Annotated in this window: 48 protein-coding genes, 1 pseudogene and 1 riboswitch; of the genes and pseudogenes, 41 read left to right on the top strand and 8 right to left on the bottom strand. The window is 41.9% G+C overall.

Annotated elements, in window-relative coordinates:
• Positions 1 to 110: 110 nt before the first annotated feature.
• Positions 111 to 854 (bottom strand): ABC transporter permease, encoded by a 744-nt coding sequence (locus tag D5F11_RS17250; protein ID WP_120116032.1) that lies wholly within the window; start codon positions 852 to 854, stop codon positions 111 to 113.
• Entirely contained in the window at positions 851 to 1,591 is a 741-nt protein-coding gene (locus tag D5F11_RS17245; RefSeq protein ID WP_245998245.1) for an ABC transporter ATP-binding protein, read from the bottom strand. The genes D5F11_RS17250 and D5F11_RS17245 overlap by 4 nt, the downstream gene beginning before the upstream one ends.
• 131 nt (positions 1,592 to 1,722) lie before the next feature.
• On the opposite strand from D5F11_RS17245, the gene D5F11_RS27845 reads away from it, so the two are divergent.
• The 14 genes and pseudogenes from D5F11_RS27845 to D5F11_RS28340 all read left to right on the top strand — a co-directional run bounded on the left by D5F11_RS27845 (position 1,723) and on the right by D5F11_RS28340 (position 12,808).
• The gene (locus D5F11_RS27845; RefSeq protein ID WP_281277098.1) at positions 1,723 to 1,857 is read left to right on the top strand and encodes a hypothetical protein; all 135 of its coding nucleotides are present in this window, start codon (positions 1,723 to 1,725) and stop codon (positions 1,855 to 1,857) included.
• Positions 1,858 to 1,951: 94 nt separating this feature from the next.
• Positions 1,952 to 1,995: riboswitch (PreQ1 riboswitch) on the top strand.
• Positions 1,996 to 2,050: 55 nt separating this feature from the next.
• Positions 2,051 to 2,719 carry a 7-cyano-7-deazaguanine synthase QueC gene (gene queC, locus D5F11_RS17240; protein WP_120116031.1) on the top strand — a complete coding sequence of 223 codons (669 nt, stop codon included), beginning with the start codon at positions 2,051 to 2,053 and terminating at the stop codon, positions 2,717 to 2,719.
• On the top strand, positions 2,719 to 3,201 hold the full coding sequence (gene queD, locus D5F11_RS17235; protein WP_120116030.1) for a 6-carboxytetrahydropterin synthase QueD: 483 nt from the start codon (positions 2,719 to 2,721) through the stop codon (positions 3,199 to 3,201). Before queC ends, queD begins: the two co-directional genes overlap by 1 nt.
• Entirely contained in the window at positions 3,198 to 3,926 is a 729-nt protein-coding gene (queE, locus tag D5F11_RS17230) for a 7-carboxy-7-deazaguanine synthase QueE (protein WP_120116029.1), read from the top strand. Before queD ends, queE begins: the two co-directional genes overlap by 4 nt.
• Before the next feature lie 20 nt (positions 3,927 to 3,946).
• Positions 3,947 to 4,180 (top strand): hypothetical protein, encoded by a 234-nt coding sequence (locus D5F11_RS17225; RefSeq protein ID WP_120116028.1) that lies wholly within the window; start codon positions 3,947 to 3,949, stop codon positions 4,178 to 4,180.
• 175 nt (positions 4,181 to 4,355) lie between these two features.
• Complete coding sequence (locus D5F11_RS17220; RefSeq protein ID WP_185830764.1) at positions 4,356 to 5,738, top strand: amino acid permease; 1,383 nt, start codon at positions 4,356 to 4,358, stop codon at positions 5,736 to 5,738.
• 507 nt (positions 5,739 to 6,245) lie between these two features.
• Entirely contained in the window at positions 6,246 to 7,871 is a 1,626-nt protein-coding gene (locus tag D5F11_RS17215) for a helix-turn-helix domain-containing protein (protein WP_120116026.1), read from the top strand.
• Positions 7,872 to 7,968: 97 nt separating this feature from the next.
• On the top strand, positions 7,969 to 9,459 hold the full coding sequence (locus tag D5F11_RS17210) for an aldehyde dehydrogenase family protein (protein WP_120116025.1): 1,491 nt from the start codon (positions 7,969 to 7,971) through the stop codon (positions 9,457 to 9,459).
• 13 nt (positions 9,460 to 9,472) lie between these two features.
• On the top strand, positions 9,473 to 10,360 hold the full coding sequence (locus D5F11_RS17205; protein ID WP_120116024.1) for an NAD(P)-dependent oxidoreductase: 888 nt from the start codon (positions 9,473 to 9,475) through the stop codon (positions 10,358 to 10,360).
• Positions 10,361 to 10,378: 18 nt separating this feature from the next.
• Entirely contained in the window at positions 10,379 to 11,191 is an 813-nt protein-coding gene (locus D5F11_RS17200) for a DUF3100 domain-containing protein (RefSeq protein ID WP_120116023.1), read from the top strand.
• Positions 11,188 to 11,628, top strand: a complete 441-nt coding sequence (locus D5F11_RS17195; RefSeq protein WP_185830762.1) for a hypothetical protein — start codon at positions 11,188 to 11,190, stop codon at positions 11,626 to 11,628. The genes D5F11_RS17200 and D5F11_RS17195 overlap by 4 nt, the downstream gene beginning before the upstream one ends.
• A gap of 40 nt (positions 11,629 to 11,668) precedes the next feature.
• Positions 11,669 to 11,809: a hypothetical protein gene (locus tag D5F11_RS26675; RefSeq protein ID WP_185830761.1), complete on the top strand. Its 141-nt coding sequence runs from the start codon at positions 11,669 to 11,671 to the stop codon at positions 11,807 to 11,809.
• Between the two features lie 542 nt (positions 11,810 to 12,351).
• Positions 12,352 to 12,475: pseudogene (locus tag D5F11_RS28190) on the top strand (helix-turn-helix domain-containing protein).
• A 180-nt stretch (positions 12,476 to 12,655) separates the two neighbouring features.
• Positions 12,656 to 12,808, top strand: coding sequence for a four-helix bundle copper-binding protein (locus D5F11_RS28340; RefSeq protein ID WP_120116022.1), 153 nt, complete (start codon positions 12,656 to 12,658; stop codon positions 12,806 to 12,808).
• Between the two features lie 146 nt (positions 12,809 to 12,954).
• On the opposite strand, the gene D5F11_RS27840 is transcribed toward D5F11_RS28340, so the two are convergent.
• Positions 12,955 to 13,089, bottom strand: a complete 135-nt coding sequence (locus tag D5F11_RS27840) for a hypothetical protein (RefSeq protein ID WP_281277097.1) — start codon at positions 13,087 to 13,089, stop codon at positions 12,955 to 12,957.
• A 123-nt stretch (positions 13,090 to 13,212) separates the two neighbouring features.
• Here D5F11_RS27840 and D5F11_RS17180 point away from each other — a divergent pair, with 123 nt between their 5' ends.
• The 7 genes from D5F11_RS17180 (at position 13,213) to D5F11_RS17150 (ending at position 19,752) form a co-directional block, all read left to right on the top strand.
• Positions 13,213 to 13,542 carry a PadR family transcriptional regulator gene (locus D5F11_RS17180; RefSeq protein WP_120116021.1) on the top strand — a complete coding sequence of 110 codons (330 nt, stop codon included), beginning with the start codon at positions 13,213 to 13,215 and terminating at the stop codon, positions 13,540 to 13,542.
• The gene (locus tag D5F11_RS17175) at positions 13,539 to 14,168 is read left to right on the top strand and encodes a hypothetical protein (RefSeq protein WP_120116020.1); all 630 of its coding nucleotides are present in this window, start codon (positions 13,539 to 13,541) and stop codon (positions 14,166 to 14,168) included. The genes D5F11_RS17180 and D5F11_RS17175 overlap by 4 nt, the downstream gene beginning before the upstream one ends.
• A 55-nt stretch (positions 14,169 to 14,223) precedes the next feature.
• Positions 14,224 to 14,745 (top strand): hypothetical protein, encoded by a 522-nt coding sequence (locus tag D5F11_RS17170; protein WP_120116019.1) that lies wholly within the window; start codon positions 14,224 to 14,226, stop codon positions 14,743 to 14,745.
• A gap of 608 nt (positions 14,746 to 15,353) precedes the next feature.
• Positions 15,354 to 16,802: an MFS transporter gene (locus D5F11_RS17165; protein ID WP_120116018.1), complete on the top strand. Its 1,449-nt coding sequence runs from the start codon at positions 15,354 to 15,356 to the stop codon at positions 16,800 to 16,802.
• A gap of 190 nt (positions 16,803 to 16,992) precedes the next feature.
• Positions 16,993 to 17,871 carry an ABC transporter substrate-binding protein gene (locus D5F11_RS17160; protein ID WP_221768459.1) on the top strand — a complete coding sequence of 293 codons (879 nt, stop codon included), beginning with the start codon at positions 16,993 to 16,995 and terminating at the stop codon, positions 17,869 to 17,871.
• Positions 17,872 to 17,873: 2 nt separating this feature from the next.
• Positions 17,874 to 18,989, top strand: a complete 1,116-nt coding sequence (locus tag D5F11_RS17155) for a FecCD family ABC transporter permease (RefSeq protein ID WP_120116017.1) — start codon at positions 17,874 to 17,876, stop codon at positions 18,987 to 18,989.
• A gap of 1 nt (position 18,990) precedes the next feature.
• Positions 18,991 to 19,752, top strand: a complete 762-nt coding sequence (locus tag D5F11_RS17150; protein WP_120116016.1) for an ABC transporter ATP-binding protein — start codon at positions 18,991 to 18,993, stop codon at positions 19,750 to 19,752.
• A gap of 167 nt (positions 19,753 to 19,919) precedes the next feature.
• Here D5F11_RS17150 and D5F11_RS17145 read toward each other — a convergent pair whose 3' ends face one another.
• Complete coding sequence (locus D5F11_RS17145) at positions 19,920 to 20,936, bottom strand: helix-turn-helix transcriptional regulator (RefSeq protein ID WP_120116015.1); 1,017 nt, start codon at positions 20,934 to 20,936, stop codon at positions 19,920 to 19,922.
• A gap of 889 nt (positions 20,937 to 21,825) precedes the next feature.
• Positions 21,826 to 22,803 (bottom strand): DUF4003 family protein, encoded by a 978-nt coding sequence (locus D5F11_RS17140; RefSeq protein WP_120116014.1) that lies wholly within the window; start codon positions 22,801 to 22,803, stop codon positions 21,826 to 21,828.
• 328 nt (positions 22,804 to 23,131) lie between these two features.
• On the opposite strand from D5F11_RS17140, the gene D5F11_RS17135 reads away from it, so the two are divergent.
• The 3 genes from D5F11_RS17135 to D5F11_RS17125 all read left to right on the top strand — a co-directional run bounded on the left by D5F11_RS17135 (position 23,132) and on the right by D5F11_RS17125 (position 25,622).
• Complete coding sequence (locus D5F11_RS17135; RefSeq protein WP_120116013.1) at positions 23,132 to 23,839, top strand: cytochrome c biogenesis CcdA family protein; 708 nt, start codon at positions 23,132 to 23,134, stop codon at positions 23,837 to 23,839.
• Between the two features lie 44 nt (positions 23,840 to 23,883).
• Positions 23,884 to 24,090: a hypothetical protein gene (locus D5F11_RS17130; protein WP_120116012.1), complete on the top strand. Its 207-nt coding sequence runs from the start codon at positions 23,884 to 23,886 to the stop codon at positions 24,088 to 24,090.
• A gap of 476 nt (positions 24,091 to 24,566) precedes the next feature.
• Positions 24,567 to 25,622 carry a beta-carotene 15,15'-monooxygenase gene (locus tag D5F11_RS17125; RefSeq protein ID WP_120116011.1) on the top strand — a complete coding sequence of 352 codons (1,056 nt, stop codon included), beginning with the start codon at positions 24,567 to 24,569 and terminating at the stop codon, positions 25,620 to 25,622.
• A 380-nt stretch (positions 25,623 to 26,002) separates the two neighbouring features.
• Here D5F11_RS17125 and D5F11_RS17120 read toward each other — a convergent pair whose 3' ends face one another.
• From D5F11_RS17120 to D5F11_RS17110, 3 genes are all read right to left on the bottom strand, one after another.
• Entirely contained in the window at positions 26,003 to 26,143 is a 141-nt protein-coding gene (locus tag D5F11_RS17120) for a YjcZ family sporulation protein (RefSeq protein ID WP_120116010.1), read from the bottom strand.
• 147 nt (positions 26,144 to 26,290) lie between these two features.
• A complete protein-coding gene (locus D5F11_RS17115; protein WP_120116009.1) occupies positions 26,291 to 26,497 on the bottom strand; it encodes a hypothetical protein in 207 nt (68 codons plus the stop codon).
• A 305-nt stretch (positions 26,498 to 26,802) separates the two neighbouring features.
• Positions 26,803 to 27,042 (bottom strand): ferredoxin family protein, encoded by a 240-nt coding sequence (locus D5F11_RS17110; RefSeq protein WP_120116007.1) that lies wholly within the window; start codon positions 27,040 to 27,042, stop codon positions 26,803 to 26,805.
• 440 nt (positions 27,043 to 27,482) lie between these two features.
• Here D5F11_RS17110 and D5F11_RS17105 point away from each other — a divergent pair, with 440 nt between their 5' ends.
• The 17 genes from D5F11_RS17105 (at position 27,483) to D5F11_RS17025 (ending at position 41,475) form a co-directional block, all read left to right on the top strand.
• On the top strand, positions 27,483 to 27,800 hold the full coding sequence (locus D5F11_RS17105) for an ArsR/SmtB family transcription factor (RefSeq protein WP_120116006.1): 318 nt from the start codon (positions 27,483 to 27,485) through the stop codon (positions 27,798 to 27,800).
• A gap of 24 nt (positions 27,801 to 27,824) precedes the next feature.
• Positions 27,825 to 29,918 (top strand): heavy metal translocating P-type ATPase, encoded by a 2,094-nt coding sequence (locus tag D5F11_RS17100; RefSeq protein WP_120116005.1) that lies wholly within the window; start codon positions 27,825 to 27,827, stop codon positions 29,916 to 29,918.
• A 14-nt stretch (positions 29,919 to 29,932) separates the two neighbouring features.
• Positions 29,933 to 30,640, top strand: a complete 708-nt coding sequence (locus D5F11_RS17095; protein WP_120116004.1) for a response regulator transcription factor — start codon at positions 29,933 to 29,935, stop codon at positions 30,638 to 30,640.
• 2 nt (positions 30,641 to 30,642) lie between these two features.
• Positions 30,643 to 32,406 carry a two-component system histidine kinase PnpS gene (gene pnpS, locus D5F11_RS17090; protein ID WP_120116003.1) on the top strand — a complete coding sequence of 588 codons (1,764 nt, stop codon included), beginning with the start codon at positions 30,643 to 30,645 and terminating at the stop codon, positions 32,404 to 32,406.
• A gap of 374 nt (positions 32,407 to 32,780) precedes the next feature.
• On the top strand, positions 32,781 to 33,773 hold the full coding sequence (locus tag D5F11_RS17085; RefSeq protein ID WP_120116002.1) for a PstS family phosphate ABC transporter substrate-binding protein: 993 nt from the start codon (positions 32,781 to 32,783) through the stop codon (positions 33,771 to 33,773).
• 64 nt (positions 33,774 to 33,837) lie between these two features.
• The gene (gene pstC, locus D5F11_RS17080) at positions 33,838 to 34,785 is read left to right on the top strand and encodes a phosphate ABC transporter permease subunit PstC (RefSeq protein ID WP_120116001.1); all 948 of its coding nucleotides are present in this window, start codon (positions 33,838 to 33,840) and stop codon (positions 34,783 to 34,785) included.
• Entirely contained in the window at positions 34,785 to 35,663 is an 879-nt protein-coding gene (gene pstA / locus D5F11_RS17075; protein ID WP_120116000.1) for a phosphate ABC transporter permease PstA, read from the top strand. Before pstC ends, pstA begins: the two co-directional genes overlap by 1 nt.
• A gap of 59 nt (positions 35,664 to 35,722) precedes the next feature.
• A complete protein-coding gene (gene pstB / locus D5F11_RS17070; protein WP_244862003.1) occupies positions 35,723 to 36,490 on the top strand; it encodes a phosphate ABC transporter ATP-binding protein PstB in 768 nt (255 codons plus the stop codon).
• Positions 36,491 to 36,512: 22 nt separating this feature from the next.
• Positions 36,513 to 37,172, top strand: coding sequence for a phosphate signaling complex protein PhoU (phoU, locus tag D5F11_RS17065; protein ID WP_120115999.1), 660 nt, complete (start codon positions 36,513 to 36,515; stop codon positions 37,170 to 37,172).
• Positions 37,173 to 37,271: 99 nt separating this feature from the next.
• On the top strand, positions 37,272 to 37,916 hold the full coding sequence (locus D5F11_RS17060) for a YfbR-like 5'-deoxynucleotidase (RefSeq protein WP_120116077.1): 645 nt from the start codon (positions 37,272 to 37,274) through the stop codon (positions 37,914 to 37,916).
• 76 nt (positions 37,917 to 37,992) lie between these two features.
• Entirely contained in the window at positions 37,993 to 38,232 is a 240-nt protein-coding gene (locus tag D5F11_RS17055; RefSeq protein ID WP_120115998.1) for a CsbA family protein, read from the top strand.
• Between the two features lie 170 nt (positions 38,233 to 38,402).
• Complete coding sequence (locus tag D5F11_RS17050) at positions 38,403 to 39,362, top strand: DMT family transporter (protein ID WP_120115997.1); 960 nt, start codon at positions 38,403 to 38,405, stop codon at positions 39,360 to 39,362.
• Positions 39,363 to 39,389: 27 nt separating this feature from the next.
• Positions 39,390 to 40,052, top strand: a complete 663-nt coding sequence (locus D5F11_RS17045) for an HAD family hydrolase (protein WP_120115996.1) — start codon at positions 39,390 to 39,392, stop codon at positions 40,050 to 40,052.
• A gap of 68 nt (positions 40,053 to 40,120) precedes the next feature.
• Positions 40,121 to 40,495: a hypothetical protein gene (locus tag D5F11_RS17040; RefSeq protein ID WP_120115995.1), complete on the top strand. Its 375-nt coding sequence runs from the start codon at positions 40,121 to 40,123 to the stop codon at positions 40,493 to 40,495.
• Positions 40,482 to 41,000 carry an RNA polymerase sigma factor gene (locus tag D5F11_RS17035; RefSeq protein WP_120115994.1) on the top strand — a complete coding sequence of 173 codons (519 nt, stop codon included), beginning with the start codon at positions 40,482 to 40,484 and terminating at the stop codon, positions 40,998 to 41,000. The genes D5F11_RS17040 and D5F11_RS17035 overlap by 14 nt, the downstream gene beginning before the upstream one ends.
• The gene (locus D5F11_RS17030) at positions 40,990 to 41,214 is read left to right on the top strand and encodes a hypothetical protein (RefSeq protein WP_120115993.1); all 225 of its coding nucleotides are present in this window, start codon (positions 40,990 to 40,992) and stop codon (positions 41,212 to 41,214) included. Before D5F11_RS17035 ends, D5F11_RS17030 begins: the two co-directional genes overlap by 11 nt.
• Positions 41,215 to 41,232: 18 nt before the next feature.
• Positions 41,233 to 41,475 carry a DUF2164 domain-containing protein gene (locus tag D5F11_RS17025; RefSeq protein ID WP_120116076.1) on the top strand — a complete coding sequence of 81 codons (243 nt, stop codon included), beginning with the start codon at positions 41,233 to 41,235 and terminating at the stop codon, positions 41,473 to 41,475.
• Positions 41,476 to 41,529 lie beyond the last annotated feature (54 nt).

Below are 41,529 nucleotides of genomic sequence, written 5' to 3'. Positions count from 1 at the left end.
GAAAACCGATTTTATCGTGCGAAATTCCAAATAATCGTGCGAAAACTGATTTTATTGTGCGAAACTCAATATAATCGTGCGATATCGGACGTCCGATCTTCCAAAATGTTTCATTTAAGCTGCATCCGTTCATTGAACAGGGATGGATAAGACAAGTACCCAAGCATGACGCTTGATACAGCAGCCGTTGTCAGCAATAGGAAAACGATGAGAATCTGGAACATGACGGCTTGGATTGGATCGGCACCCGCAATGATTTGGCCGCTCATCATTCCCGGTAATTGGACAAGCCCCATTGTTTTTTGGCTTTCAATTGTTGGGATCATGCTTGCTTTGATGGAAGAAATTAGCTGTGTGTGAATAGCCTGCTTCGGTGTTCCTCCAAGCGACAGAATCAATTCTGCTTGGTCTTCATGAGCTTCTATTTCCGCAGTGAAGCGGTTTAAAAATAAGATGGACAATACCATTGCGTTTCCGATGACCATCCCGCTGATGGGGATGATATATTGTGCTGTTGCAGGTGTGATGTTCAGCCCGATTAAAATTCCCTGTGTAAGAACCTCAATGAAAATGATAGTAGCTCCCACTTTCCAAGTAATCCCTTTGATGAACAATCCTTTTTTTCGAACGTTTTCGACGGCTGCTCCAATCATGAGTAGGATCATCAACAAAATATAGACGGGATGTTCTGCGTCGAAGACGAATTTTAATATATACCCGACAATCAGCAATTGGATAATCGACCTGACAGTAGCGATAATGGTGTCTTTCTCAAGTCCAAGCTTGAGTGTTTTCGTTAAAAGAAGTGGAAGAAGAACGAAGATAAGCGTCAATGCTAATGCTGTAAAACTCATGCAAATCCCCCCTCAACGAAGTGCCGTACTTCATCAGTCTTTGGAGATTCAAGCAGCTTGCTTTCTCCTGTTTCCGCTACTTTTCCAGCGATCATAACCCATGTGTAATGTCCGATTGTTCGAGCTTGTTCTAGATTGTGTGTAATCCATACCATCGTCACATTGTAGCGCTGGTTGATTTTTACAATGAGTTGTTCGATTTCTCTGGAGGAAGTTTGGTCCAAAGAAGCGGTAATTTCATCAAGCAATAAAATGCGCGGGCGGTTCAAAAGCGTCCTTGCGATGGAGACTTTCTGTTTCTGACCACCTGATAGATCTTTGCTGTCTCTATCTAAAAGTGAATCTTCTAAGCCCACATCTTTCAAAATTGAAGCAGCTTCTTCCTTAGCGAGCTTTTTTCCAGCAAGCTCTAATGGGAGAGCCAAATTGCGGTAAACACTGCCTTTTACCATCGGGGCGTTTTGAAGGGCAATGCCAACCGTGCGGCGTAATTCCACTGGTTCATATTCGCTGATATGTTTGCTGTGAATATAAATATTGCCAGCAGTGGGTGAAATCAGCCCGTTGCATAGCTTGAGAAGGGTTGACTTACCCGCACCGGAGGGGCCGGCTAATGTTGTGATTTTTCCATCAGGAAAAGAGCCGGTCACACCTTTTAAGATGGGGGTTTCATCGATTGAGTAATCAACATCATTGAAATGGATGGCGGGTTTATAATGTAAATCAGTTGTAATCACTGATACACTTCCTTTGTGAAAGATATACTTAGTTCAATGAATATTATAGTACAAAAGTGGAAACATGGTTTGAAAATACAATGTCGTTTAACTTCATTCAGCAGAAGTTTTCCACTTCTGTAAGTGGCGAGATGAATGCCTATTGGTATTCCATTCAGTGGGGGTTCAAACCCCGGCTGAATAAGTTAAAATCTGGGAGCAAATACACCAAGGCCTCATTTGGTTTGGACTATTTCAAGGGAAATTGTAAAATTAAAACGCGATGAATTTGTTTTTCGGGCGAAGTCAGTCACTGTACATGGAAAAGGGGATAAAAACGAAATAAAATTATGCTATACTTAATTGGTAAATCTATAATATGCGGTAGAGGTTCTAGCCCCCCTCTTAAAAAAAACTAAGCAGAAGCAATACTTCTATCTTTGGGGTATTGCTTTTTCTTTTTGTAAAGGAGTTTTCTTCATGCTAAAGGATGAAAAAGCTATTGTAGTTTTTAGTGGTGGACAAGATAGTACGACGTGCTTATTTTGGGCGTTAAAAACATTTAAGGAAGTAGAAGTTGTCACTTTTAATTATAACCAAAGGCATAAAAATGAAATTGAGTGTGCAAAAACGATAGCAGAAGAGTTAAATGTTAGGCATCACTTGTTGGATATGCAGCTGTTAAATCAATTAGCCCCGAATGCATTAACAAGAAATGATATTGAAATAAAAGACGGAGGAGAGGGAGAACTGCCATCAACTTTCGTTCCGGGACGTAACTTGATCTTCCTGTCATTTGCGGCTGTTTTGGCAAGCCAAGTGAATGCAAAGCATATAATCACAGGTGTGAGTGAAACAGACTTTAGCGGATATCCCGATTGCAGAGATGCTTTTATCAAATCTCTGAATGTGTCTATTAATTTATCGATGGACAAACAGTTTGTTATTCATACTCCGCTCATGTGGTTGGACAAAGAAGAAACTTGGAAACTAGCCGATGAATTAAATGTATTAGAGTATATCCGTACTAAAACATTGACATGTTATGAAGGAGTAATAGGTGATGGCTGTGGAGTGTGCCCAGCATGTAAGTTGAGAAAGAATGGATTAGAAAAATATCTCACGTCACGAAAAGGAGGGGATGTATAATGGGGAAGGACTTTTTTGGTTTTCGAATTGTAGAAGAGCTACAAATGATGGACCGGGATATTCAAAAAAACGAACTGAAATACCATAATAAACGCGTACTTGTTAGTAAGGAGTTTACGTTCGATGCGGCCCATCATCTTCACTGTTATGAAGGGAAATGTAAGAATCTGCATGGGCACACGTATAAAGTCATATTTGGTATAAGTGGGTTTGTAGATGAAATAGGGCTTGTAATCGATTTTGGGGATATCAAGGAGATCTGGAAACAGGAAATTGAAGTTCACCTTGATCACCGATATTTAAATGAAACCTTGCCAAAGATGAATACAACCGCTGAAAACATGGTTGTTTGGATTTATGAAAAAATGAGGGAGTCTTTGAATAACAGGTCGGAGAAATATAATGATATGAGAGTTGAATTTGTCCGTTTGTATGAAACCCCTACTAGTTACTCAGAGGCAAGGCGGGAGTGGATGAATTGAGTAGAGTACCTGTAATTGAAATATTTGGTCCAACCATTCAAGGGGAAGGGATGGTTATCGGCCAAAAAACGATGTTTGTCCGAACAGCTGGCTGCGACTACTCCTGTACATGGTGTGATTCTGCTTTTACGTGGGACGGTTCAGGAAAAGATTCAATCAAGCAAATGGACGCGGAAGAGATTTGGCATGAACTTAAGCTACTTGGCGGAGATGGTTTTTCTTTTGTAACCATATCCGGTGGGAATCCTGCATTATTAAAAAACCTCAGCTATTTAATCAATCTATTAAAAAAGAACAAGATACAAGTTGGCTTAGAAACACAAGGAAGCAAGTGGCAGGATTGGTTTTTGGACATTGATGAATTAACGATTTCTCCAAAGCCGCCAAGTTCTGGTATGGTAACTGACTTTGATACTCTTGACATGATTTTTGAAAAACTAAAGGGCACAAACTCAACGCATAGATGTAGTGTAAAAGTGGTCATTTTTGATGATCAGGATTTCGTGTATGCAAAAAAACTGCATTTTAGATATCCTGAAATTCCGTTTTATCTGCAGGTAGGAAACACTGATCATAGAACATCTGACAATGAGCGACTAATTGATCAGTTATTACAGAAATATGAGTGGCTGGTAAATAAAGTAGTAGCAGATAACGAATTGAGAAACGTGAAAGTCCTTCCCCAGCTTCATACGTTGATTTGGGGAAACAGGCGTGGCGTTTAAGGATATAGAAGGATTGACTTTTGAGGAATTGTACATATCAGACATTCCTGTTTAACTTCATTCAGCAGAAATCTCCCACTTCAGTAAGTGGTGAGATGAATGCATATTGGTATTCCATTCGGTGGGGGTTCAAACCCCGGCTGAATAAAGTTAAAGCCTCCGGCGGATGCCTCAGGTTTTCAGAGGAAATTGATCGAGCGGAGCTCGATAAAACCTTAATCAAATACGCCTTAGCGTATTTGATTAAGGTTTAGCCAAAGCGCTTTAACTAAGTGTCAAATATTACTCCTCATTTATTTACAGAATGTGTAAAGAAGAAGATGTCTATTTATGATAAAGTGTTTTGTAAAGCGCTTACATTCAAAGGGAGGAGAAATAGATTTCATGGCCAAAGAAAGAGAAAAAAGTGGAGAAGACAGGCAGCCAGAGATGAAAGCAGATCTAAAAACACGCCACATCAGTATGATCTCAATAGCGGGTGTCATAGGGGCTGGGCTTTTTATAGGAAGTGGAGCTGTGATCAACTCGACTGGACCGGGGGCAATCCTGTCCTATGCATTCGCAGGGCTCATTGTGGTACTGGTTATGCGGATGCTTGGTGAAATGGCTTCTGTTTACCCAACGAGTGGATCCTTTGCCACTTACGCAAATGTGGCCATTGGGCCATGGGCCGGTTTTTCGATCGGCTGGTTGTATTGGTTCTTCTGGACTGTTGTGATTGCAATTGAGGCCTTGGCCGGGGCAGCAATCATTCAATATTGGGTTCCAGGCTTTCCCATTTGGCTAATGAGTTTAATTTTAACTGTTCTTTTGACTATGACGAATTTATTTTCGGTTAAGTCTTTTGGTGAATTTGAATACTGGTTTTCCCTCATTAAAGTTGTTGCTATCACTTTATTTCTTGTTCTTGGACTTTCTGTCATTATCGGATGGTATCCAAATGTTGAGACCCCTGGTACAGCAAATTTAATTGGCAATGGCGGATTTATGCCCGAAGGATTTGGTGCTGTTCTCCTTGGTATCACAGTCGTGATTTTTTCTTTTATGGGAACAGAAATTGTTGCCATTGCTGCAGGGGAGTCCCAAAATCCTGTGAAGTCAGTCAGGATTGCAACAAATAGTGTTATTTGGCGAATTCTTGTTTTTTACATCGGATCTATAGCCATCGTCGTTACACTCTTGCCATGGGACTCGGCTAATATTCTTGTTAGTCCGTTCGTTGCTGTTTTGGATTATATTGGAATACCTGCCGCCGCTCAGATTATGAATTTTGTGGTACTAACAGCAGTGTTGTCCTGCCTTAATTCAGCATTATATGCTAACTCAAGAACATTATATGGGATGGCAAAGCAGGGCGATGCACCGAAAATACTTTTAAAATTGAGTAAAAAAGGAGTACCCGTTTGGGCAATTCTGCTCAGCACCGTATTTTCATATGTTGCAGTAATAATGAATTTCGTCTCACCTGACAAAGTGTTTCTTTTTTTAATTAACTCATCAGGGACGGTAGCTTTGCTTGTCTACCTAATTATCTGTTTCGCGCAATTGAACTTGCGTAGGAAAATTGAAAAAGAGCATGGAGAGATTCCTGTTAAAATGTGGCTCTTCCCCTATTTGACGTATGCAACGATTATCGTTATTTCGGGAATTTACATCGCCATGTTCTTCATTCCGTCAATGAGAATACAGGTAATATTGACCAGCTTGATTGCGATTGGTGTTGTATCTATATATTTTATATTCTATAGAAAGCAGCGCCATATTAGTAAAGACAGGCTAAGAGTCGGTCAATTCCGTAGTAAGCACTTATAAAAATTGAAGTCTCTAGACCTCCCATTTTTCCGGGAGGTTTTTGATTACCATTATTGAGCGCCAGCTCTCCTTTTCAGCAAAGTTTTTTGGTATCACAAGGTAAGGAAAAATCGCCGGCCGGACGTAAAATACAAAATTCTCAAATTGATATAGTAAAATTCGAAGATATACGCAGGCAAGTAACATCTGACTCTATAAGTCAAAAGTGGACTACTTTTCGTGTGTCTAATTGACTCGTAGACGACTTAAATCAAATTGACGAATTATTAAATCCTAGTTTACACTTTTACACAAGGCTCCTTTTGATAGTGTAGGGGAATTGTTTGTTTCCCTCCTGCATCAGGAGTTTTTTATATTTTGCCAAGTCTCTATTTACGTTTTTTAAATGTTTCTGATATATACTACTATGCAACGTTGGTGAATGGTGGAGGGAACCCTGATTAATTCGCATTTTTTCGATAACAAAAACGATTTTAAAAGAGGAACTTTATTGAAGGAGGGTGTCAGTTGGTCAAACTTACCTATGAACAGTGCCAGCAACTTTTTGATTTGAATGCCTTGCTTACACAAAGCTTGGAAGAGCGGGTCGTCCTGCAGAACCTGATGGCGGCGGCCATGGGTTTGGTAAAGCGCGCAGATACGGTGATCATTTATGAGTGGAACGAAGAAGGCTATCTTACGTTTTCCGCTGGCATGGGGGTAGAGCAATCATCGATCCGGAAGGTGAAGTTCCGTGCCGGTGAATCAATTACAGGACGGGCGTTTCAAGAACGCCGCATCTATAACGTTTCGCTGGACCATGCAAAAAATTATATGACGAACATGTCTAAAAAAAACGCGGCGGCATTCCAACGGGCAGTGGATTTTAAAACAGTACAAAGTGTTCTTGCGGCTCCGCTTGTATATCAAGAAAATTGTATCGGCGTACTAGTCGTTGATAATTTTGATGCTCCAGGAGACATATTCACCGAAGAGGAAACATTGATTATTAAAATCCTGGCTAATCAGGCAGCCATCGCGCTTACCAATAGCCGGTTATACAAAGAATTGGAACAACGGAACAACGACCTTCTGACCATTCAGAACATGCATCATACGTTTTCGAACATCCTGTTGGAAGGAAGTGGAATCGGTCAAATCGTCCATGTGTTGAACCGGCTCCTTACTCAACCAGTAACGTACGAGGAAACTGTGGACAAAGCAAACTCCGTCTTCCCAATCATTTCGTCCAATGAAACACTAGGCTATTTCCGTCTCCCACAGACCTATGAATCCTACTCCAATATTGAAAGGGTAGCCATCGAGCAAGCCGCGAATGTTGTCGTTCTGGAATTAATCAAACAGAACAACCTATTTGAACGCGAGAATAAATTACAAGAGGAATTGTTTCTTAAACTTCTTGACGGCACATGGGATCATCAATTTACATATTATAGCAAATTTAACAAACTAACGAAGTTCAGTACTGTTGCTTGCCTATTAGTTGAAGGGAAAAAGGAACCACTTTGGCTTCAGGATTCTTTGGTTTCAAAAGAACGCATTCTGCGAAAATTGGAGCAAGCATTACATGTCGCTGATCGAGATGCTATCGTCTTCCATCGAGGATTTACCGTTTTCGTCTTGGTTCCTGATACTGCTACTCATGCAAATTCAAAGGTGAAGCAGCTTTTAAGACGGATTTTCCCGGATACCGAGGTGGTCGCTGGCATCGGCAGGAAAGTTCCGGTAAGTCAAATCGGCGACAGTTATCGGGAAGCAAATGATGCGATACAATTAGCAAAAAAGTCGAGGGACCAGCAAATCATCCGATATGAGGATCTCGGCTTTGAACGGCTCTGGCATGGCACCGACCAAGGGGCACTGACGCAATACATATCGGATCAAATTGGCCCCCTGATTAACGGTGATCCGGTAGACTACGAAACCCTCAAAACATATATCCAGTTAAATGGAAGGCATAAAGAAACGGCCGAAAGTCTTTGTATCCATCCCAATACCTTGTCGTACCGGTTGAGGAAGATAGAGGATCTGCTGTCGGTTGATTTACGCGTACAAAAGGATTTCCTAAAACTGATGACCGCTTTTGACATTTTAGACTACTTGCCAAATATCATTGTTCCGAACACCAAATAATCCTTTCTTTCTTTGTGATTTGGCACATATACGCTTTTTTATCTTTAAATTATAATTCATTTAATGAAAGCGCTATTTTGCAAAGGAGAGGTTATAAATGCAAACGGATACAATCTATAAAAAGATGAACAAAGAAACCATTCCAATCTATAAGAATTATATTAATGGTGAATGGGTGGTATCTGTAACGGGAGAACTCTACGACAGCAAAAATCCTTCACGGACATCCGAAATATTGGGACGTTTTCAGAAGTCTTCCGTGGATGATGTGAGACAAGCAATCGTTGCAGCCAAGGAGGCGTTTCCAAAGTGGGCGAATACTGCTGCTCCTATACGCGGAGAAGTTATTTTTAAGCTTATTAATCTATTGGATGAGAATAAAGAAGAACTGGCTTACATTATTACGAAGGAAGTAGGTAAAGCGATCCGAGAGGCACGGGGGGAAGTAACAAAAACAATCCAGGCTATGAAGCAATTCAGCGGCGAAGCGACGCGCCTTGCCGGAGAAACCCTTCCTTCCTATAATGAGGATATTTTTGCTTATACTATCCGGGAACCGCTCGGGGTTGTAGGTGTCATTGCTCCGTATAATTTTCCGTTAGGCATTGGCATCTGGAAAATTGCTCCCGCCATCATCGCTGGCAATACAGTCGTATTCAAGCCTGCCAGCACAACCTCTCTAATCAGTGTGAAAATTATTGAGCTGTTTGAAAAAGCAGGTGTTCCTGCCGGCGTCATTAACATGGTCACAGGATCAGGGGCCGTCATCGGCAAGGAGTTCGGCGAGAATAAAGATTTGAAAGCCGTGTCCTTCACAGGGTCAACGGATGTTGGCGTCGCTCTTGGCAAAGCAGTCACCCAGCACGGAGGCAAAATGCAGGCAGAAATGGGTGGGAAGAATCCTGCAATCATCTTAGAAGATGCCGATTTGGATCTGGCTATTGACAGCATTGTATCGAGCGGATTTTATGATAATGGCCAACGTTGTACAGGGACAAGCCGTGTATATGCGCCTAAGTCCATTTACCGTGAAGTGATTGACCGCCTTATTGAAAAAGCGGAATCTTTGATTATCCAGGACGGAATGCATGAGCAAACGACCAACGGACCGGTGATTGACGAACATCAACTGAATAGGTATTTACATTATGTCCAGACGGCCATTGACGAAGGGGCTACCTTGGAAACAGGTGGAAAGCGGCTAACAGATGGAGGTTTAAAGGAAGGCTATTTTGTCGCTCCGACTATCTTCAGCAACATGCGTCCTGATATGACTATTGCAAAAGAAGAAATCTTCGGGCCAGTCATCGGCGTATTTGAGGTGGATTCCTATGAGGAAGCACTTCGGATGGCAAACGATATTGAATTCGGTCTCTCTTCCACCATTTATACGAAAAATTTGGAAAAGGCTTTTCATTTTGTGCGAAGTATCCAGTCCGGTGTGACACATGTCAATTTACCTTCCACTTATTTTGAAAATCACTATCCGTTCGGTGGTAAAAAGGAATCTAGCATCGGCCCTCGGGAACAAGGCAGTACCGCATTGGACTTTTGGACAGATATAAAGACGGTCTATATGAAGCCGTAATGGAGGTACCACAATGAAAATCAGAATCATTGGATGCGGGGCGATGGGGTCCGGTATGGTGAAGAATCTGCAAAGAGCCGACCATGAAGTTGCAACATTCGATCCCGACCCGACAAAACAGGAACAGATGAAAAAGCTTGGCGCTACCCCAGTCTCCCGCCCTACGGCTGGTATCGCTGAAACAGAGGTCGTCCTTTTATCGTTGCCGACTTCATCCATGGTATGGGAAACGGTGATCGGCAAAGAAGGCATCCTTTCCTATTTATCGGAAGGAGCTTATATTTTGGACATGAGCACAACCGACGTAGAAATGACGAAGCATCTGGCACGGTCAGCTAAAGAAAAAGGTGTCGATTATCTCGATTGCCCTGTCAGTAACGGACCAACAGGAGCGAATGACGGCACGTTGACAATTATGGTGGGCGGAGAAAAGGAAGCATTTGACGCCATGCTGCCTGTTTTATCAGCAATTGGTAAGGAGGTCCGTTACATCGGCCCATCTGGATCAGGACAAGTGGTAAAACTCTGCAACAACATGATGGTCGCAGGTATTACGGCCCTATTGAGTGAAACGTTCTTGACCGGTGCAAAAAATGGTGTCGATCCTAAAAAGATAGCTGAATTAATGGCCATTGGTTCTGCACAAACGAAAGTGCTATCCGTCTTCGGGCCGAACCTCATTGATGACACCCATAATGAAGTAAAGTTCTTATTGAGCCATATGGCAAAAGACATCAACTTGTATATGGACATGACAAAGAAAGCAGAGTCCCCCGCCCTGATCGGCTCCCTAGTGGCGCAATTATATGAAGCGGCAAAGCGTCAAGGATTGGGACATTTGGATACAAGTGCTGTCGGGCAGGTTGTGGAATGGATGGGAAATCATAAAATCAGCGTATAAGGAGAAGGAGGGTATTTGATGACAAAAAACGTCAAACTTCATTTGATCGTCTTAGCGTTTGTAGTAGCAGGAGAATGGATTGGTTCCAAGCAATTCAACATCGGTGTCGGGACAATCGCTTTATTTCCAATGTTATATGTGCTGGTCTGGGGAGGAATTGTGAGCTGGCCGAAATTCAAATTATTGACTACAAAACAAATGAAGCATGCAGCAACCATTCTTGGCATTTCTTTTATGTTATTTGTCGCAAAACTCGGGACGATGTTAGGGCCCTCCTTGCCTAAAATTTTTGAGGCGGGTCTGTCCCTCGCATTCCAAGAAGTTGGGCACGTCGTCGGTACCATTATTATTGGATTGCCTATTGCTCTATTATTAGGTATGAAACGTGAAGCTATCGGAGCTACGTTCTCGATTGACCGCGAGCCGAACCTCGCCATTATTTCCGAGAAATACGGTGCCGATTCGCCTGAAGGTCGGGGAGCACTTGGCGTTTATGTATGTGGAACAGTATTCGGAGCCATCTATTTGGCGCTGTTAGCCGGTTACCTTGGAAGTATCGGCTTCCTGCATCCCATTTCGTTGGCAATGGGAGCAGGAGTCGGCTCAGGCAGCATGATGGCAGCTGCATCCGGAGCCCTTGCTGTTACGTTCCCGAACGATGCTGACAACATTGCATTGTTTGCTGCTGCGGCAAACTTGATCACGACAATTCTGGGGACGTATATATGTGTATTCTTCTCGCTTCCAGTCACCGTACGGTTATACAACTGGTTGGAGCCAAAGATTGGCCGGCATAGGCTCTCTATTGATAAGGGAGGCGAAAGAATGTGATTGAGAAAGCAAAAATTCTCTCGTTGATTGGTGTAATTGCTATCATAGGGAATTGGGTCGGATACAAGGTTAACCCGATTGAAGCTCTGCCGGGAATAATGCTTATTGTCATTATCACTATTATCGGACTCTCACTCACCAGCTTCTTGCCCATTAAAATCCCAGCAGTCGTATGGATTTCACTCATTGCGCTTATTGCTACTACCCCCATCTTTCCCGGCAATGGGTGGATTGTCGAACAAACGTCCAAAATCAACTTTATGGCAATCGCTACTCCTATACTCGCCTATGCAGGTTTATCATTAGGAAAAGATATAGATGCATTCAAGAAATTGGGGTGGCGCATTGTGATCGTTTCGCTAGTTGTATATACAGGCACCTTTTTATTTGCCTCCATTTTTGCAGAAATTGTTTTCCGAATCCAAGGGAGATTTTAACTTCATTCAGTAGAAATCTCCCACTTCTGTAAGTAGTGAGGTGAATGCATATTGGTATTCCATTCAGTGGGGGTTCAAACCCCGGCTGAATAAAGTTAAATCCTCCGGCGGAGGCCACAGATTTTCAGAGGAAATTTATCGAGCTAAGCTCGATAAATTCTGGGCGCAAATGCGCATTTGATTAGTATAAGAGTGATGAAATCATTTTCTTAACAGGGGCAGAATAGAGTAGGATCGTGAGTAGCCCATGCGCCTACTCTATTACATACCCCGTAGAAAGTCTTCAAAGAAGAAAAATCAAGCAAAAAACTACTTTGGATACTTGATATCTTAACCAATGTTTTCAACGTAGTGATGTCTTGACACTATGAACACAGCGAATACCTTTGCATTCAAGGCAACAAACGGTTGTAGAATTTGATGCTGGAGGCTCGGTGTCTAGAAGAATACGTTGTTTATATGAATTTAGTGAATAAGCTATTGATAAACTAAGGTTTTCTAAATATGAGTTAAGATAAGCGCGATTTGTTGGTAGTAGCCCTTAGGTAAAAAACAACCTCATAGAAAAACAGAGAATGAGAAATGACTTGAAGTGAAAACTTTAAGTCTTTTTCAATTTTACATATATTTACTGTTTATTGTGGATAATGACAGCTATGCTGCTGTTACCCATTGAAAGAGTTCTTCGAGCTCGAAAATGTTCGTCATCGAAAAAGAAATGAGGTGAGTGGAGTGCTCCGGCACAAAGCGTATAAATTTCGTATTTATCCAAATCAGGAACAAGAAATTCATCTCTAAGACCATTGGCTGCGCCAGGTTAGTCTATAATCATTTTTTTCAACTATAGGCTACAGGAAGTCGAAAGCATCGCCCTTCAGTACTCATTGATCTACCATATTGTCAACAATTAATCTTCAAGAAGGGCTAGGGGTTACCGGTGAATTTATTATTTTTAGGGGAGGAGATATAACATGAATCCAGTCGTAGGTCTGGATTTTGCTAAGGAGAAAGTCAAGTTCAAGCGTTTTTGAATAAAAAGAGGTTTATAAGCGCGATACAAGCGGATAGCACATTTGCCAAAAAAATCTGCCAATTATGTGCAGAGATTTGCGAGACGTGCGGCAATGAATGTAAAAAGCATGGCAGAGCAGAAAGCTTAAACAGCCAGTGGGCTATTTAAGTTTCTTTTTTGTAGAAAAACAAAAGTGTTTATAACTAATGGCTAGATACATATAAAAAATCGCAGCATCAAAACACAAGCCATAGGCGTTAGCAATGAAACCTTTGGAAATCAATAGAGCAAAAGAACGGATAAACAAATTATGACTATGCTGAAAAAAAGCGGTTGATTAATTTGTTTGAATTCCCCGAGAGTAAAATAACCAGCTGGGAAACAAGAAAAAAGATGATTAGAATAAAGTTGGGTCTCAAATAAACAAACTCTTGAATTTGATCTTCCATCCGAAACATCTCCTGCCCATTATCGGAATTGTATGAGGTCTCAGTTTAATCATAGCATGATAGGTTGCAAAATCGCTGAGAAGGAATTACACTTATACATAGTAAAACTAGGTAGGTGTAACGATGTTTGACCGAGAGCTTTTAAAAGGGAGCACTTCCCTATTGATTCTTCAGCTTTTACAGGACCATCCGATGTATGGTTATGAGCTTGCCAAGGTGATGGAGAAGCGCAGCGATCATACGTTGCAGGTAAGAGAAGGGACTTTATATCCCGCCCTGCACAAGCTTGAACATCAAGGGTATATTGAATCCTATTGGGAGAAGCAGGAAAAAGGGAAGGCGCGCAAGTATTACCGGCTGACAGCAGAAGGTGTAAAAATGCTGGAAGTAAAAACGAAGGAATGGACGCTTTTTTCCAAAATGATGGATCGCATGTTGGGGAAGCAGTCATGATTAAAACAAAGGCAGAGTTTCTTCAGCGCTTGAAGTTTTTGTTACATCATCATCCGGATGAGGCTGCCATTGTTGCTGAAATTGAAGGACATATGGATGAGCTGATAAAGGAATGCGGGCTTCCTGAACAGGAGGCAATCACAATAGTTCAAAGCCAGATTGGAACTCCGGAGGAGCTGACAAGCCAGTTTAGATACGTCTCATCCAAAGAGTTTCAGAGCACCAAGAAAATGTTCATCATTGTAAATATACTGTTTTTTGCTGGTGGAGGGCTTCTGGCCCTTGGCACGAATTTCTCTGTCTTGTTGCATATGTTTTGGGAAGTGCTGGTCCAATCCTCTTGGATTATTTTGATCGGCTATTCAGGGTATTGGGCATTTATGGGATATGAAATTGGAAAAGAATATGGGGCAAAAGGCGAGAGTCTACTGAGAAGAACAATGGGAGCGGCGATCGTTCCAAATATCCTTTTAATGATAATCACGTTGTTAGGGATTTTACCGTCTGAATTGTTTCATTCCCTTTTGCAATCGTCTTTTTTGATTGGATGTTTGACAGCCACAGCTTTCTTTTTTCCAATCAGTAAAGCGGGTTATTATATAGGAGTACGCAAGGTATTCGATTAGTGCTCCTTTTTTTTGAGTATATACCTAGAATTACTATGTAAAAGGAGTGTGGAGATTGGGTCTTATAAGTGTGTTTGGAATTGGAATTTTAATCATCATCATGATTTTGATTAAAAAGCAAAGCCTGATAGAAATAGTAGGCAATCACCTGATTGTAAAAAAGTTATCCGAAAAACAATGGTTTCATCATAAATGGAAAAGCGGATTATTTTTGTTTGTATTGAATGCGGTCCTATTTTTATTAGCGGTTGGATTGATCTTTCTGTCAGGCCTGTTCATGATTCCATACCTGCATATCTTAATCATTCTTGCAGCAACATTGACAAGTATTTACTTATGGATTGCCATGCGTGTCTCGGTACAAAGACCAAAGAAGGACCAATTGGTCATGGGGCTGGTGGGAAGCAGCTTTTATGTAATACTCTTTTTGATTTTTCTCTATCTGTTCATGATATTAGAGCCGGCTACTCCGGAGCATGACACTTTTATGGCTGCAATCGGACTGATGTTGGGAATGGTTGTTTCCTTTGTTGCGTGGATGACATGCTTTTTCATTACTGCTTTTCAAAAAAAGTGATCGAAAATAGTATGGTAGAAGATGGAGAGATTTCATATTATTCATATATTTTTTTTGAAAATCCAACCTGGAAAACAGTCAGAAAATTACTTTAAATAATCTATACACATGCGCTTTCTAAAGCATTACACATAAATATAGAGAATAAAAGACTAATACCTGCAATGGGCTAGGCTATTAGATAAATTAATGAAAGTGAAAGTTAAAATCCAAATTTGTGAGCAAGATGAGTTAAAAATGAAAGAGTAAGAGAGGGTGGGGAGGATTTTTCCTAACCCTCTTTTACTCTTTCATGAAGCATTAATCATAAAGATAAACAATGGAAATTTGCAAGGTTCATTTGTTCACTTGAATTTTTGCTCCCTTAATAAAAGGAGAAGCTCCCGCAACAGGTAGACAAAAAAATCAAATCAATCGATAATCATTATCATTGATAATTGTTTTCAATGAATTTCCGTTTAGGACATATCAAGAATTGGGAGAAACAGAAGGACGGGGGAGTGGTTTTTTGAAAAACATATGGATGTTGGATGCCTTATATTCTGTAACTCGTATCTAAAACATTGCGGAAGGACTTGAAGCAGATTGTTTTTAAGGAGGAGATACAAATGCTCAATCATACTTCAACAGCTGGCGAAGAACTGGAGCAGCAGCTTGATCCACGCCGTTGGTATACGCTAGCTGTCATTCTACTCCCTATACTGCTTAATTCTTTAAATACCTATATGATACAGGTCGCGTTACCCTTGATACAGAATAGTTTGAACGCTAGTTTTTCCGATGCACAGCTTATTGTGACCTGCTTTTCTCTCAGTCTGGCCGTAGCTCTCATTGTCAGTGGAAAGCTTGGCGACATATATGGTAGAAGACGACTGCTGCTAATTGGCGTGAGCGGGTTTACCCTCATGGCCATACTGGGAGGCTTGGCTACGAGTCCGACTCTCCTGATTGCCATTCGGATTGTACAAGGACTTGCTGCGGCGCTTATACAACCCCAAGTGCTCTCCATGATGCAAGTTAATTTTTTACCGCGGGAAAAAGGGCTTGTCTTCAGCATTTATGGTGCATTGCTCGGATTCGGGTTTGCATTTGGGCTCACGCTGGGAGGCATTCTGGTCAATTGGAACGTGTTTGATTTGGGGTGGAGAACTGTATTCTTTTTCAATGTACCCTTCGGTATTCTTGTTCTTTTGTGCTTGCCGCTTCTGCCGGAATCGCATGGCAACCCGACACAAAGGATCGATTGGACCGGTACATTTTTTATTATGAGCGGGCTATTTCTGCTTGTTTATCCGTTATCCGAAGGACAAAAACAAGGATGGCCGCATTGGATATGGGGTTGTCTGGCTCTTTCACTGCTGTTACTACTTGCATTTATAGCGGTAGAAATTCATAAGCAAAAATGTGATGACGCACCGCTTGTCGATCTGACTATTTTTAAGCAACGTTTATTTGGCGTAGGGATGCTTTCCGTTGTTTTAATTTACCTCAGCATGTTTTCTTTCTTCTTTATCTTGACGTATTATTTGCAGTTTGGCTTGCATTTTGATGCCCAAGCGACGAGTCTCGCTTTTCTGCCTCTTGGCTGCGGTTTTTTCCTGACCTCTCTGATCTCATCGCAAGTGGTAGATCGTTGGGGGATGGCTGTGCTGAAAACAGGTGCGTTGGTCACGGCAAGCTGTTGTTTTTTCTTTGTCTTGTTGCTGCGTATCGATGCGATGCATCTGTTGCAGATGCCATACATGGTGCTGCTGCTAACGTATGGCATGGGACTTGGACTGGTCACAACGCCGCTTACCCGAGTTGTGCTTGGTACCGTACCGGCGGAGAATGTGGGGGCGGGTTCAGGTCTGTTCAATACTGTGATGTACTTGGCTAACTCGCTGGGTGTTGCGTTGATTAGCATTTTATTTTCTACCGCGCTGCAACAGCCCTTGAAAAATGCAATCCTGTCCGACTATGTAAGGGCATTTTCCGTCTCTTTAACGGCCTGCGGAGCACTTGCTCTAGCAGCTTTTGTTTGCCTTAGTTTTATACGAAATCAACACAACACTTAATATCAAGTTGTCTAATACCAGGAGGAAGAATTTATGTTTACAAAGAAAAACGTATCTATTTTTATGGCCATGATTCTATGTTTGATCGTGTTGTCCGCTTGCTCAAAAAAAAACAGTTGAACCAAAAGCATCTAATCAGAATCGTCCCGAAGCAACTGAGGGCAACTCAACGGGGAAAAGTCATTACCCGTTGACCTTGACGATTTATGATGATGCAGGTAAAGAAATGAAGCAGACCATTGAAAAAGAAACGCAACGCATTGTGGTAATCGGCCAAGGTTTCGCGGAGTGGATGATTGCCTTTGGAGAAGAGAAAAGAATCGTTGGACTGGCATATTTGGACAAATCCTTCTCTGAATATGAGGAACAAATTAAAAAGCTCCCGATTATGACGGACATGTGGCCTTCCAAGGAAGCCATTCTGGAGTTGCAACCGGATTTGATTATTTCCATGTCATCCGCATTTCAGAAAGAACGAATAGGGGATATTTCTTTCTGGAACAAGAGAGGCATTCCCGTGCTTGCCGGAATCAACTATACGACTGGACGCACTATCGACAGTTTTTTCGAGGATATTACGAATTTGGGCAGCGTACTGAATATCGAAGAGAAAACGAATGCCTTTGTGGAGAAGCAGAAAGAACAAATCAGTGAAATTCAGAAAAAAACGGCACAGACAAAGGATAAGCCAAAAGTTCTGCTGCTTGGAACGAGCGGAGAAACGACTTATTATTATGGCCCATCACTTTGCCTTATTGATGAAATAATTGAAGGCGTGGGCGGCGAGTATATCGAAGTATCTAAGGAAACGTATGTAGAGATGTCGGAGGAATCTATTCTATCGGTGAATCCCGACAAAATCATCATCACTGGATTCCAAAAATCAGATAGTGAGGCATTGATAAATAAATATCTGCTCAATCCAAAATTGAAAAATGCGACTGCAATTAAAACCGGCAACGTGAAGGTTGTCGAGTATACAACTGCAGTACGCGGGAGTCTCGGACTTGCGGATTTGTACAATGATGTTGCCAAGTATGTTCATCCTGAACTATTCAAAGGAGAATAGGCATGGCAACTGCACAAAGAAGAGAACTCAAAAACAATTTGCTTGATACAGAAAGCAAGATAAAAAAACGGTCCCTTTTCTCGGTAATCGTAGCTGTACTGGTTGTTGCGGTTGGAATTTCAATCGTCGTTTCGGTATCCGTTGGGCAAGTATCCATTCCTTTCGGTCAATCTTTTTGGATTTTGGTGGAGCAAATCACCGGGATACAAACCGACCACATCACAGCGGATGAAAATGCCATGTTTTTGGATGTGATTTGGCAAATCCGCTTTCCGAGAGTGCTGCTGGCGTTGGTAACCGGCGCTGGATTGGCGCTTTGCGGAACCGTCATGCAGGCATCCGTTCAAAATCCGCTGGCTGACCCGTTCTTACTAGGGATTTCTTCCGGTGCTTCATTAGGCGCGACGTTTGCGATTATGCTCGGTTTTGGTATAGGGGGAATTCTTGGAGAGTTTGGTGTTGCCTCATGGGCGTTTATTGGCGCGTTGGCAGCAGCCGTTCTTGTTTTGGGCCTTGCCAGCATCGGCGGGAAAGTCTCCTCGGTCAAACTGATTCTGGCCGGAACGGTCATTAACGCGCTGTGTAGTGCTTTTTCCAACTTTATTATTTACTTTGCCAAAAATGCCGAAGGCATTCGATCCATATCCTTTTGGACAATGGGAAGTTTGACATCTGCTGAGTGGGGGACACTTCCACTTGTTACGGCAGTAGTCCTTGCTGCGGCACTCTTTTTTCTGTTTCAATTCAGAGTCATGAATACGATGCTAATGGGGGAAGAAACAGCGGTTACGTTGGGAATTAACCTAAACAATTATAGACGGGTGTATATGGTGATCTCCTCGATCGTCACTGGTGTTCTTGTCTCAACTTGTGGAATTATCGGGTTTGTGGGTTTGATTGTTCCCCATATAGTGCGCAGTGTTGTCGGCTCAAACCATAAGCGGCTTGTTCCTGTCGCTATTTTTTTTGGTGCCTTATTCATGATATGGACGGATGTGTTTGCGAGAACCATCATACCGAATGGAGAATTGCCGATTGGAATTGTCACGTCCCTTCTGGGCGCGCCGGTATTTATGTATATGTTAATCAAAAAAAGTTATGGATTCGGGGGGAAGTAAATTGAACCTGACAGCAGATCACATATCAGTCACTTTAGCGGGGACGGATGTTATAAAAGATATCAGTCTTAAAGTGGAGAATGGACAGTTTGTCGGAATCGTTGGGCCCAATGGATGTGGGAAATCTACTTTGTTGAAAAGTATTTATAAAGTCATTAAACCGCAAAAGGGCTCTGTTTTTTTGGGGGAGACGGATGTTTTGAAATCATCAGCGCGCATGATCTCGAAAGATATGGGCGTGGTTGGTCAATTCAATGAATTGAGCTTTGATTTTACTGTTCGTGAGATGGTGATGATGGGGCGAACACCGCATAAGCATCTCATGGAATTAGATAATAAACAAGATTATCAAATTGTTGCGGATTCATTGGAAAGGGTCAATCTGACTGAGTATGCGGATAGGAGCTACTTGACGTTATCGGGCGGTGAAAAACAACGTGTGATACTGGCTAGAGCAATAGCACAGCGACCCCAATTTTTAATTCTCGACGAGCCAACAAACCATTTAGATATTAAATATCAGCTGCAGATTTTAACTGTCGTCAAATCGCTAAATATTGGCGTTCTGGCTGCATTGCATGATCTTTCTATGGCATCTGTGTATTGTGATATTCTTTATGTGATCAAACAAGGGAAGGTCCTTGTCTCGGGAAAGCCCAAGGAAGTTTTAACAAATGAGCTTATCAGGCAGGTTTATGAAATTGATTGTGAGGTTTACTCCAATCCGATTACGGGGGATTTGGCAATCGCATATTTGCTCTAAAAAAGTGCAGAAAAGATCTATCTGAGCTATGCGTTGCTGCGGCTTGACATTATATCCTTCTTAATGTCGAGCCGCTTTTAGTGTACATAGATGTAATTGATACTGCGAATTATTGAACAAATGTGATAATACAGGTCATTTCTTAATAAAGATCTGCTTGTATAAAGCTATTGATTGGAATCATTTTTCAATTTGCTTTGCTCCATATTCAGTTGACTGATACGTTTTATAAGATCACTTGGATTACAGCCATAGTGCTTGCGAAAAGCCGTGGTGAAATTGCTGGCGTTGCTATAGCCAACTGAAGCAGCCGTTTCTCCGACATTCAAATGTGCTACTTCCATATACCATAGTGCTTTCTCCATCCTTTTTTGACGCACAAGCTCAAAAATTGTCATGCCAAACAACTCACGGAATCCTTTTTTTAGCTTAAATTCATTCATCCCAATTCGCCTTGCTAATTCGCGAATTGATAGTGGCTGTTCAAGATGCTGTTGCACTAGTTCATGGGCATGTTTCAGCCTGGAAATATCATCGCGGTGCAGCATTATGCCTCCTCCGATATTACCGTATCCATCTGACTCTCCAAATAAGGATAAAAATTCTAATGCCTTACTTTCCATATACAACCTCTTCATTGTGCCAAGATGTGTACAATGGATCATTTCAGATACACATCTTTGGATAGCCGGCGTGGTCGGATATTGATCAATATTACCACGGTGATGTTTAAGCCAAGTCTCCATTTTCCGTTGTTCTGTTACATCCTCAGCGTAACGCAACAGTTCATCGGGCGTGAACCTTATTTCAAGAAGCTGATTTCGGATATCTGCTTTTTTTTCTTCAAAGACTCGAACATTCTCTAGAAAGAGGACATTTCCCGTTTGTGAAATCGTATGACTGCTCTTGCCGTTCCAATCGCAATGGATCTCGCCACTAATACAATAACTCAATTCAAATAATTGGCAGGATTCCTGAATTTGAAGTTTCATATCTTGCTTGAAAGTAATATCCGTCATCATAATTTCCATACCGGGACGAATCCGTGTTCTTGTCACGTTACCTTTACCTATGTGGGAAGGAATGGTAAGCTTTTGTTCCAAATTTTTTTGCTGAACTTGTCCCTCTACCAATTCCGTAAACTGGTCAAATAAATCATGAATCTTGGCTACGTTTAACGCCATTTTACTTTCAGCTCCTTACTCTCAACTTTTGACCGATTGTCACTCAAATAAATTTTGAAAAACCATTTCACTCTATTTACTTGACTGATAGTCAGTCAAGTGCCTATGTAAAAAAGGAGGTGGCTCAATTATTGAATCTAGTAAAAAATGCCGCGGAACGAAAGCAGATATTGCATGTACAAACAATTTGCTAATTCACACCAATAGTAACGGATTTAAGGTAATAAGGAAGGCAACTTTCACGTCGACAATCCACACTCGTAGCAGAATTTTTTTCTTTCAACAATGTGCCATTATTTAAATGGAATAAAGCTAAACATATAGCAAGAATTGTAGCAATTCAATCTACCTGATTTGGCACTTCTAGTGGAAAATTCGATTTATCACTTTTAAGAGAATCTATAAATGCTAAATTTAATAATTGACCTAAATGATATTAATTATCAATTAGGTGGTTCTATCATACTTCTTGACTGATAACCTGTCAATGTCAATTAAGAAAGGAATATATTTAAATCTAACATTCAAAAGATATGTATGATTTTCTGATTTTCCATGATGCAACTAAGTTTCACAAAAAAATTTGTAATATTAAAGTTGTACCCCAATATGTTCTTAAAACCCATTTTTTTGAAGATAATATTTTGTTAATCGACTAGGGCAAAACTTTATTGTTCGAATTGTACACTTTAATTTACAAATGACGAAATAAATTTGCTGTGCAGTTTACATCACAACTCACATTAAAAGTCCTTCTCGATTTGAGAGGCTAGTACATGAGGTCGGTGCCTTTCTTATTCAGGGTTTGAGTACATAGCTGCAGTCATACATTTCGCCATAAGAAATGAAAAGCCGGGGATGCCATAAATCATGGTTCATCCCCGGCTTTTTAGCTTCCTGAATTTGAATTCGTAGTGACTACAGCAGCTGCTATAGTAGCGGTCATGGCTGCTTGCTGAGCCTGCAAAATAGTTTCGATTGTTGTGAATAGGCTCGACTCTATGAAAGTCGAATGTTCCAATTTATCTTTTACATAAAAGCTGGCAGCAAGAGTTGCGTTTAAATCCTTTTGCCATTTGAATGGTTTTGTCTGATTAAGTTGTTCGTATGCCTGATAGACTTCCTGCATATCTAATTCCGCAGGGGGGATCATGGCAAGCATTCCCATCACTGGATAATACAGTGTTTTTTGTTTTATACCGACCTCTTTGAATTGATCAAACACTTGAGTGGTCCGGCTTACTAGCGCTTCGGCGCTCTCCTCTTGGGCAAGTGTCAAAATATGACTCAGCATTTGCAAATGGTTGCCTTTTCGAAATCCGTTACGGTTCAGGGCGTCATAAAAGCGCTCGTTGCTCTCAATGACATGATCAGTCTGTGTTGCAGCCAGAAGCATTGCAAGGGGATAATCTTCACTGAATGTCAAAAAGAAATGCTCTTTTTTCATGCCTTCGTAAATTTCTTTTGCCTTCGTGATAATAGGACGATATTCCGTGGGGTCAGACCCCGAATTTTTAATCAATACAGCTGCTGCAATATAAGTGAATATACCTTTTCTGAATTTAGCGCTGGCCAATTCATCGTAGACAGCAAACCATGCAGGAATTTGCTTTTCGGCTTGTTCGAAGCCAACATCTAGCATAGCCGCGGCAATATAACGAGATTCCGATTTTATAGAAGAGAAAGCACGGGCCTGTCGTTTAATTTCCTCTGCAATCAGCAGATAAGACTCCATTTGAAAAGGTTTTTGATTCATGGCATAGAAGGACGCAATCGTCATTAATATTTTATTATCAGTCACTTTCCATTTCATCTTTTGCCTGAGTTCCTCATAGACTTCAATATACTTGAGCATGTATTCCTGCATGTTAATGCTCCCTCCTGAGTTTCCTTTTATTTTTTCATACGGTTTGGTAAAAGTAAATGTTTCATTTTTTTGTAGTATGGGATTGGACAGGGTTTCATTGGAATGTAGTTCGGTTTACCCAGCTTTAGGTGTCGGAACCATAGCAAAGCTGCATGGGGCATATTCGAGGAAACTGCACAAACGTATTGCCATCTTTGCTAGTCTCCTCAAACCGCGCTTATACATGTGACTATAAATTCGATAAAATGGCACAGTTATTTCACAATAAAGTCGATTGTTTTTGCTAAGGTGGATGTATATGATATAAAATGAGGCTGGTGATTAAAAAATGCAGCAAATAAACATATTTCTTGCTTTTGGAGCGGGGTTTTTATCTTTCATATCACCTTGTACTCTTCCTTTATATCCGGCTTTCCTGTCGTATATTACTGGAATGACTGTGAACGAGATGAAGGAAGAGCGGGGGATATTTAGAAAGAAGGCTTTTATCCATACGATCCTGTTTTTAGTAGGATTTTCTATCATTTTTTTAGCCTTGGGTCTATCGTCCACCCTCTTTGAAGACATGTTCCGTCAGTATCAAGCCCTTCTTAGACAAGTAGGGGCCATCGTATTGGTGTTTTTCGGCTTGGTATTAACAGGTATCCTGAGTTTTAATTTTTTAAATATGGAGAAGAAGATTCAGTTTCAAAACAGGCCGACGGGTTATTTGGGATCTGTCCTGATCGGAATTGCGTTTGCTGCTGGTTGGACCCCTTGTACAGGCCCTATTTTAGGGGCGATGATTGGACTTGTCGCTGGTGATCCTGGAAAGGGACTTCTTTATATGGGAGCCTATGTGCTTGGTTTTTCCGTTCCATTTCTCCTGATGTCCTTATTCTTGGACAAAATGACGTTCCTGAAGAAAAACGGGCAGCGCTTTATGAAAATTGGCGGTTACTTGATGATTATCATCGGAATTTTATTGTTTTTTGATTGGATGCAGCTCATTATCTCGATTTTGCAACCTTTATTCGGTGATTTTAAAGGGTTTTAACTTCATTCAGCAGAAATCTCTCACTTCTATAAGTGGTGAGATGAATGCATATTGGTGTTTCCGTTCAGTGGGGGTTCAAACCCCGGCTGAATAAAGTTAAAGCCTCCGGCGGATGCCACAGATTTTCAGAGGAAAATTATCGAGCGGAGCTCGATAAAATCTGGGCGCAAATACGCCAAGGTGCATTTGATATAAGTCAACTATTTTTCAATTTTGAAGGCAAGTCCCGCATGATGGCGGGGCTTTTTTAACAGAGTAAGAAAGTATAAAATCAGATGAAATATTTAGTTCGAATTAAGTTTTTCTATGTCTGGCTCCAGGCGCCCAGCGACTAGCAAACTTCACTCTTCTTCCTACGATAAGTCAACATCGGCTCTGACGTACAGGAAGTACTAATGCAAGCGAAGCGACAGGACGTCGCGGTTTGAGCCTGCTGACGTACAGGAAGTACTAATGCAAGCGAAGCGACAGGACGTCGCGATTTGAGCCTGCATTCTTTGCCGTGTTGTCTGGCTGTGAGTGCCATCGGCTCGAGGTCATAAGCCATTCGCTGCTGAAGGCAAACTACGCCTTCTTCAGCGCTCGTCTTATGCTTGGTCGCCGATAAGCAGGCACTCTCGCACTTCGTTTTCCTTTATCTCGTCAGAATCGCTCCAGTTTGTACGTCGCTAAACGGGCGCCTTGAGCTTTTCTTATGGTAAGATAAAAGAAAAAAGGTGTGTTTTTGATGACTGCTATTCAGAGAGACCGCCGGTTTTATATTTTACTGTTTTTACTTGTTCTCGTTCTTGGCTCCAATGCTTTATTGTATCGCTCTCCACTAACTTCCCAGGTTCTTCCAGCTGATGCAAATTGGGTTGTCATCGGCTCATTGATTGATTTGGCGGTTGTGGCACCGCTCCTGATTTTGTTTTTGAAACGCAAGGAAAGGATTACGGTAAAAGCATTTATTGCTTGGATGGTTTCCGGGCTGGTATTTGCTCGATTCCTCATCCCAAGTGCTTATTTCGAACCGTTTACTTACGTCCCGCTTGCAGCTATCGGTATTGAAGCCCTCATTGTTTTGGCTGAGCTGGGCTTGGTCGCATTACTCATTTGGCGTTTGCCTGGCATCATTCGCTGGATCAAATCACATAACGAAAGCTTATTGTTTTCACTTCCGTCTGCTGTAGAGAAGCGGGTGGGGAATCACATTCTGCTGAGAGTTATTGCATCGGAATTTCTCATGTTCTATTACGCATTCGCTTCATGGAAAAAGAAACCTTCAGCTGGAGAAGCCTATTTTTCGTTGCATAAAAAGTCAAGCCTCATCGCATTTTATATCATGCTGATCCATGGCATCATCATAGAAACGGCGGCCATCCATTGGCTTATTCATGAAAAGTCGGTTATCCTTTCGATCATAATGCTTCTACTAAATGTCTACACCGTCATATTTTTCATCGGGGATATTCAGGCAATAAGATTAAATCCGCTGTATGTCCAGGATAGAAAGATTTTCGTTTCACTTGGGCTTGGGAAGCGCATCGTCATTCCAATGGAAGAAATCAAAGAGATTAAGTGGGAGAGGGAAGCGGAGGAAGAGAAAATTAATCCCAAAGAGACGATTGATTTTATAGCAAAGGACTTTGAAACACTACCGCCGCATTGTATCATCGAATTCAAACGCCCTCTTGCCGCAAATCTATTTATGGGCTTAAAGAAAAATTATACGAAAACGGCGATCCGTCTGGATGAACCGGACCGATTCCGTGCGTTGATTGAAGATCAGAAAAAAATTTAGAACAGCTTACCTTCTGAATGAGTGTTGTGCGTGTGAATTTTGAATAATCATGAACAAGCGATCGTTGCCATTGGGCATCCTTTTCTTAGAAAATAATCATCCCAGTCAATCTAATGAATTGACCGGGATGATCCTTTTTTTATGAGTAAAGAAAGTAGAACTTGATATGGAAATTGTTATTCAAAGGTAGCTTTATCATTGTCTAGCTACGACGTACAGGAAGTACTAGTGCTAGCGAAGCGACAGGACGTCGCGTTCTGAGCCTGCCAGCACCTAGCCCCGCAAGGATCAAGCCGTCCCTGTGGTGACTGAAGAGCTGCCTCCTCGGGAATCGTCTTGTGCTTGTCGGGGCTAAACAAGGCGCTTGCGCTTTTCTTATATTAGTAAAAGCATACTGCTCCGATAATGATCAGCAGAATAAACAGCACGACGATGAGTGCAAAACCGCCGCCGAATCCAAATCCGCAGCCGCCGCCATATCCACCAAATCCACAGCCGCCAAAGCCGCCATATCCAAACAAATGACTCACCTCTTTCCCGCAAAGTCTCGTCAGAAAGGCATTAAGACCCCCTGATTGGGCCTTACCATAGAATATGCATTTTTTCCACTTGTGGAAGGGTATTTACCCATTTTTTTACTGCAAATATTTTAAACCAAAACCGGCGGACTACTCAGGTCTGCCAGTGCTTTCCTCTTCATCTACTGTGTGTGGGGGGCGGGGTCTCCCCAAAAAGAATTCCCATGGATCCCTTGCCTGCATCTCTCTTTCTCTGTCCTCTCTTTCTCTGTGGCGATCCCGAATGAAATCAACATTTTGCGCATGGATGACCAAGTTCTCAACCTTAATGACCTTTTCCTTCTTCTCTTTAGACATCGCTATCCTCCTCTCTGCCAGCTGGGGGGTTCTTTTTTATTCTATTCAGTCGGGTTTTTTGTGTATAGGCGGACGGAAAAAATTATTTCAGAGAAACTGCTCAACAATGGAATTACTCGCTTCAAGAGTTGCGGAAATCCTTCAATCAGTAAGCTGTGAACATCCAGTGATGTTTGGCAGAAAAGTCATATCACCTTCACAGGCGAGAAGCTATTTAAAGCAAATAGAGGGGAAAGTTGGGTTTTTGAAGCAAAAAAAAGGCCGAAAAGTGTCCTGCACTTTGGCCCTTGTTTTTTATTGGAAAATTATCTTGAAGCGTAAAATTCTTTAGCTTTTTCTAAATATATATTATCCTCTGGGAGCAACTCCTCTTCATGGTAGATTGCTTCTACCGGGCAAACGGCTTGGCATGCGCCACAGTCAATGCAAATGTCTGGATCGATGAAGAACATTTCTTCTCCTTCTTCAATACAATCGACAGGACATACATCGACACATTCACCGAATTTTTCGCTGATACAAGGAGATGTAATTACGTAAGCCATTCAATAACCACCCTTTACTAATATATGAAAAAAATATAGGCTTGTGCGTCAAAGACTTCAGTTGAATAAAACAAACTAATGATAATATAGCAAAACTGGGCATCACTTTCAATGTATGGGAACTAATTACCCTCAAGTATTCGATTGGATAGAAAAGCGGAAGTACCCGAGTAGAGGGCGCTCAAGGAAATGCGAGAGTTCGGAAAGCTAGATGAGTGTCGAAGAAGGTGGGGTTCCTTTTACAGGTTATTGAAAGATGAACTTAAGCTATTTCAAAACGGCATATCCTGTCGCGTTGCCTGCAATAGCACATTTTGGTGGCTGCTATATAAAAGAAGAGATTTTTAGCGGTTTTACTTGACAAATAAAGCTTTATTTAATACATTTAAATTAATACATGAACATATGATCATATAAAGAGAACGGAAGTGTAAAATCGTATGAATGACAATAGGCAGAACGATTATCCTGATGAACTAGATGAGGACACGTTACTAACTGTTTCGCAAATTTTCAAAGCGCTGGGGGATCCGACAAGGATACGGATCTTGCATCTTCTGTCCGAGAGGGAATTTTCGGTGAATGAAATTGCAGAGAGTCTTAATTTGCAACAGTCTACAGTTTCACATCAGCTTCGCACTTTAAAAAATTTACGGCTTGTGAAATATAGAAGGGAAGGTACGAGCCTTTACTATTCCCATGATGATGAACATGTCATGAACATACTGGAGCAGACAATCGATCATGCAAGGCATTGAACATCTCAGATGGAGGTTTAGAAAATGACTGAATATCGGCTACAGGGGCTTTCATGCGCGAACTGCGCAAGGGAGATTGAAGAGGAAATACAGAAATTGGATTATGGTGAAGATGCAAAAATCCTGTTCAATTCTAGCAAATTGGTTGTGTCAGATGAGATTGAATTAAATAAAGTAGAAAAAATCTTGGCAAGCGACGGTGCCTCAATAGTAAAAGAAGATGAGCATGACCATGATCACAGCCATGCTCATGGAAGCGGGCGCAAGCTTCTCTTTTTGATAGGGGCTTCGGTGATTTTGTATGTTGTAGCTATAATTTCGGAAAAATCACTGCCTGGGTGGTCGTCTGTGGCTCTTTATGTTGTCGCGGCGGCATTGAGCGGGTATTCGACGTTTCTAAAAGGATTGAGAAATCTTTTTAAGTTCAAATTCAATATCGATACACTTATGACGATCGCATTAATTGGAGCATTTGGAATTGGTGAGTGGAAAGAAGGTACTCTTGTTGCGATTCTGTTCGGAATTAATGAATTCTTGGAAGGGCTTGGAATGGAGAAGGCCCGTAAGTCAATGGAAACGCTTCTAGATGCGGCGCCAAAGGAAGCAATTGTTCTTAGCGGTGGACAGGAAAAAGTACTTCCTGTAGCAGAATTGAAAACAGATGATATTGTTCTTGTAAAATCAGGCCAAAAAATTCCATCGGACGGAGTTGTCATTGATGGCAGAAGCTCAGTCAATGAAGCTGCCATAACAGGGGAGTCCATGCCAGTTGACAAAGAGGAAGGGGAGACTGTTTTTGGCGGCAGTATTAACAACGAGGGTGTTCTGAAGGTCAGAATTACCAAGTCTTATGACGATTCTTCACTTGCAAAGATTCTGCATCTCGTGGAAGAAGCGCAGGAAACGAAAACGCCGACAGAGCAGTTCATTAATAAGTTCGCTAAATACTATACTCCTTTGATTATGGTGATCGCGGCTGTTGTCATGGTGATTCCCCCGCTTTTTGGAGGTGATTGGGGAAGCTGGTTTTACCAAGGGCTTGCTGTATTGATCGTCGGATGTCCATGTGCCTTGATCATATCTTCTCCGGTTGCGATCATCTCGGGGATTACGCGAAATGCCCGCAACGGGATTTTAGTAAAGGGCGGAGTCTTTTTAGAGCAGCTTGGTCACATTGAAACTGTCGCTTTCGATAAGACAGGAACTTTGACTAAAGGCGAGCCTCATGTGGAAAAAGTGGTTGTTTATCACGAAGAAGAATTTTTTAAAGTGGCTGGATCCATTGAGAGATCTTCTTCCCATCCTTTGGCTAAAGCAGTCATGAAGGAAGTGGAAAAACATGATCTTTTCTTGGAAGAACCGGCTGATATCACGACGATTGCCGGACAGGGAGTGGAAGCCTTCGTATCAGGTAAACTGTATCGGCTGGGCAATGAAGCGAGCATTCCTTCTGGTGCTGTTGATGAGAAGATCAGAGCGGATATTGACCAACTGAAAAATGCAGGATATACGCTTGTGTCCGTTTCAGATGATTCACGTGTTCTCGGATTGTTTGGGATCGCGGACGAAATACGTCCGGAGAGCAAAGACGTAATCCAGCAATTGTATAAATCTGGCATCAAGAGGGCAATCATGCTGACAGGAGACCATGAAAAAACGGCAAAAAAAGTGGCAGATGCTATTGGGTTGACTGATTTTTACGCCAATTTGCTACCGGATCAGAAAGTGGAAAAAATCAATGATCTGATTCGGGAAAGGAAAACAGCGATGGTTGGGGATGGTATTAACGACGCTCCTGCTTTGGCCGTTGCCGATCTTGGGATTGCAATGGGAAAAGGAACTGACAGCGCCATTGAAACAGCTGACATTGTGTTAATGCAGGACCATCTTGGCAAATTGCCGAGCGCCATTAAAATTGCCAAACGGGTGAATTCTGTTATCAAGTTGAATATATCTCTTGCCCTTGGTTTAAAGCTCATTGCCTTATTGCTGACCATTCCAGGTCTCCTTACATTGTGGATCGCCATCCTTTCGGATATGGGTGCCACGATCCTTGTTACGCTGATCAGTCTGACGATTTTGATTGACAAGTCAGGCGGCAGCGTGCACTCTAAATGAGGAGGCTGAGAAAAATGGAACGAATTTTAGTTGTAGAAGATGAGCCATCAATTGCGACATTACTTCAATATAATCTTGAAAAGGCAGGCTTCTCAGTGTTGACAGCTTCGGACGGCACTGAGGGCCTGAAAAAGGCCATGGAAGAGCGGCCGGACCTGATGATTTTGGATTTGATGCTTCCTGGAATGGACGGAATGGATATATGTAAGACCCTTCGCCAGGAAAAAGTGAATACTCCTATTTTAATGCTTACAGCCCGTGGCGATGAATTTGATAAAGTGCTCGGGCTGGAGCTCGGTGCAGATGATTATTTGACAAAGCCCTTCAGTCCGCGTGAAGTCGTTGCGCGGGTGAAAGCTATTTTACGAAGGACCAAAACCTTTGAAGAAAGCAGCGCTGTTATGGACAAAGCTCCCGAACCTGTCGTGGAATTAGGGCAGGTTACGATCTATCCTGAAAGGTACGAAGCATTGCTGGATGGAGATAAACTTGAACTGACCCCAAAGGAGTTTGAGCTTCTATTGTATCTTGCTTCAAATGAAGGGAAAGTTTTGAGCAGAACGCAGCTTTTGGACGCCATCTGGAATTACGACTTTATTGGAGATTCTCGGATTGTTGATGTTCATATCAGCAATTTGCGAGAAAAAATTGAAGAAGATACACGGCATCCTCGATATATTAAAACAATCCGTGGATTCGGCTATAAAATGGAGAGGCCTTAAGGATGCATAAGCTATGGGTGCGTATTACGTTTTCTTTTTTTCTTTTAATGTTTTTTGCCCTTCTGGGGTCCGGCCTCTTTTTGGCCAACACAATGAAAAATACATATATGGATTTTAAAGAAAGCCAGCTTAAGCAAACAGCTCATCTCGTTTTGCGAGCATTAGAGCTAAATGGGATTGAGCAGCAAGATTTGCAGTCTAAAGTAAAGGAACTAGCCGCCCCAGTGACATCGCGAGTGACAGTTATCGACCGCAATGGAAAAGTATTGGCAGATTCAGAAGACAATCCCTCTAGTATGGAAAGCCATGCGAGTCGCCCGGAAGTTAGCCAGGTCATTAAGGAAGGGAAGGAATCTGGTATATCGACGAGATACAGCCACACCCTGGGTTACAGTATGATGTATACGGCCATTCCTGTGAAAATTGATGGAGAGGTCAAAGGCGTTGTTAGGGTGGCCCTTTCTCTCGAAAACATTGAGAAAGCAATTAGGCATCTAAGGAATACTTTAACAATCGTCCTTTTTGCCGCCCTTTTGCTGACTGCACTGATTGGAATCAGAATCGCCAAAGGCATTGCCAAGCCAGTTGAAGAAATGATGTTTGTATCTCAGAAATTGAAAGATAAGGACTACACCGCGAGAGTAAGCATGAGACCCAAAGGAGAGTTGGGCCAGCTTGCTAATGCCATCAATGTTCTTGCTGCCAGCTTGAAAAGTCAGATGGAAACAATCCAGGAAAATGAGCAGCGGCTTTCAGGAGTTCTACGAAATATGATGAGCGGCGTACTTTTTGTGGACAAGAACGGAAAAATTTTACTTGCCAATCGTGCGATTGGCTGTATGCTAGATGCGGATCCTGAAGCTTTTACTGGAAAACAGCATGTGGAAATCGTCAAAAATGCAGGCTTGAGCCGACTGATCGCCCGGTGCCTAAATGAACAAACGGAAATCAGGGATGAGATCCAATTTTATTATCCGAACGAGCGGATACTGGATGCGCACCTTGCGCCATATGTCGGAGAAAATGGCGAGTTAAAGGGAATTGTGGCGGTACTTCATGACATAACCGACATTCGCCGGCTTGAAAAAATGAGAAGCGAATTCATTGCGAATGTTTCCCATGAATTAAAAACGCCGATCACTTCAGTCAAAGGTTTTACGGAAACCTTACTTGACGGCGCAATGGAAGATAAAGAAGCCCTCCACCATTTCCTTGGCATCATTCATAAAGAAAGTGAGCGACTTCATCGGATGATCAATGATATTCTTCATCTGTCAAAAATCGAACAGCATATGATTCCGCTTGAGGTGGAAAATGTTAATGTGGCGGAGGTTGTGGATCGAGTCGCTGATACAGTCAGGAAAGATGTTGAGAAAAAAGGATTGGAACTTCACTTGCCGGTGGAAAGGGAGTGCTGGGTTAAGGGGGAAAAGGATCGGATTCAGCAAATCATTCTGAACCTTGTCTCTAATGCAGTCTCTTATACTCCAGCAGGTGGAAGGATTACGGTGTCGCTTGCGGACATAGAAGATGAGGTTGCAATCAGCGTCAAAGATACAGGAATCGGCATCGCAAAAAAAGATTTGCCGCGGTTGTTTGAGCGTTTTTACAGAGTGGACAAGGGGAGAGCCCGGAATTCGGGCGGTACTGGCCTTGGCCTTGCGATTGTGAAACATTTGGTGGAATCACACCAAGGAAAAATTGAAGTCAAAAGTGAAGAAGGCAGGGGGACAGAATTTATAGTGACACTGCCGAAGCAGCAATGATCCTCGCACCCGAAAAGGGAGTGAGGATTTTTTATGTTGGAGAAATGCTGCGAAAAATACTGGATATGCCCTAGACTTACGATGGAATAGTTAGGCATGACTAGTTATGATCCAAGATTAAGAGGAATTGATCGAAGGTGATTGGAAATGCTCTGAGCATTGGATCCGCCCCCAGTTTGAAAGGAAATGCTACAGACCTGCACGGGTTTGACAGGTATGCTTCAAATTGCATGTGAAAATGCTCTAAAACCCTCTGTTGAATAGGTTCAACGTCACCTTTACATAATCTTTACATTGCGTTCATCGAAAATTGATATAGGGAGAGTAATATGTTCATTGAAGTCGAACAAAGAATATTAGGGGGAAAATGACGAATGAAATTGAAAGCCGCGTTTGCGACAGTCACCTTATCTTCAGCTCTCTTATTTGCAGGGTGTGGAAATGGTGATGGCAGTACAAGCAGCAATGCAGAGGGAAATGAAAATAATACTTCGAAGGTAGAAGAAACATCCAATGACAAGTTGACGGGTTCCGTCGGCATTGATGGATCTTCAACTGTTTTCCCGATTATGGAAGCAGTATCCGAGGAATTTGCTGCGGATCAGCCGGATGTCAAGGCGCCGGTGGGTGTTTCTGGAACCGGGGGCGGATTTAAAAAATTTATCGCAGGGGAAACGGACATCAGCAATGCTTCACGCCCTATAAAGGATGAAGAGGCGAAGCTGTTGGAAGAAGCAGGCATTGATTATACAGAATTCGAAATCGCTTATGACGGTATATCTGTCGTAGTAAATAAAGATAACGACTTTGTCGATCAGTTGACTATTGATGAATTGAAAAAAATGTGGCTGGAAGATGGGAATGTGAAAACATGGGCGGATGTCCGTGATGGCTGGCCAAAAGAGCCGATTACATTCTTCAGCCCAGGTACAGACTCCGGTACTTATGACTACTGGAATGAAGTAATTCTTGAAGAAGAACAAATGAGAAAAGACGCTACATTATCTGAGGATGATAATGTACTTGTGCAAGGTGTAATGGGAGACAAAGGCGGAATCGGCTTTTTCGGATTCTCATACTACGCTGAAAATAAGGACAATCTAAAGGTTGTACCGATCGTTAATAGTAAAGGTGAGGCAGTCACTCCAGACCATGACACGATCATGAACGGTGTATATGAGCCGCTTTCCCGTCCATTGTACTTCTATGCTAGTAATAAAGCATTGAAAGAGAAACCTCAAGTTTACGAGTATGCTAAGTTTGCTCTTGAAAATGCCGGTACTCTAGCTGAAGAAGTTGGTTATATCAGCCTTAAAGACGATGAATATAAAGCAGCGCTTGAAAAACTGGAAGAAGCTTCAAAGTAATATGATCAGGTGAGAGGGGGACCCCCCTCTCCCTTTACTATGAAAATAGTGAGGAGTTTTCCTTATGGAGTTAAAAGCGGAAAGAAAATCAGTTGCCGCACTCATTGAAGAAAATAAAAGAAAGTCTAAGTTTAAGCAGGGGATGATTGAAAGATGTGTCCCCATTTTTCTTTTTACAATGGCAGTTATTTCTATTTTAACGACGATTGGGATCGTCATTACATTACTAGTGGAAACAATTACGTTTTTTGAACGTGTTAACATAATAGAATTTATCACAAGCAAAGAGTGGTTCCCGTTTTTCGAAGCCGATCCTCAATATGGTATAGCTCCTTTGGTTTCGGGGACATTGCTGGTAGCTGTGATTGCCATGATTGTCGCGATTCCGATTGGTCTTGCGACAGCCATTTATTTAAGTGAATATGCCAGTGATCGGGTCAGGAAAGTTGTGAAACCCATTTTAGAAGTCCTTGCCGGGATTCCGACTATTGTTTACGGTTTTTTTGCCTTAACTTTTGTAACACCTCTTTTGCAAAAAATTGTACCGAACTTGCAGTTTTTTAATGCATTAAGTCCAGGAATTGTTATTGGGATCATGATCATTCCGATGATTGCATCCCTTTCTGAAGATGCGATGAGCTCAGTTCCTCGATCCATGAGGGAAGGGGCATTGGCACTGGGGTCAACCAAATTGGAAGTGTCCTTAAAAGTAGTCTTGCCTGCTGCGTTATCCGGAATTGTCGCTTCATGTGTTCTAGGGATCTCCCGTGCGATTGGTGAAACGATGATCGTCACAATTGCAGGCGGTTCAAAACCGAATCTAACCTTTGATCCGACGGAGACCATTCAGACGATGACCGCTTATATTGTGCAGGTGAGCCTTGGAGATGCTTCATATGGCTCCACCATTTACTACAGCATTTATGCGGTTGGAATGGCGCTGTTCATTTTTACACTCTTCATGAACATCATTGCCCAATGGATCTCTAAGCGCTTTAGGGAGGAGTATTAATGGAATTGATAAATGATGAAAAGATAGTGAAAAGAACTGGTTCCCGTCTTTTAAAAAACAGATTGTCGAAGTGGCTGTTTATGCTTGCCACATCGGTTGGATTGCTAGTATTAGGGATTTTGGTTTACCGGATATTATCCCAAGGGTACAGCTATTTGGATCTTGATTTTTTTACAAGCTTCGCTTCACGAAGGCCTGAAGATGCAGGCATCAAAGCCGCCATATTCGGGACGATTTGGCTGGTGGCCATTACAGGTCCTGTATCCATTGTATTAGGCGTTGGCTGTGCCATCTATCTTGAGTTGTATGCAAAGAAAAGCAGGTTTACCCGCTTTATTCAAATGAATATTTCTAATTTGGCAGGCGTTCCGTCTATTGTTTTCGGGTTATTGGGATTGACTGTATTTGTACGGATGATGGAAATGGGGAGGAGTGTGCTTGCCGGAGGATTGACTATGAGCCTTTTGATTCTCCCTATTATTGTTGTAGCTTCGCAGGAAGCCATTCGCGCTGTTCCGAAAGAACTGCAGGAAGCATCATACGGAATGGGAGCCACAAAGTGGCAAACCATCCGCCGTGTTATTTTGCCAGCGGCGATTCCAGGTATCTTAACAGGTGGAATACTGGCATTATCACGTGCAGTCGGGGAGACAGCTCCGCTCATTATGATTGGAGCATTGACGTTTGTTGCCTTTGTACCAGAAAGTATTTGGTCAGGGTTCACCGTCATGCCTATTCAAATTTTCAACTGGACCAGCAGACCGCAGGTTGCATTCCATGATGTAGCAGCAGCTGGAATTATTGTTCTGCTTCTTATGCTGCTTTTGATGAATTCCATTGCCATTATCATTAGAAATAAATTTTCCAAGCGCTATTAATTGGAGGGATAGATTTGATTACAACATTGGTCAGGGAGGAACAAACAGCCAAACCGGATATCCAGGTACAGAAGAATGAAGTTTTTCAAGCGAAAAATTTTAATCTATGGTACGGGGAAAAGCATGCTCTGAAAGAGATTGATTTTAAAATAGCGGAGAATGAGGTCACAGCGATTATCGGACCATCTGGATGTGGAAAATCGACATTCATCAAGTCTCTGAATCGGATGGTAGAGCTTGTTCCTTCAGTGAAAATGACCGGCGAATTGCTGTATAGAGGAAAGAATATCTTGGATCACAAATTTGGCGTTGAAGAATTAAGGACCAAAGTGGGAATGGTCTTTCAAAAACCCAATCCGTTTCCAAAATCAATCTATGAAAACGTCGTTTATGGCCCGCGGATTCATGGTATTAGGGACAAAAAAATATTGAATGAGATTGTGGAAAGAAGCTTGCAGGGGGCTGCGCTTTGGGATGAAGTGAAAGACAGGCTGAGTGAAAATGCCTTCGGACTTTCAGGCGGCCAGCAGCAACGTCTTTGTATCGCTAGATGCCTTGCGATTGAACCTGATGTCATTTTGATGGATGAACCGACCTCTGCACTTGATCCTATCTCTACTTTAAAAGTGGAAGAGCTGGTCCAGGAGTTGAAGGAAAACTTCAGCATCATCATTGTGACGCACAATATGCAGCAAGCGGCTCGCATATCAGATAAGACAGCCTTTTTCTTAAATGGGGAATTGATTGAGTTTAGCAAGACGTCGGCCATGTTCTCCAATCCGGATGACAAGAGGACAGAGGACTATATAACGGGACGATTTGGATAAATCATAAAAAGGAGGCTGGCAGATGGCAGTCAGAAATCAATTTGATGAGCAATTGCAAAACTTGCACCATCAGCTGCTCACAATGGGGATGCTGGTGGAAGAAGCGCTTCATCAGGCAGTGCAGGCATTGGTTGATAAAAATGTAAAGCTCGCTCAAGAGGTAATCGACGGCGACAGGGAAATCAATGATGCGGAAATGGAAATCGAAAAAAAATGCTTCACATTGATTGCCTTGCAGCAGCCGGTGGGAAGCGACCTTCGAAGAATTGCAACTACACTCAAGGTTTCGACAGACCTTGAACGAATAGCAGATCATGCAGTGAGCATCGCCAAAACTACCGTGAGGCTGCAGGGCGAGGTTTATGCAAAACCGCTCATCGATATTCCTAAAATGGGTAAACTAGTTCAGGATATGGTTCGTGACGCATTGGACGCATACATTCATATGGATAAGGATAAAGCGAAGGCTATAGCGAACCGCGATGATGAGGTGGATGCTTTTTATAAAGAAATTTTTACAGACCTGATAGGTCTGATGACGCAGGATCAGTCATTGATCAATCAGGCGACACACCTTCTGCTCACTGCGCAATATTTGGAACGAATTGGCGACTATGTCACCAATATTTGTGAGTGGATTGTGTACATGGACTCGGGGAAGAAAGTGGAGTTGAATCAATAAGGAGTCAAGGACTTTTTCCGATGGAAAAGTCCTTTTGATTTTAAATGGGAAGGCTTCGTGTTACAATTTTTCGAAATAAGAAAGCAGCAGGTGATTCAAGTGGGGATCCATCATTATTTTAAAAGTTTGTCTGATTTAGAGAAAATATACCGCTGCCCGGGAAAATTCAAATTTCAAGAACATTCTGTGGCCAGCCATTCGTTCAAAGTAACGAAAATCGCGCAGTTTCTGGGAACTGTCGAAGAAATGGAAGGGCAGAAAGTCGATTGGCGGCTGCTGTATGAAAAAGCATTGAACCATGACTATGCAGAACTTTTTACCGGAGACATCAAAACACCAGTTAAATATGCTTCTAAAGAATTAAAGCGTCTTTTCAATGAAGTGGAGGAAGAGATGACAAGGAAATTCGTGGAAAAGGAATTTCCGCCGGAATTCCAGAATGTTTATTTGGGGCGCTTCAAAGAAGGGAAGGACGATACGTTAGAAGGACGGATTCTATCGGTGGCTGATAAAATCGATCTATTGTATGAATCTTTCGGTGAGATCCAGAAGGAAAATCCAGAGACATTGTTTATGGAAATATATGAAGAAGCGTTAAGCACAATCCTTTTGTTCAAAGATATGACGTGTGTCCAATACTTTCTTGATCAAATCTTGCCGGAAATGCTCCGTGAACGTTTTATTGAACAAAGTGAATTGACAGCTATCACTGAGAGAATGATTGAAGAAAGCAGAAGCCGTTGAAAAAGAGACTTGCACTTTTTCGCATTTTCGGAAAAACTTATAGATAAGGCTTGCAATATGTACATGGGGGATCGCCATGATAGATAAAATCTTATCCGCTATATTTTTACCGGCTTTAATGATGATTTTTTTCGTACGGATAACGTACAATCGCTTTGTTTCTTTTCTTTTGGTTGTTGCCCTGATTATTGTTTCGGCATACAACGGATATTTGCATAAATGGTGGCTGATTATTATTGAGGCGGCGTCTCTTACATTAGGACTATTTATCGTCAACCAAATGAAAAATAAAAGGAGAAAGAAAGACACTTCATGACCTGGTTTGCAGCCGGGACAAGGAGTGTTTTTTTATACCGGATTCAGAAGGAATTACATGCCCATCCTCTCATAAAATTATTTTCATCTATATTAATGTCAAGCATTCCGTAGTATAATGTAAATGTTTTGATATTTCGATTTTCGAAGTAAGTGACAGGGGGGAGCCTCGTGAAGCCAATATTGTTAGGTGTGGTGGCTGCATTCTTTTTTGCCTTCACATTTATTTTTAACCGCGCAATGGATTTGTCAGGCGGGAGTTGGATTTGGAGTGCCTCGCTTCGTTATATGTTCATGGTGCCTTTTTTATTGTTAATTGTAGTGGTCAGGGGGAATTTTCGAAAGCTAATCCATGAGATGAAAGCGAACCCAGGGGAATGGCTCCTGTGGAGTACTGTGGGATTCGGCTTGTTTTATGCTCCGCTTACATTTGCCGCAGGATATGGGCCAGGTTGGTTAATCGCTAGTACGTTTCAGATAACGATTATTTCCGGCTCTCTTTTGGCACCGCTTTTTTACGAAACCATTCTGACTTCTTCTGGCTATATTTCTGTAAGAGGAAAAATCCCCTATAGAGGACTGAGCATGTCGTTGATCATTTTAGCCGGGATTGCTATGATGCAATTAGAGCATATGAACGGGCTTTCCCTGCAAAATGTATTATTCTGCGTCATTCCAATTGTAGTGGCTTCCTTTGCATACCCGCTTGGAAACAGAAAGATGATGGGGGTTTGCGGTGGTCGCCTGGATACATATCAAAGGGTTTTGGGCATGACCCTTGGAAGTATGCCATTTTGGCTGGTCCTTGCCGGTTGGGAACTTGCAACAGGTTCCTTTCCTTCACAAGAGCAGACGTTTCAGTCTTTTCTTGTCGCCATTTCTTCCGGGGTAATAGCTACTGTTTTATTTTTCAAAGCGACAGATTCTGTTAAAGATAACATGGGCAAACTTGCTGCAGTAGAAGCTACACAATCGTTGGAAGTCCCTTACGCTTTGCTGGGAGAAATTGTTGTGTTGAGTGCACCTATGCCGGCTCCTGCTTCCTTGATTGGTATGCTACTTGTTGTAGCAGGAATGGTACTGCACAGTTATGTTTCTCGTGCAAAAGAAGTGAAAAGCGTCACTCAGTAAAGTGATGAAAAATGAGGAGATTAAGAGATGGAAGCAGTCGTTTTCGATTTTGATGGTTTAATCGTAGATACCGAGTCTGTCTGGTATGAGGCGTTTCGCCAGGTTTTCCGTCGTTTGAATTATGATTTGACAATAGATGAATTTGCTCTTTGTATCGGTACGTCAGATGATGTGTTATTTGAGCGCTTGAAAAAGAAGGTTTCTTTTACAAAAGAAGTGATCATAAAAGAAGCCGAGGCAATATATACGAACCAATTACAAAATTTAGAGCTGAGGGATGGAGTTTTGGACTATCTTAGCTCTGCAAAAAAGCTTGGCCTGAAAATCGGTCTGGCTTCAAGTTCCAACAGGAGTTGGGTCGGGGGTTTTTTGAAACGATTTGAAATAAAGGACTATTTTGATGTCGTCAAAACAGCGGACGATGTGGTCAATATCAAGCCTGATCCGGAGTTATATGAAGCGGCCATCAAAGATTTGGAGGCTGATCCTGAGAGGACCATAGCCTTCGAAGATTCGAAAAATGGTCTAACAGCAGCTCTGGCTGCGGGCCTAAATGTTGTCGTTGTCTCGAATCGAGTGACAAGTCACTTGGCATTTGAGGGACATCGATTGCGTTTGAATTCAATGTCAGATATGGCGCTGGAGGAATTAATTCAGATCATTTCTGCCTCCCGACAAAAAATTATTTGATTGAAAATGAACCTTTTTGCCTCGCTATTAGTAATAGTTTACAAGAGACAAGAAGGGAAGTGTTCTGTATGCCAGTGACAGGCTGGGTGATCAGCAGTATTGTGGTAGCGGTGCTTGGCTCAGTTTTTGCAGGGGTCATTGCTTCAATGGAAAAGAAGGTTGTTCGAGACAAATGGGGAAAAATTGATTTTACGAAAACGGATTTTTATTTTTACTGGACCCGCTGGGATTCAATTGTGTTGATTGCTGCTATCTATACATTTTTAAATATAATCGGTCTGCTCATTTTCCTTTTAAGAGGGGATAATATCAACAGTCCGGTCATCCAATATTTTATTCATCAGACAGTGGTGTTCAGTTTAGTGACGTTTCTTTGGATGATCACGAAGTTGGTTTATGTGTTTAAAGGCATCAAAGAGCGGTGGCCAAATGAGTTTAAGTAGGGAAATCCGTTTGGAAAACGGATGCTCAGAAACGATTGAAACGCTGTATGAGATGTATAGGAAACCGCTCTATACATTCGTTTTCAGATATACAGGAGATCAACAGCTGAGTATTGATGTCGTACAGGATACGTTTGAAAAGTTACTTAAAGGTCATCAATATTCGCCTGAAAAAGGAAAGTTCAAAACATACCTTTTTCAAATTGCGTACAACACCATGGCTACAAGATTGAAGAGAAGGAAAAAATTTTGGTCATTGCTGCCATTTGTGGCAGCAGATAATACCTCGGCAATTTCAATGGAAGAAAGGCTGTCTGTCCAGAAAGCAGTGCAACAACTGCCTGAACTTCAAAGGGCGGTCGTATTGCTGACTTACTATCATGACCTAACACAAAAAGAAGCGGCAGAAATTTTGGGGATCCCGGTCGGGACGGTTAAATCAAGGCTGCATCATGCGATGAAAAAATTGAAGGAAGATTTGGAGGTGGATGGAGATGAAAAATAAAAGCGATGAAAAACTGTTTCAAAAGCTGGATGAATTTAATGTGGAAGTGCCTGATTTTCCCATGCGAAAATCAAGGATTGAAAAAGCGGGAGACTGGCTCTTTGATTCAACTCGTCTCCCGGAATTCGAATTCACTGAAAGAGGAATGGTTCTTGCGTTATTTTTGCCTGTGCTCATTTCCACCATCTCCGCTATTCCGCTCATATTTTTGTAAAGGAGTCAAAATATGCTAATGCCCAAGCTTTCTTTAGAGAAGAAAAGACAAATGATCCAGGAGATCCAAGAATTTTTTCTGAAAGAACGCGGCGAGGAAATTGGTGAATTTGCTGCGGAAATCTGTTTTGAATTTATTAAAGAAAGGCTTGGCCCCATTTTTTACAATGAAGGCATCCGTGACGCCAGAGAAGTGGCGGAACAAAGGATGCAAATGCTGGAAGAAGATCTATATGCGTTGGAAAAGAGACTTGTTGACTAAAGACCTGTTGTATTCATTTGAATGAAATGAATACAACAGGTTTTATTTTTTGAA

It is taken from the genome of Siminovitchia terrae (assembly GCF_003605405.2).
GTDB classification, from domain to species: Bacteria; Bacillota; Bacilli; order Bacillales; family Bacillaceae_C; genus Siminovitchia; species Siminovitchia terrae.
The sequence above is the reverse complement of the archived record's forward strand: the minus strand, read 5'-3'. Positions and strand labels throughout refer to the sequence as shown.

Bases quoted from the DNA above. Each gene is read 5' to 3' on its own strand.
- D5F11_RS17250 (WP_120116032.1), bottom strand. From the start codon at position 854: ATGAGTTTTACAGCATTAGCATTGACGCTTATCTTCGTTCTTCTTCCA.
- D5F11_RS27845 (WP_281277098.1), top strand. From the start codon at position 1,723: ATGAATGCCTATTGGTATTCCATTCAGTGGGGGTTCAAACCCCGGCTG.
- queC (WP_120116031.1), top strand. From the start codon at position 2,051: ATGCTAAAGGATGAAAAAGCTATTGTAGTTTTTAGTGGTGGACAAGAT.
- queD (WP_120116030.1), top strand. From the start codon at position 2,719: ATGGGGAAGGACTTTTTTGGTTTTCGAATTGTAGAAGAGCTACAAATG.
- D5F11_RS17220 (WP_185830764.1), top strand. From the start codon at position 4,356: ATGAAAGCAGATCTAAAAACACGCCACATCAGTATGATCTCAATAGCG.
- D5F11_RS17210 (WP_120116025.1), top strand. From the start codon at position 7,969: ATGCAAACGGATACAATCTATAAAAAGATGAACAAAGAAACCATTCCA.
- D5F11_RS17205 (WP_120116024.1), top strand. From the start codon at position 9,473: ATGAAAATCAGAATCATTGGATGCGGGGCGATGGGGTCCGGTATGGTG.
- D5F11_RS17200 (WP_120116023.1), top strand. From the start codon at position 10,379: ATGACAAAAAACGTCAAACTTCATTTGATCGTCTTAGCGTTTGTAGTA.
- D5F11_RS27840 (WP_281277097.1), bottom strand. From the start codon at position 13,089: ATGGAAGATCAAATTCAAGAGTTTGTTTATTTGAGACCCAACTTTATT.
- D5F11_RS17180 (WP_120116021.1), top strand. From the start codon at position 13,213: ATGTTTGACCGAGAGCTTTTAAAAGGGAGCACTTCCCTATTGATTCTT.
- D5F11_RS17175 (WP_120116020.1), top strand. From the start codon at position 13,539: ATGATTAAAACAAAGGCAGAGTTTCTTCAGCGCTTGAAGTTTTTGTTA.
- D5F11_RS17165 (WP_120116018.1), top strand. From the start codon at position 15,354: ATGCTCAATCATACTTCAACAGCTGGCGAAGAACTGGAGCAGCAGCTT.
- D5F11_RS17155 (WP_120116017.1), top strand. From the start codon at position 17,874: ATGGCAACTGCACAAAGAAGAGAACTCAAAAACAATTTGCTTGATACA.
- D5F11_RS17145 (WP_120116015.1), bottom strand. From the start codon at position 20,936: ATGGCGTTAAACGTAGCCAAGATTCATGATTTATTTGACCAGTTTACG.
- D5F11_RS17140 (WP_120116014.1), bottom strand. From the start codon at position 22,803: ATGCAGGAATACATGCTCAAGTATATTGAAGTCTATGAGGAACTCAGG.
- D5F11_RS17135 (WP_120116013.1), top strand. From the start codon at position 23,132: ATGCAGCAAATAAACATATTTCTTGCTTTTGGAGCGGGGTTTTTATCT.
- D5F11_RS17130 (WP_120116012.1), top strand. From the start codon at position 23,884: ATGCATATTGGTGTTTCCGTTCAGTGGGGGTTCAAACCCCGGCTGAAT.
- D5F11_RS17125 (WP_120116011.1), top strand. From the start codon at position 24,567: ATGACTGCTATTCAGAGAGACCGCCGGTTTTATATTTTACTGTTTTTA.
- D5F11_RS17115 (WP_120116009.1), bottom strand. From the start codon at position 26,497: ATGTCTAAAGAGAAGAAGGAAAAGGTCATTAAGGTTGAGAACTTGGTC.
- D5F11_RS17110 (WP_120116007.1), bottom strand. From the start codon at position 27,042: ATGGCTTACGTAATTACATCTCCTTGTATCAGCGAAAAATTCGGTGAA.
- D5F11_RS17105 (WP_120116006.1), top strand. From the start codon at position 27,483: ATGAATGACAATAGGCAGAACGATTATCCTGATGAACTAGATGAGGAC.
- D5F11_RS17100 (WP_120116005.1), top strand. From the start codon at position 27,825: ATGACTGAATATCGGCTACAGGGGCTTTCATGCGCGAACTGCGCAAGG.
- D5F11_RS17095 (WP_120116004.1), top strand. From the start codon at position 29,933: ATGGAACGAATTTTAGTTGTAGAAGATGAGCCATCAATTGCGACATTA.
- pnpS (WP_120116003.1), top strand. From the start codon at position 30,643: ATGCATAAGCTATGGGTGCGTATTACGTTTTCTTTTTTTCTTTTAATG.
- D5F11_RS17085 (WP_120116002.1), top strand. From the start codon at position 32,781: ATGAAATTGAAAGCCGCGTTTGCGACAGTCACCTTATCTTCAGCTCTC.
- pstC (WP_120116001.1), top strand. From the start codon at position 33,838: ATGGAGTTAAAAGCGGAAAGAAAATCAGTTGCCGCACTCATTGAAGAA.
- pstA (WP_120116000.1), top strand. From the start codon at position 34,785: ATGGAATTGATAAATGATGAAAAGATAGTGAAAAGAACTGGTTCCCGT.
- phoU (WP_120115999.1), top strand. From the start codon at position 36,513: ATGGCAGTCAGAAATCAATTTGATGAGCAATTGCAAAACTTGCACCAT.
- D5F11_RS17055 (WP_120115998.1), top strand. From the start codon at position 37,993: ATGATAGATAAAATCTTATCCGCTATATTTTTACCGGCTTTAATGATG.
- D5F11_RS17045 (WP_120115996.1), top strand. From the start codon at position 39,390: ATGGAAGCAGTCGTTTTCGATTTTGATGGTTTAATCGTAGATACCGAG.
- D5F11_RS17040 (WP_120115995.1), top strand. From the start codon at position 40,121: ATGCCAGTGACAGGCTGGGTGATCAGCAGTATTGTGGTAGCGGTGCTT.
- D5F11_RS17035 (WP_120115994.1), top strand. From the start codon at position 40,482: ATGAGTTTAAGTAGGGAAATCCGTTTGGAAAACGGATGCTCAGAAACG.
- D5F11_RS17030 (WP_120115993.1), top strand. From the start codon at position 40,990: ATGAAAAATAAAAGCGATGAAAAACTGTTTCAAAAGCTGGATGAATTT.
- D5F11_RS17025 (WP_120116076.1), top strand. From the start codon at position 41,233: ATGCCCAAGCTTTCTTTAGAGAAGAAAAGACAAATGATCCAGGAGATC.